The following is a 47,640-nucleotide window of genomic DNA, read 5'->3' as shown; positions in this document are numbered from 1 at the left end:
TATATCGACCAGATCCGCAAGCACGGGCTTTACGACGAGATCTGGCAGGCCTTCGCCGCGATCCTGCCGATGCGCACCGTGGGCGTGATGGGCGATGGCCGCACCTACGATTACGCGCTGGCACTGCGCGCGGTGACCAGCGTGGATGGCATGACGGCGGATTACTACCCGTTCACTCACGAGTTCCTCGGCGAGACCTCGACGCGGATCATCAACGAGGTGAAGGGCATCAACCGGGTGTTCTACGATTGCACCTCGAAGCCGCCGGGCACCATCGAACTCGAGTGATCCGCGCCTGCGCGCAGGCACGGCGTCACCGATTGCACACAAACGATTAACGCAAGCCCCGCATTGTCCGATGCGGGGCTTGTGTCTTGTCCGGGCACGCGCCAAGGTCACGCGGTTCGTGCCCGCCGTCGAGGAGGCCGGCCACGGCCGAGGAGACCCCATGCCCGAGATCCGCCTGACCGGCACCATGACCTGCCCGCCCGGGCGCGCCGACGCGATCCGCGCCGCGCTGCCCGAGCATATCCGCCTGACCCGGGCCGAGCCCGGCTGCCTGAGCTTCGAGGTCACCGAAACCGCGCCTTGCGTCTTTACCGTGGCCGAGCGCTTCACCGACCGCGCCGCCTTTGACGCCCATCAGGAGCGCGCGCAGGCCAGCGACTGGGCCCGGATCACCGCCGGCTGCCCGCGCGACTACGAGGTGACCGAGGCATGAGCCAGACGCTTCAGGCCGTGCTCTGGATGACCGGGGCCGTGGTCTCCTTCACCGCCATGGCGGTCGCCGGCCGCGCCGTGAGCCTCGATCTCGACACCTTCGAGATCATGCTCTACCGCTCGATCATCGGCGCAATCATCGTCACCTCGGTGCTCGCCGCGACGGGCAGGCTCTCGCAGATCAACCGCGACCGCTTCGGCCTGCACGTCGCACGCAACATCAGCCATTTCGCCGGCCAGAACTGCTGGTTCTTCGCCGTCGCCACGATCCCGCTGGCGCAGGTCTTCGCGCTCGAGTTCACCTCGCCGCTCTGGGTCATCCTGCTGTCGCCGCTGGTGCTGGGCGAGCGCATCACGCCGAGCCGCGCCATCGCCGCCGGCATCGGCTTCATCGGCATCCTCGTGGTCGCCCGCCCGACGCCCGAAACCCTCAGCCCCGGCCTGATCGCGGCTCTGCTCGCGGGCCTGGGCTTTGCCGGCTCCGCCGTCGTCACCCGCAAGCTCACCCGCACCGCCTCGACCGCGTGCATCCTGTTCTGGCTCACCGTCATGCAGGCGGTGTTCGGGCTCGTCTGCGCCGGCATCGACGGCGACATCGCCCTGCCCGGCCTCGCCACCTGGCCCTGGGTGGCGCTGATCGCCATCGCCGGGCTGGTGGCGCATTTCTGCCTCACCACCGCGCTTGGCCTTGCGCCCGCTCCGGTTGTCATGCCGATCGACTTCGCCCGGCTGCCGCTGGTTGCCGTGGTGGGCATGCTGGTCTATGCCGAAGCGCTCGATCCGTTCGTGTTCCTCGGGGCCGCGATCATCTTCGGCGCAAACTATTTCAACATCTTGCGCGAAACGCGTTAACCCCGACGCCGCGGCGCCCTGTCGATGCGACAAAGTGACGTTACGGCGCAGCACGTCAACTTACGCAGGGTCATTGATTGACCGTTCAACCGCCTCGTCGTTAGCGTCGAAGGTGGAGGAGAATACCTTAGGGAGAGGGAAACTCATGAAATTTCTGTTGACCGGCGCCTCGGCGCTGGCCCTGTCCGCGACAGCACTTCACGCGGGCGGCATCGAACGGACTCAGCAATCGGCACTGATCCTGTACGAGACCGGCAACGTGCTCGAGGTCTCGCTGGCCTATGCCAACCCGTCGCTCTCGGGCAAGAACATCTCGCCGCCGTTCCCGGCGCAGGATATCGACGACGTCGCCGACGGCTTCTACCTGCCGTCCTTCGGCCTCAAGTACGATGTCACCGACCGGCTGGCGCTGGCGCTGATCTACGACCGGCCCTTCGGCGCCGACATCGCCTATGACAGCGGGAACTTCCCGCTTGGCGGCACCACCGCCGAGGCCAGCACCCACACGCTGACCGCGCTTGCCAAGTACCAGTTCAACGACAACTGGAGCGCCTTCGGCGGTCTGCGCCTGCAGCAGGCGCGGGGCGACATCCATCTCGAGGGTCTGGCCTATGGCCCGGTCAGCGGCTACGAGGTCAATCTCGACAAGACCACCGGCGTTGGCTACGTGCTGGGCGCTGCCTATGAGGTGCCGGAGATCGCGCTGCGCGTGGCGCTGACCTACAACTCTGCGATCACCCACGACATGGGGACCACCGAGTCCGGCCCGCTGATCCCCGTCGACGTGACCGGCGACGGCATCCCGGATGCCACGTTGCCGCTGCTCAACGGCAGTGGCGAAACCGAGGTGAAGACCCCGGAAAGCTGGAACCTCGATTTTCAGACCGGCATCGCCAAGGACACACTGCTCTTCGGCGGCATCCGCCACGTCAAGCATTCGCAGTTCCGCGTCGATCCCGACAGCTTCGTCACCGTGGTCGGCAACGGTCTGATCGATCTCGAGGACAGCACCGCCTACACGCTCGGCATCGGCCGCCGCTTCAACGAGAAATTCTCGGCCGCGATCAGCGCCACCTATGAGGGCCCGGGCGACGACCTGGTCTCGCCGCTGGCGCCGACCACCGGCTACACCCAGCTGCGCCTCGCCGCGTCCTACAACGTGAACGAGCAGGTCACCGTCTCCGGCGGCATCAGCCGCTTCTGGCTCGGCGACGCCAAGCCCGAGACCGGCACCCCCGATGTGGCGCGCGCCAAGTTCGAGGACAACTCCGCCTGGGGCGTCGGCCTCAAGGTTGCCTACCGCTTCTGAGGCGGCAGACCATCGAGCAGATCTAGACCCGCCCGGGCGCCGAGAGGCGCTCGGGCGGCTTGCGTTCCGGCCCACATCACGCCGCCATTTGACGCCATGCGCGGCCCTCTTTACCTGTGGTCCGAACGACTCGAAGGAAGCCCGACCATGTATTACCGGACCGCGGAAGACTGGCGCGCCGCGCCCCACAAGCGCGTGGTGCTGTTTGCCATGTCGGGCCTCGGCAAGACCCATGTCTCGTCGATGCTGCGCCAGACCGGGCGCTGGTTCCACTACTCGATCGATTACCGCATCGGCACCCGCTACATGGGCGAATACATCGCCGACAACGCCAAGCGCGAGGCGATGAAGGTGCCGTTCCTGCGCGAGCTGCTGATGTCGGATTCGATCCATATCGGCTCCAACATCACCTTCGACAACCTGACCCCGGTCTCGACCTATCTCGGCAAGCCCGGCGACACCGCGAAGGGCGGCCTGCCGATCGAGACCTACCAACTCCGGCAAGAGCAGTTCCGCCGCGCCGAAGAGCAGGCGCTGCTCGACACCGGCTATTTCATCGACCGCGCCGAAGAGCTCTACGGCTACCCGCATTTCGTCTGCGATACCGGCGGCTCGATCTGCGAATGGGTCGACCCGGAAAACCCAAGGGACCGTGTCCTGTCCGAGCTCTCGAGCCACGCGCTGATGGTCTGGATCCGCGGCAGCGAGGCCCATACCGAGGAGCTCATCCGCCGCTTCGACCGCGCGCCGAAGCCGATGGCCTACCAGCCAGAGTTCCTCGCCTCTGCGTGGCACGCCTATCTCGACGAGACCGGCCTTGCCGAGACCGCCGTCGATCCCGATGCCTTCATCCGCTGGACCTATGCCCGCGCGCTGGCCCACCGCCAGCCGCGCTACGAGGCGATGGCGAAGAACTGGGGCATCACCGTCGAGGCCGCCGACATGGCCACGGTCCGCGACGAGGCCGATTTCACCCAAGTCATCGCCGCCGCCCTGCCCGCCTGAGCCTGCCCCCACAGCGGGGCGCTGCGATCCGGCGCCCCGTAGCGCTTGTTAAACCGGGGGTGCCGCTCTATCTGTGCCCTCTCACCAAGAGTAAAGCCGATGCCCATCAAACTGCCCTCCGACCTGCCCGCCTATGACGTTCTCACCAACGAGGGCGTCATGGTCATGGACGAGGACAGCGCCGGCCGTCAGGACATCCGGCCGCTGCGCATTGCGCTGCTCAACCTGATGCCGAAGAAGATCCAGACCGAGAACCAGTTCGCGCGCCTCATTGGCGCGACGCCGCTGCAGATCGAGCTCTCGCTGATCCGGATGACCGAGCATCAGACCAAGAACACCGCCGCCGAGCACATGGAGACCTTCTATCGCCCCTTCGCTGAGGTCGAGGCGACGGGCGAGAAATTCGACGGTCTCATCATCACCGGCGCCCCGATCGAGCATCTGCCCTTCACCGAGGTCACCTACTGGGACGAGCTGACCCGGGTGTTCGACTGGACCCAGACCCATGTGCATTCCACCTTCGGCGTGTGCTGGGGCGGCATGGCGATGATCAATTATTTCCACGGCGTGCCGAAGCATATGCTCGCGCACAAGGCCTTTGGCTGCGTGCGGCACCAGAACCTCGCCCCCGCCTCGCCCTTCCTGCGCGGCTTCTCGGACGACATGGTGATGCCGGTGTCGCGCTGGACCGAGATGCGCCGCGACGAGGTCGAGGCGGCGGGCCTGCCGGTGCTGATCCACTCGCCCGAGACTGGCCCGGCGCTGGTCGAGGATCCGGCCCACCGCGCGCTCTACATCTTCAACCATCTCGAGTATGACAGCGGCACGCTGAAGGAAGAGTACGACCGCGACGTGGCGGCCGGCAAACCGATCAACGTGCCCGCCAATTACTACCCCGACGACGATCCGACCAAGACGCCGCAGAACCGCTGGCGCAGCCACGCGCACCTGCTCTACGGCAACTGGATCAACGAGATCTACCAGACCACCGTCTTCGACATCAGCCGGATCGGGATCGAAAGCACCGACTGGCGCAAGCGGCGCGGGGGCTGAGATGCGCCGCCGCTCGCTGCTCTCGCTCCTGTTCCTCGGTGTCGCGGCCTGCGCCGCCGGAAACCGGGCGAGCGACAGCAGTTCGGCGGCGATCCTCGAAGCCTACCCGCCCGAGGGCCGCTTCCTCGAGGTCTCGGGCCACCGCATCCATTACGTCGAGAAGGGCAGCGGCCCGCCTCTGGTGCTGATCCACGGCGCCAGCGGCAACCTGCGCGACTGGACCTTCCGCGCGGTCGACCAGCTGTCGCGGCGCTACCGGGTCATCGCCTTCGACCGGCCCGGCATGGGCTACACGCCGCGCATCGACCGCGGCGGTGCCTCGATCCAGGAGCAGGCCGCGCTGCTCAGCGCCGCCAGCCGCCAGCTCGGCGCAGAGCGCCCGATCGTGCTCGGCCATTCCTATGGCGGCGCGGTGGCGCTGGCCTGGGCGGTGGAGCACCCCGAGCGCGCCTCGGGGCTGGTGCTGGTCTCGGCCGCGTCGCAGACCTGGGACAGCGGCGTGCCGTTCTTCTACCGTCTGACCTCCGGCCCGCTGGCCGGCATCGCCAACCCGGCGATCTCGGCGCTGGCCGGAGAGGACCGCGTGCTCGACGCCATCGCCGGCGTCTTCGCGCCGCAGCCGGTGCCGCCGGGCTATGCCGAGCATATCGGCGCCGAGCTCGCCCTCCGCCCCGCCAGCCTGCACGAGAACGCCCTCCAGCGCGCCAGCCTGAAAGCCGAGATCGCCCGCATGCTGCCGCGCTACGGCGCGCTCGAGCTGCCGGTCGAGATCCTGCACGGCGATGCCGACACCACCGTGGGTCTGCAGATCCATTCGGTGCCGACCGCGCGCCAGATCCCCGGCGCCAATCTCGTGGTGCTGCCCGGTATCGGCCATGCCGCGCAGCACGCGGCAGCGGCGCAGATGTACGCCGCCATCGACCGGGTCGCCGCCCGTGCGGGTTTGCGTTAATCGCATTTACATCCCATATTGCCCCGCACCCAACAGCAACAGGATCCCCGCCTTGAGCACTCCCTTCGACGGCGCCATCAGCAGCTATTTCAAGGACGACGCCCCCGGCGACATCCGCAACGCGCTCAGACGCGCCGACAAGGATGAGATCCTCTCCGGCTCCTATCCCTACTCGGAAGAGATGAAGAACAAGGCCTATCTCAAGGAGATGGAGGCGCTGCAGATCGAGCTGGTGAAGATGCAGAGCTGGGCCAAGGCCACCGGCCAGCGCATCGCCTGCATCTTCGAGGGCCGCGACGCCGCCGGCAAGGGCGGCACAATCAAGCGCTTCCGCGAGAACCTCAACCCACGCGGCGCCCGCGTGGTGGCGCTCTCCAAGCCCTCCGATACCGAGGCCACGCAATGGTACTTCCAGCGCTATATCGAGCACCTGCCGGCGGGCGGCGAGATCGTGTTCTTCGACCGCTCCTGGTACAATCGCGGCGTGGTCGAGAAGGTCTTCGGCTTCTGCACCGAGGCCGAGCGCGAGCATTTCTTCGCCCAGGTTCCGGATTTCGAATCCATGCTGGTCGAGGAAGGCATCCGGGTCTTCAAGTTCTGGCTCAATGTCGGCCGGGCCGAGCAGCTGCGCCGCTTCCTCAAGCGCGAAGAGGATCCGCTCAAGCAATGGAAGCTGAGCTGGATCGACGTCGAGGGGCTCAAGCGCTGGGACGAGTACAGCTCTGCCATCCAGGAGACCCTGTCGCGCAGCCACAGCGCCGCCGCGCCCTGGACGGTGATCCGCTCCGACGACAAGAAGCGCGCCCGCCTCGCCGCGATCCGCCACGTGCTGAGCCATCTCGACTACGCCGAGAAGGATGCCCGCGTGGTGGGCGCCCCCGATCCGAAGATCTCCGGCGGCCCGGAGGTCTGGGACGCCTGATGCCCAAGCGCGGCTATCACCACGGCAACCTGCGTCAGGCCCTTGTCGACGCGGCGCTCGAACTGATCGAGGAGAAGGGCCCGACCGGCTTCACCCTCTCGGAAGCCGCCAAGCGCGCCGGCGTGACGCCGGCGGCGGTCTACCGGCACTTCGACGGTCGCGAGGACCTGATCGCCGAGGCCGCGCGCCAGGGCTACGAGATCTTCGCCGACCTCATGGCCTATGCCTATGACGATGGCCGGCCCTCGGCACTGGCGGCCTTCGAGGCCACCGGCCGCGCCTATCTCGCCTTCGCCCGCAAGCATCCCGGCCATTACATCGCGATGTTCGAAAGCGGCATCTCGGTCAACCACTCGCCCGAGCTCGCAGCCCTCTCGGCCCGCGCCCGCGGCATCCCCGAACGTGCCGCCGCCGAGCTCTCGCAGCACATCCCGCCGGGCAAGCGCCCGCCGCCCTCGATGGTTTCGGCCCATGTCTGGGCCTTCTCCCACGGCGTGGTCGAGCTTTTCGCCCGCAACTCGCCCGGCACCCAGTCGCCCTTCCCGCCCGAAGCCCTGCTCGAGACCGGCATCGGCATCTACCTGCGCGGCCTCGGGCTCATCCCGCCCGACGAGTGAAGCCTTGGCCCCTGCCACCGTTCATGGTTTCTCTTGGCTGAAAATATCCCGGGGGAATCACGGCTCCGCCGCGACGGGGGCAGCGCCCCCTCCGACCCAGATCACAAGGCATGCACAACCACATGGCTGACAAGACCTTCCTCCTCTGCCCCGGCGCCTCGAAATCCGGCACCACCTGGATCCGCACCTATCTCGGCGAGGCCGAGGGCGCCGACATGGGCCCGCTGGGCGAGATGCAGGTCTGGGACGCTGTCACCGTTCCGGAAAAGGCGCATTTCCTGATGCCGCGCCCGCCGGCCTGGCGAAGGGCCGAGTTCGCGCTGGTCCAGCGCCTGCACCGCCGCCCGCGCGGCAAGGTGCTGCGCTGGTGGCTGCAGCAGGATCTCGAGCGCTACGTGCCGTGGTACTGCGCCCTGCTCGACCGACCCGGCATCCGCCTCACCGGCGACGTGACCCCGGGCTACGCGGCGCTCTCGACCGAGAGTTTCCGCCGCATCGACGCGGGCTTTGCCGCCCGCGGCGTCGAGGTCAAGACCGTGATGACCCTGCGCGATCCGATCGAGCGTGCGTGGTCGCTTCTGAAGATGTACCGCCGCAAGAGCCGGCTCGACGAGGCGCTCGACGACCGCGCGGCCTTCCTGAAGATCTTCGCACCCGGCGGCATCGGCACCAGCGATCCTGATTACCACGTCACGCTGGCGCGGCTCGATGAGGTCTTTCCCGAAGAGCGGCGGTTCCTCGCGCTCTACGAGCGGCTCTTCACCGCGCCCGTCATCGCCGAGCTCTCCGCCTTTGCCGGCATCGCGTCCCGGCCCGAGGCGGGCGGCGCCCCGGTCAATGCCGCCGGAGACCGCAGCGCCCTGCCCGAGGGGCTGGCCGAGCAGGTCTTCCCGAGCTTCGCGAAGGATTACGAGGCGGTCATCGCCCGCCTGCCCGAGGCCCGCAGCCACTGGCCCCACGCCGGGCTGCTCTGAACACACGCCCGCCACCGGGCCAAGATTTTTCCGTGAAAAATCTTCTCCCCCCGCTGGCACAGCCTCCCGAAACGCGAAAGGGCCGCCCAACCGGGCGGCCCTTTGCAAATCTTGAAAGCGTGAAATCAGCGCTTCGAGAACTGGAAGCTGCGGCGTGCCTTGCGCTTACCGAACTTCTTACGCTCGACGACGCGGCTGTCGCGGGTCAGGAAGCCAGCGGCTTTCAGAGCCGAACGCAGCGACGGATCGTAAAGCTGCAGCGCCTTCGAGATGCCGTGCTTGACCGCGCCGGCCTGGCCGGAGAGGCCACCGCCCTTGACGGTTGCGTAGACGTCGAACTGGTCCTCGACACCGGCCACCGAGAACGGCTGGCGCAGGATCATCTGCAGCACCGGACGGGCGAAGTAGACGTTCAGTTCCTTGCCGTTGACCGAGACCTTGCCCGAACCCGGCTTGATCCAGACGCGGGCGACCGCGTCCTTCCGCTTGCCGGTGGCATAGGCGCGGCCGAACTCGTCACGGACGGGCTCGCGGGGCGCTTCTTCGATTTCGGGAGCGGCATCCACACCGGCTGCGGCGCCCAGTTCTTCCAGGGAATTGATCTGTTCAGCCATGATTACACCCGGGTGTTCTTCTTGTTCATCGACTTGACGTCGAGCGTGTCGGGCGCCTGCGCCTCGTGCGGATGCTCGGCGCCGGCATAGATACGCAGGTTGGTCAGCTGCTTGCGCGACAGGCGGTTGCCCGGCAGCATGCGCTTGACGGCCTGGAACACCACGCGCTCGGGGTGTGCACCCTCGAGGATCTGCGCCTTGGTGCGCGACTTGATGCCGCCCGGGTGACCGGTGTGCCAGTAGAAGTTCTCTTCACGCTTCTTGCCGGTCATCTGCACCTTGTCGGCGTTGATGACGATGACGTTGTCGCCCATATCCATGTGCGGCGTGAAGGTTGCCTTGTGCTTGCCACGAAGGCGCATGGCGACGATCGATGCGAGACGGCCGAGAACGACGCCTTCCGCGTCGATCACGATCCATTTCTTCTCGATGTCTGCCGGAGTTGCAGAGAAGGTTTTCATCGTGTTGCCCTTGAGCTTGTCTTGGAGCTTGTCTTGAGTGGACCCCACGGGAGGGCCCGAATTCCGATTGCGGGGTTATACGCGTCCCGAAACCCCAGTCAAGCGGGCAAAATCCAAATTAATCACGCAAAAACAATCTCTTGAAATTATGGTATAATAATACCCCACACTTTCAGGCCAGAATCTGCTCCGGCGGATTGTCGAGCAGCTGGCGCAGCCGCGCCAGCGCCGCCTCGAACTCGGCCATCGCCACCTGCGCGTTCATGCCGATGCGGATGGCGTGGGGCGCAAAGCCGGTGCGCGGGGCGAAATCCTCCGCCGGGCGCACCTGCACCCCCTGCTGCTCGGCGGCGAGGCAGAAGGCGGCCGAGCGCCAGCCCGCCGGCAGGCGCAGCCAGACGAAGGGCGAATCCTCGTGCCAGCTCAGGTCGAAGCCGCCAAGCGCGTTCACCGTGCTGCGCACATAGACGGCATTTCGGCGGCGCACCGAGCGCACGATCTCGCGGGTTTCCTCGCGCCCGAGCAGGTCTTGCGTCAGGTCGGCCAGCGGCTTGGCGAGCCCGAAGAAGCCGTTCTCGGCCACCCGTCGCAGCATCAGGCGCTTGTCCTGCGGCGCGATGGCAAAGCCGATGCGCAGCGCCGGCGTCAGGGTCTTGGAGATCGACGACACGAACCAGGACTTGGCGGGAAGCAGCGCGCGGTAGGTCTCGTTGTGATCGTCGCCGAGGAAGGTGCAATCGTCCTCGAGAATGTCGAAGCCGCTGCGTCGGGCAACCTCGGCGATCGCGCGGCGGCGCTCGGGCGGCGTCTTGACGACGGTGGGATTGTGCAGTTCGGGAGAGGTACAAAGCAGCTGGGCGTCGTGCTTTCGGGCAAGCTCAGCCAAAGCGGATGGTACAATGCCGTGTTCATCCATCGGGACCGATACAATCTCGGCCCGCATCAATTCGGCAGCGCGGCGGAAGCCGGGATAGGCCAGTTCCTCGACCAGCACCACCGGGCGCCGGCCGCGCAGCACCGCCTGCATCACCAGCGAGATCGCGCTCTGCGCGCCATGCGACAGCACGATGTCCTCGTGATGCAGCGTGCCGAGCGGGATCGACGACAGCCAGCCGACCACGGCTTCGCGCGCGGGCGCGAAGGACGCGGCGGTCGGATACTCCAGCAGTGCGCGATCCGGACGCTGTGACAGGCGCTGAAATCCCTGATTGATCAGAGCCACTTGCCCGAGGTCCGGAAGACGCGAGGTGAACAGGTTGACGAGCTCTGGACTGTCGGCCTCCTCGGCCCGGGGCCGGGTGATGTAGAGCGGAGGCTTGGTCTCGACCTGCCCCGCGACAAAGGTGCCGCGGCCGACCTCGGCCACCAGAAGCCCCTCGTCGGTGAGGATGGAATAGGCCCGCGCCACCGTGCCCGGGGTCATCCCCAGTCGCCATGCCAGATCCCGCACCGGCGGCAGCTGTGCGCCGCTGCCGAGCTGCTTGCCCGCGATGCCCTGACGCAGCGCCGCGGAGAGCGCGCGGTATTTCGGCCCATCCGGCTGCGCATCGAACAGACCCGATATTGTATCGGTCACAATGTTTTTCTCGACGTCCATATTGGCACAATGTATCAAAACATCACGGAAATCAAGGATATTGTATCAATACAACTTACGGAGACATCCCATGACCAACACCGCCCACGCCCCGCTCCTTGCCTATCTCGACGCGCAGCGCCCGCTGCCGCTGCTCTCGGCAATCGCGCTGCGCACCGCGGTGGTGCTGGCCAAGTGGTCCGAGCGCCAGCGCACCCGCCGTGCGCTTCGTCAGCTCGACGACCATTTGCTGCGTGATGTCGGCCTGGAACGGCACGTCGCCTACAAGGAGGCACGCCGCATGTTCTGGCAGGGCTGATCCCCGGACCTGACGGAACCTCTTCCCCTGGGCGCGAGGCTTTCCTCGCGCCTTTTTTGTTGCGAAGTGCCCTGCGCCCTACCCCACGGGCGCCGGCGGGATCGAGTAGGTCAGCGAGGCATGCGCCACCGGCTTGTCCGAGCCTTCCGAGAACAGCAGCACATCCGTGACGCTCAGGCTCCGCCCGAGCTTCAGCAGCCGCGCCTCGGCCAACAGGTCCCTGCCCGCCTCCGGCTTGCGCATGAAATCGATCGAGCAATGGGTCGTCACCGTCAGCGCCTGCCGCCCGATCCGCGCCAGCGTCGCCACATAGGCCGCAACATCGGCGAGCGAGAACATCGACGGGCCCGACACGGTGCCACCCGGGCGCAGATGGGCGTCGGAGACATGAAGGCGCATCACCAAAAGATCCTCGTCCAGCCGGTCGATGCCGAACATGCCGTCGACCTGCGGGAACACCTCCGCGAGGTAGCTTTCGACCTCCGCGACTGTCATTGCCAGCGCCATGCTTGTCCTCCCTCTCGCAGCACGGCTAACCTCAGCGCAAACAGAGGGAGAGGACAAGATGGCTCTGCTGGAACGTCACGACACTGGCGCGGTCGCGCATCTGCGCATGACCGCGCCCGAGCGGCTAAACGCGCTCTCAGACGAGATGCTCGCCGCGCTGAAGGCGCAGATCGATGCGCTCAAGGAGGATCGCACGATCCGCGCGGTGGTGATCTCGGGCGAGGGCAAGGCGTTCTGCGCCGGGCATGATCTCAAGCAGATGCAGCAGGGCCGGCAGGCGGAGGATGGCGGCAAGGCCTATTTCGCCGATCTCTTCGCCCGCTGCACCGAGGTAATGACCGGGCTGCAGCGCCTGCCCCAGCCGGTGATCGCGCAGGTTCACGGCATCGCCACCGCCGCCGGCTGCCAGCTCGTGGCCTCCTGCGATCTCGCGGTCGCCGCCAAGGGCACGCGGTTCGGCGTGAACGGGGTGAATATCGGGCTGTTCTGCTCGACACCGATGGTGGCCCTCAGCCGCAACATCCCGCGCAAGCACGCCTTCGAGATGCTCTCGACCGGCCGCTTCGCCGATGCCCATGAGGCCCGCGACATGGGGCTGATCAACCGCGTGGTGCCGGCCGACCAGTTGGCCGAGGCCACAGCAGAGCTGGCCGAAACCGTGGCCGGCAAGCTTGGCGCTGCGGTGAAGATCGGCAAGGAGGCGTTCTACGCGCAGGCCCAGATGGGGCTCGACGAGGCCTATGCCTATGCCGGCGAGGTGATGGTCGAGAACATGCTCTGGCGCGACACCGAGGAAGGTATCGCCGCCTTTCTCGAGAAGCGCCCGCCGGACTGGACGCAGTAACCGCGCCGCTTGGTGACCATGTCACAGACAGCGGCCCCGCGATGGGCAATGACAGGGTATGACCCCGTTTTGTCACGAAAGGACATGATCCATGTTTGCCAAGAATGTCGGAGGGATCGACAAGATCCTGCGCATCGTCGTGGGCGCGCTTCTGGTGCTCGCCTTCTTCCTCACCGATGGCGCCTTTAGCTGGCTCTACCTGCTCGGCATCATCCCGCTGGTGACCGGGCTGCTCGGAACCTGCCCGATCTATTCGCTGATCGGCGTGAACACCTGCCCGATGAAGAAGTGACGACACGCGCGTGAGCGGTGCGCCGCTCACGCCCTCCCGAGGGGGAACAAATCCCTGCGGCACATGCGTTATAGTCCTGAGCAATCAAGGAGAAACGCAATGTTCCGCACCCTCGTCCTCGCCGCCATGTCCGCCGGCGCCCTGAGCATGCCCGTCGCCGCCACCGCCGCCCAGAACGGCTGCCCGCCGGGCCTCGCCAAGAAGCACAATGGCTGCAACCCGCCGGGTCAGGCGATGAAGAAAGAGACCCGCTCGGACCGCGAAGAGATCCGCCGCGAGGTGCGCAAGGAGGTGCGCCGCTACCACGAGGGCGAGCGCATTCAGGGCGATTACGTCGTACTGCGCAACCCGGACCGCTACGGCCTGCCGGACGGCACCTACTACCGCAACAACGATGTGGTCTACCGCGTCGATCCCGAGACGCGGAAGGTGCTGAACGTGATCGGCGCCCTCGCGGCGCTGGCCGACTGATCGATCGGGCCTTCCGCTCGAACACAAAGCCGCGCCCTCTAGGGCGCGGCTTTTTCTTTGGCGATCCGTCCCGCGCTGCGGCGTTCAGCGCTCCTCGACGAAGGTGACGCTGCCGTCGAGAATGCCCGTCACCAGGCCACAGCCCTGCGCCTCGAAAAGATAATACGACGCGGCAGAGAAGCGCCGTGGGGCCAGCCCGTAGATCAGCAGATCGATATAGGCCGCGGTGACCGGCGGCGTGATGCCCGCCAGATCGAGAAGCGTCTGGCGATGCTCTGCCGGCATCGCCGAGAGCTCCATCGCATTGGCGATGAACTCGTGATCGACCAGCGCGATGGGCTGCACGCCGCGCCTCTGTTCGACCACCGCATGGGCCATCTCGTGGGTCAGCAACGAGCCGAACACCACCGCGTCGGGAAGCTCTGCATACGGATCCTCGGGCAGCAGATGCGCGCGCATCAGATCTGGCGCGATGATCCGGATGCGGTTCTGAGCGCAATCATAGGCCGCGAGGCAGCGCCCCATGCCGTGGATCACGCCCTCTTCCGTGGCGATGACAATCGGCTTGACCGGCACCAGTTCGCAGAACGCCAGCGCCTCCTTGGCGCGCCCCGCAGCCTCGCAGATCATTGTGTGCGCGGCCGCGTCGGGCGCTTCCACGACAAAGCCCGGATCGTCGCAGGGCACCGGCTCGGCCCGCGCCTCCATGGCCGCCAGAGCAAGCGTCAGGCAGGCCCCCAGTCGCATGACATGATCGAATGCGGACATCGCGGCTCCTCCCCCAAAGGCCCGACAGGCAGGCCGCCAGAGTAACGGAGCGCATTCCCTCCGGTCCTTGACCGAGGTCACGGCGCGGTGCGGCGTAGTCTGCCATCCCGGACCAAACAGCGAAACAGCGAAACAGCGAAACGCCCCCGCAGATGCCTGCGAGGGCGCATCGGAGACGGCTAAGGCCAGCGCCTACTCCGCCGCCACCTTGCCCGCGCGCAGCATCGGCTTGAGGTAGCGCCCGGTATGCGACCGCTCGACTTCGGCCACCTGCTCGGGCGTGCCGGTGGCGACGATCTCGCCGCCGCCATCGCCGCCCTCGGGGCCGATGTCGATCAGGTGGTCGGCGGTCTTGATGACGTCGAGGTTGTGCTCGATCACCACCACCGTGTTGCCCTGCTCGACCAACTCGTGCAGCACCTCCAGGAGCTTGCGCACATCCTCGAAATGCAGGCCGGTGGTCGGCTCGTCGAGGATATAGAGCGTGCGCCCGGTGGAGCGCTTCGCCAGTTCCTTCGACAGTTTCACCCGCTGCGCCTCGCCGCCCGAGAGCGTCGTGGCCTGCTGGCCGACCTTCACGTAGCCCAGACCGACGCGCATCAGCGCATCCATCTTCTCGCGGATCGAGGGCACCGCGGTGAAGAACTCCTGCGCCTCTTCCACTGTCATATCAAGCACATCGGCGATGCTCTTGCCCTTGAACCTGATCTCCAGCGTTTCGCGGTTGTAGCGCTTGCCCTTGCAGGTCTCGCACTCGACATAGACATCCGGCAGGAAGTGCATCTCGATCTTGATGACGCCATCGCCCTGGCAGGCCTCGCAGCGCCCGCCCTTGACGTTGAACGAGAAACGCCCGGGCTTGTAGCCCCGCGCCTTGGCCTCGGGCAGCCCGGCGAACCAGTCGCGGATCGGGGTGAAGGCGCCGGTATAAGTCGCCGGGTTGGAGCGCGGCGTGCGCCCGATCGGGCGCTGGTCGATGTCGATCACCTTGTCGAGATGCTCGAACCCCTTGATGGTCTCGCAGGGCGCCGGCGTCTCGCGGGCGCCGTTGAGCTTCATCGCGGCGTTCTTGTAGAGCGTCTCGATGGTCAGGGTCGACTTGCCGCCGCCCGACACGCCCGTCACGCAGACGAACTTGCCCAGCGGGAACTCGGCGGTGACCTCCTTGAGGTTGTTGCCGGTGGCCTTGACCACCTTGAGCTTCTTCTTGTTGCCCTTGCGGCGCTTGGCAGGCACCGCGATCTCGCGCGTGCCGGCAAGATACTGGCCGGTGAGACTGCCGGCATCAGCGGCGATGGCATCGGGTGTGCCGTGGCTCACCACCTGCCCGCCATGCACGCCTGCGCCGGGGCCGATGTCGAAGACATAGTCGGCCTGACGGATCATGTCCTCGTCATGCTCGACCACGATCACCGTATTGCCCTGGTCGCGCAGCGATTTCAGCGTGCCGATGAGCCGGTCATTGTCGCGCTGGTGCAGGCCGATCGAGGGCTCGTCGAGCACGTAGAGCACGCCCGTCAGCCCGCTGCCGATCTGGCTCGCGAGGCGAATGCGCTGGCTCTCGCCACCCGAGAGCGTGCCCGCGGCGCGGCTCATCGTGAGGTACTCAAGCCCCACGTTGTTGAGAAAGCCCAGCCGCTCGCGGATCTCCTTGAGGATGGCGCGGGCGATCTCGTTCTTCTGGCCGGTGAGATTGGCCGGAACGCTCTCGATCCAGGCATGGGCCTCCTTGATCGACATCTCGACCACGTGGCCGATGTGCAGGAGGTTGTCCGGGCCGCCGATCTTCACCGCCAGCGCCTCCTCGCGCAGACGGTAGCCGCCGCAGCTGCCGCAAGGGCGGTTGTTCTGATAGCGCTCGAATTCCTCGCGGATCCAGTTGCTGTCGGTCTCGCGGTAGCGCCGCTCCATGTTGGGGATCACCCCCTCGAAGACGCGCGAGACCTGGTAGACCCGGCCGCCCTCGTCGTAGCGGAACTGGATCTCTTCGTCGCCGGAGCCGTGCAGGAAGACCTGCTGCACATGCGCCGGAAGATCCTTCCAGCGCTCGTTCTTGTTGAACTCGTAATGCTTGGCGATCGACTCGATGGTCTGCAGGAAATAGGGCGACTTGCCCTTGCGCCAGGGCGCGATGGCCCCGTCCGAGATCTTCAGCGTGGCGTCCGGCACCACCAGCCGCTCGTCGAAGAAGAGCTCGACACCAAGCCCGTCGCACTCCGGGCAGGCCCCGAAAGGCGCGTTGAACGAGAACAGCCGCGGCTCGATCTCGGGGATGGTGAAGCCGCTCACCGGGCAGGCGAAATTCTCCGAGAAGGTGATGCGCTCGGGCTCACCCTCCTTCGGGGCGGTCTCGAGGATGGCGATGCCCGAGGCCAGATCCAGCGCGGTGCGGAAACTGTCGGCCAGCCGGGTCTCGAGCCCCTCGCGCACCACGATGCGGTCGACCACCACGTCGATGTCATGGCGGAACTTCTTGTCAAGCGTCGGCGGCTCGTCGAGCTCGTAGAACTGGCCGTCGACCTTGACGCGCTGGAAGCCCTGCTTGCGCAGCTCGAGGAACTCTTTCCTGTACTCGCCCTTGCGGTCGCGGATGATCGGCGCCAGCAGGTAGCCCCGGGTGCCCTCTTCCATCGACATCACCCGGTCGACCATGTCCTGCACCTGCTGCGCCTCGATGGGCATGCCGGTTGCGGGAGAATAAGGCGTGCCGACGCGGGCAAAGAGCAGGCGGAGATAGTCGTAGATCTCGGTCACCGTGCCGACGGTGGAGCGCGGGTTCTTCGACGTGGTCTTCTGCTCGATGGAAATCGCCGGCGACAGCCCGGCGATATGGTCGACATCGGGCTTTTCCATCATGTCGAGGAACTGCCGCGCATAGGCCGAGAGGCTCTCGACATAGCGGCGCTGCCCCTCGGCATAGATGGTGTCGAAGGCAAGCGAGGACTTGCCCGAGCCCGACAGGCCGGTGATGACCACCAGCTCGTCGCGGGGAATGTCGACATCGATGGATTTCAGATTGTGCTCGCGCGCGCCGCGAACCTCGATCTGCTTCAGCTCTGGCATGAGACCTCCGGGACGGGATTGCCCGTTACATAGGCGAAAGCGCCGGCTTGGCCAATCGCAAAGTGAGAACATTGCGAGAACGTTACCGCGCAGCCTTTACATTCATATTATGGAATGCATATAGCTTGGGCAACCACAGCAGGAGATCCGCGATGTTCGCCTTCCGCAAAGCCTTTCGCAGCCCCGAAATGACCGCCGCCGAGGCGGTGGAGAAGACCGCCGCCGGCGAGGTGGTGCTGATCGACATTCGCGACGGCGCCGAGCTTGCGGCCAGCGGCAAGGCCAGTGGCGCGCTGCACGTGCCGATGGCGGCCTTCGCCATGCGCTGCGACCCGCGCAGCCCGGAATGCCTGCCCGAGCTCGGCTCCGGCAAACCGATCGCGGTCTATTGCGCCAGCGGCGCCCGCTCCGGCATGGCGAAGGGCATGCTGAAACGCTTCGGCTACGAGGACGTGCACAATATCGGCGGGCTGGCCCACTGGCAGCGCGCGGGCGGCTCGGTCGAGCCGGTCTGAACATCACGCCCCTACCGCACCGCAGCGCCCGGCCGCAGGCTCCGGCCTGCCTCCGGCGGGAGTATTTTTGACGAAGAGAAGCCAGGGGCACTCGCCCATGTCTTCTTCTGGCGTCAAATATCCCGGGGGAGTCCGCGCCCTGCGCGGGCGGGGGCAGCGTCCCCAGCCCCCAGTGACACAAGCGCAGACTTTCCTCCGCAACACGACGCTGGACAGGCCGCGCCGGCCAGCCTACCCCTGAGCCATGGACAGCGCCTTTCTCATCACCGCCTTCGCCACGCTGTTCGTGGTGATCGACCCGATCGGGCTGACCCCGATCTTCATCGCGCTGACCTCCGGGGCGGACAGCCGTCACCGGCGCATCCTGGCGCTGCGCTCCTGCGGCATCGCCATGGGGATCCTGATGCTCTTCACCTTCTTCGGCGAGAAGGTGCTCGGCTTCATCGGCATCTCGATGCCCGCCTTCCGCATCGCCGGCGGCATATTGCTCTTCCTCACCGCCCTCGACATGCTGTTCGAGCGCCGTTCCAAGCGGCGCGAGGACAAGGCCGAGGAGGAAGACGCCCTGCCCGATCCGTCGGTCTTTCCCATCGCCATCCCGCTGATCGCCGGCCCCGGGGCCATCGCCACGATGATCCTGCTGGTCGGCCAGACCGGCTCGGCGCTGGAAATGGCGGCGGTGATCGGGGTGATGATTTCGGTGCTGCTGATCGTGCTCATGATGTTCCTCGCAGCACCGATCATCGAGCGTCTGCTGGGCCATACCGGCATCGTCGTGGTCACGCGCCTGTTGGGGATGCTGCTCGCGGCGCTGTCGGTGCAGTTCGTCATCGACGGGCTGCGCAACGTGGGCGCGGTCGGATAAGGCCTGTTCTCCGGCGCAGAAGAGCCTACACTGACGGAAACGCCGCGCCACGGATGAGACCATGACAGGAAACGATTACGGACGTCTGGCCTATCTCGGACTGCTCGCGGTCGCTCTGATCCTGTGGTTCTTCCTGCGCGACCGCACCCGGCTGGGCCTCAAGCTGCAATATGTCGGAGTCTGGGCATTGATCCTGCTCGGCGCGGTGGCGGCGGTCGGCCTCTGGGGCGACATCCGGCAGACGGTGATGCCGCAGCAGGCGGTGTTTGTCGAGGATGGGCGGGTCGAGCTTCCCCGGGCCCCCGACGGGCATTATTACGTCTCACTCGAGATCAACGGCGTGCCGACCCGCTTCGTGGTCGACACCGGTGCCACGGGCATGGTCCTGTCGCGCGACGATGCCGAGCGCGCCGGGCTTGCGCCCGAGGAGCTGATTTTTCGCGGCCAGGCCAACACCGCCAACGGACTGGTGCGCACCGCGCCGGTGCGTCTCGAGACTGTCGCGTTGGGACCGTTCACCGACCGCAACCTGCGCGCCTATGTCAACGAAGGCGAGATGCAGACCTCGCTTCTGGGCATGAGCTACCTCCAGCGCTTCGACAGGCTGGAGATTGCCGGCGGGCGGTTGATCCTCGAACGCTGAGGCGGGACACGAGGTTGTCCCCAAGCTGTGCCGGCGCGCAGACAGGCCTTCCTGACCCGGTGCGATGACGCTTTTTCTTGTGATCCACGCGCCCTCGTCTTGCGCATCCCGCGCCCCGTCTTGCAGCCCCCACGTCCCGCGCCCGGATCGGCCAATCCCGCAGTGATGCCTCCGACGGTTCGCATGCCAGCCGACGCCGACGGCTGTCGCAGGGTGGGCGCCGGCATCGCTCTTGTCCTGCCAGTTCTGGCCAGCCCTGATCGTGTCCGGCGGCCCAAAGGCTCAAGCCTCGCTGCCTGCGCTTGAGGCAACGCTCCGAAGACCGTCACCACCCTGCAGCGACCCTCGGCGGCGGCGTGTCCAGAGCAACCGCAGCGGTCGGGCTGCCGGCCACGCGGAAGACCCGGACACCGTCTGCCAGCGTGCGGCTGTTCTCCGTCAGGTTGCGGATCGCGCTGGCGGTCTGGTTCACCATCGCGGCATTTTGCTGGGTCACCGTATCGAGCTGGGAAATCGCGGTGTTGATCTCGCCCAGGGTCATCGTCTGCTCGTTGAGCCCATGAACCACTTCACGGATGCGATCCGAGATCCGGTCGACCCCGGAAAAGATGTTGCCGAGCTCGCCGCTGGCGCGGCCGACCATCTCGACCCCGGCCTTGACGTGAATACCACTTTCGCTGATCAGCGCCTTGATCTCCTGCGCCGATTCCGCTGAGCGCTGCGCCAGGGTGCGCACCTCGGAGGCCACCACCGCGAAGCCGCGCCCGGCCTCGCCCGCGCGCGCGGCCTCGACCCCGGCATTGAGCGCCAGAAGGTTGGTTTGGAACGCGATGTCGTCGATCACCGAGATGATCTGCGAGATCGAATCCGACGAGGTCTCGATCCGCTTCATCGCCTCGGTCACGTCCTCGACCACTTTGCTGCTGCCTTCGGCAGCGCTCTTGGTCTCCTCCGCCTCGCGCCCCACCTCGGTGGCGTAGTCCGCGGCGGACTTGGCGTTGGCGTTGAGCTCTTCCACCGCGGCGGCGGTCTCTTCCAGTGTGGCCGCCTGGGTCTCAGTGCGCTGCGACAGCTCGTCGGAATTGTCGCCGATCTCGGTCGCGACGCTGTCGATCTCGCCCGAGACGGTCTGCACCTGACGGATCAGCCCCGAGATATGGTCGACCGCCGCGTTGAAGGCATCGGCCAGCTCGCGCAGCCGGTCCTGCGCGGTGAGCGTCACCCGGTGCGACAGATCCCCCGCGCTCAGCGCCTCGAGCCCGTCGGCGATGGCGCGGATGGCCTGGCGCTGACCGGTGATCTCGGTGGCGATCTTGGTGATGCGCACCACCTCGCCGGCCGCGTCATAGACCGGCGCGTAGGTGGCGCTGATCCAGATCACCTTGTCGTCCTTGGTGATGCGCGGAAACTCGTCCGAGAAGAACTTGCCGGCGCGCAAATCCTCCCAGAATTTCGCGTAGGCCTCGGACTCGCGGTATTTCTTCTGCACGAAGATGCTGTGGTGCTTGCCGACGACCTCGCTCTCGTCGGGATAGCCGAGCGCGGCGAGGAAATTCTCGTTCGCCCGCAGAATGGTGCCGTCGGGGGCGAAGTGAATCACGGCCTGCGTGCGTTCGACGATCTGCAAAATCGCCTCGTCGCCCGTAACCTCGGTTTGGACCTTGTTCTTCGACCTGCGGGAAAACCACATCCCAGCGCTCCTTCAGGAATCTCCTGCAAGAGCAGATACGCACAAGACCTTTCCAGAGCCTGAACGGGCGCGCGGTTTTACGCCGCCCGCGCCCCGAGTCCCTGCAGCGCGTCCATCGCGATAGCATAGCTCAGCTGCCGCGCCTTCGGATCGTGCATCGCGCTCGACAGGATCAGCTCGTCGGGACGGTAGCGCTCGATCAGCCGCGCGAGCCCGGCCGCCACCTGCGCCCGGTCGCCTGTCGCGCTGACGCTCAGCGCCTGCTCGACCATCGCCACGTAGCGCGGATCGGCGACGTCGTTGATGTCGTCCACCGGGCGCGGCAGCTTGCCGGGCCGGCCGCTGCGCAGGTTGATGAAGGCCTGCTGCTGCGAGGTCTTGAGCCGCAGCGCCTCGGCCTCGGTTTCGGCCGCCCAGACATTGGCGGCGAGCATGAAGCGCGGCCTGTCGGTGATGCCGGGCTGGAAACGGTCGCGGTAGATCTCGACCGCCTGATCGAGCGCGTCGGGGGCGAAATGCGAGGCGAAGGCATAAGGAAGCCCGAGATGCGCCGCAAGCTGCGCGCCATAAAGCGAGGAGCCGAGGATCCACACCGGCACATGGGTGCCTTCGCCCGGCACCGCGCGCACCGGCTGGCCCTCGCTCGCGTCCTGGAACAGGCCGATGAGCTCGACCACGTCCTCGGGGAAGCGATCCGACGAGGTGTGGTTGCGGCGCAGCGCCATGGCGGTGATCTGGTCCGAGCCCGGCGCCCGCCCAAGCCCGAGATCGATGCGGTCGGGGAACAGCGTGGCCAGGGTGCCGAACTGCTCGGCGATTACCAGCGGCGAATGGTTGGGCAGCATGATGCCACCCGCGCCGACGCGGATCTTGCTGGTGGCGGCGGCCACCTGCCCGATCACCACCGAGGTCGCCGCCGAGGCGATGCCCACCATGTTGTGATGCTCGGCGAGCCAGAACCGGTGATAGCCCAGCCCGTCCACGTGGCGCGCCAGATCGAGCGTGTTGTTCAGCGCGTCGGCGACGGTGCCGCCTTCGGGCACCATCGAGAGATCGAGAACGGATGCGGGGATCATGTGCGGCCTTTCTGCTGCGTCTCCTCCCGCATATAGGCATGCCGCGCTTCTCTTAAAGATGCAAAGACCCCCGACATTTTCATGCCGGGGGTCAAATCGCCTGAATTTATCGCAGCTTACGCGGCGGCCTTCACCGCGCGCTTGGTCAGCACCGCGATCAGGTGGGCGCGATAGTCGCCCGAGCCGTGCAGGTCCGAGATCATGCCGTCGCCCGAGAGCGACAGCCCGTCGAGCGCCTCGGCGCTGAAATTCGACGTGAGCGCCGCCTCGGCCTCGGACCAGCGGAACACGCCATCCTCGGAGGCGCCGGTCACCGCCACACGCACGCCGTCGGCGTATTTCGCCACGAACACGCCAACCAGCGCAAAGCGCGAGGCGGGCTGCTCGAACTTGATATAGGCCCCGGCCTCCGGCACCGGGAACCTGACCGCGGTGACGATCTCGCCCTCTTCGAGCGCGGTTGTGAACATGCCCTCGAAATAGTCGTCCGCCGCGATCTCGCGGGTGTTGGTGACGATGGTCGCCCCCGAGGCCAGCGCCGCCGCCGGGTAGCAGGCGGAGGGGTCGTTGTTGGCGAGGCTGCCGCCGATGGTGCCGCGGTTGCGCACCGCCGGGTCGCCGATATTGACCGCCAGATCGGCCAGCGCCGGGTAGGCGCCGCCCACCTCCGCCGCCACGGTGGCATGGGTGGTGCCGCCGCCGATGGTGATCGTGCCGCCATCGATGGAGACGCCCTTGATCTCGTCGATCTTCGCCAGGCTCACCAGCACCGACGGCGCCGCGAGCCGCGCCTTCAGCGAGGGGATCAGCGTCTGCCCGCCGCCCAGCGCCTGCGCCTCTTCCTTGCCCAGCGCGGCCACCGCGTCGGCGACGCTGGTCGGGCTTTCGATCTCGAAGCTGTACATCTTCAATCCTCCTGTCGAAGGGTCTCCGGGCGCAGCGCCCTGCCCTTCTTCACGTTCCAAATACTCAACGATCCGGCGGCGCCGTCAAGCGATGCCGCCGGAAAGAGGCTCAGCCCTGCATCGCTTTCCACACACGGTGCGGCGAAACCGGCATGTCGATGTGATCGACATGGGTGTAACCGCCCGAATGCAGCGCATCGATCACCGCGTTGACCACCGCCGGCGGCGAGCCGATGGCGCCGGCCTCGCCACAGCCCTTCACCCCGAGCGGGTTGTGGGTGCAGGGCGTGGCGCAGGAATGGTCGACCTGATAGAACGGCACGTCCTCGGCGCGCGGCATGGCGTAGTCCATGTAGGAGGCCGAGAGCAACTGGCCGTTCTCGTCATAGACGCAGTTCTCGAGCAGCGCCTGCCCGATGCCCTGCGCCAGGCCGCCATGCACCTGCCCCTCGACGATCATCGGGTTCACCACGTTGCCGAAATCGTCGGCGGCGGCAAAGCGCTCGATGGTGACGCGGCCGGTCTCGGGATCGAGCTCGAGCTCGCAGGCATAGGCACCCGAGGGATAGGTGAAGTTGGCCGGGTCGTAGAAGGCCGTCTCCTCGAGCCCCGGCTCGATATCCTCGAGCGGGTAGTTGTGCGGCACGTAGGCGGCCAGCGTCACGTCGCCCCAGGCCACCGACTTGTCGGTGCCCGCGACGGTGAACTGGCCGTCCTTGAGCTCGATATCGGCATCCGAGGCCTCGAGCAGGTGGCCGGCGATCTTCTTGGCCTTGTTGATGATCTTCTCGGTGGCGCGGACCATGGCCGAGCCGCAGACCGCGAGGCTGCGCGAGCCGTAGGTGCCCATGCCGAAGGGGATCTTCGAGCTGTCGCCATGCACGATGTCGATCATGCTCTCGTCGATGCCGAGCATCTCGGCCACCACCTGCGGGAAGGCGGTCTCGTGGCCCTGTCCGTGGGAATGCGCCCCCACCATGACCGAGATCGAGCCGGTGGCGTTCACCCTCACGGTGGCTGCATCATAGAGACCGGCGCGCGCCCCGAGCTGCCCCACGAGGTTCGACGGCGCGATGCCGCAGGCCTCGATATAGCAGTTGATGCCGAGCCCGCGCAGCTTGCCATTGGCCTCGCTCTCCTTGCGGCGGGCGTCAAAGCCCTCGCGGTCGATCATCTCCTCGAGCTTGTCCATGGTCGCGGTGTAATCGCCGGTGTCGTATTCCACCGCCACCGGGGTCGCGTAGGGGAAGCTGTCGATGAAGTTCTGACGGCGCAGCGCGATCGGGTCGACGCCAAGCTCGCGCGCCGCCTTGTCGACCAGCCGCTCGAGCTGGAAGGTCGCCTCGGGGCGGCCCGCACCGCGATAGGCATCGACCGGCACGGTGTTGGTGAAGACGGCCTTCACGTTCACCTGGATCGCCGGGGTCTTGTAGTTGCCCGCCATCAGCGTGCCATGCAGCCAGGTCGGCACCGACGACGAGAAGGTCGACAGATACGCGCCCATATTGGCCAGCGTATCGGTGCGCAGGCCGATGAAGTTGTTGTCGGCATCGAGCGCCAGCTCGATCTTGGTCACGTGGTCGCGGCCATGGGCGTCGGACATGAAGGCCTCGGAGCGGGTCGAGGTCCACTTCACGGGGCGGTTGATCTGCCTAGATGCGAAGGTGACGAAGGCCTCCTCGGCGTAGTGGAAGATCTTGGTGCCGAAACCGCCGCCCACATCCGGGGCCACCACGCGCAGCTTGTGCTCGGGGATGCCGAGCACGAAGGCGCCCATCAGCAGCCGGATCACGTGCGGGTTCTGCGAGGTGGTGTAGAGCGTGCTCTCGTCGTTGGCGCGGTTGTACTCGCCCAGCGCGACGCGCGGCTCCATCGGGTTGGCCACGAGGCGGTTGTTCACCAGATCCAGCGTGGTCACATGCGCGGCGTTCGAGAAGGCCTCGTCGATGGCCGCCTGGTCCGAGCCGAACTGCCAGTCGTAGCAGAGGTTGTCGTCGAGATCGTCATGCACCTTGGCGGCACCGGCCTCGAGCGCGGCCTTCATGTCGACCACCGCCGGAAGCTCGGCAATGTCGTAGACGATGGCCTCGGCGGCGTTGCGCGCCTCCTCGAGGCTCTCGGCCAACACCGCGGCGATCGGGTCGCCCACGTGGCGCACCTTGCCCTGGGCCAGAACCGGGTGCGCCGGCTCCTTCATCGGCTCGCCGTGCTTGTCAGTCACCTGCCAGCCGCAGGGCAGACCGCCGATGCCCTCGAAATCCTTGCCGGTGAAGATCCGCACCACGCCGGGCATGGCCTCGGCATCGCTGGTATCGAGGCTGTTGATGGTCCCGTGCGCCACGTCCGAGCGCAGGAACACGCAATAGGTCTGGCCGTAGGTGTTGATGTCGTCGGTGTATTGACCGGCGCCTGTCAGAAAACGCACGTCCTCGCGGCGTTTCTGCGAGGCTCCGATGCCATGATCCTTGGGCATGAAAACTCCTCCCTGGGTGTGGCGGGCAGCCCCCGCCTTGGCAAATCCTGACCGGACGCCGTGCCCCGGCGGGTCCTCCACCCGCCGATCCGGCCTTTCCGGTCGTTCGCTAACTCACTCGGCGGCGATGCCGCTCACATCCTGCCCGCTCGCCGCCAGGATCGCTTTCACGATGTTGTGGTAGCCGGTGCAGCGGCAGATGTTGCCCTCGAGGTAATCGCGCACCTCGTGCTCGGTGGGCTTGGGGTTCTCCTTCAGGAGCGCCGCCGCGGTCATCACCATGCCCGGCGTGCAGAAGCCGCATTGCAGGCCGTGATGGTCCTGGAACGCCTGCTGGATCACCGACAGCGAGCCATCGGCATTCGCCATGCCCTCGATGGTGGTCACCGAGGCGCCCTCGGCCTCGCCCGCGAACATCGTGCAGGCCTTCACGCTCTTGCCATCCACATGAATCACGCAGGCACCGCACTGGCTGGTGTCACAGCCCACGTGGGTGCCCGTCAGGTGCAGTTCGTCGCGCAGAAATTCGGTCATGAGCGTGTTGCCCGAGACCTCTTTCGAGACGGCCTTGCCATTCACCGTCATCGTCACCTTGGTCATCAAGTCCTCCCTGGGTGTCCCTGTCTGTTGTCCTTTGGTGGTCGCGGGCTCCTTGCCTGCCCGCGGTGTCGTATCGAGTGCGGCGCGCGCGGCGGGCTCAGCCCGAGACCATGCGCTTGAACCAGCCCTTCTTCTTGCCCTCTTCCGACGCCTCGCCTTCGGCTTCCGGCGCGTCCTCGGGATCGGACGGCCCCTCGACGGCGTCCTGAAGGTTGGTGAAGAACTGGTCCGCCATCTTCTTGGCGAAGCCGTCGATGATGCGGCTGCCCAGCTGCGCCAGCTTGCCGCCGACCTTGGCCTCGACCTCGTAATGCAGCTCGGTGATGCCGTCGCCCTTGTCGGTCAGGGTCACGTCGGCGCCGCCCTTGGCAAAGCCCGCAGCCCCGCCCTTACCCTCGCCCGACAGCGTCAGGCTCTCGGGCTCGTTGCGGTTCGACAGGGCGACCTGTCCCTTGAAGGTCGCCTTCACCGGGCCGACCTTCTGCACCACAGTGGCCTCGAAGCCCTCTTCCGGCGAGCCGGTCATCTCGGTGCAGCCCGGCACGCATTGCTTGAGAACCTCCGGGTCCAGGATCGCGGCCCAGACGACCTCGCGGGGCGCCTTGATCTCGCGCGTGTCGCTCATGTGCATGGTGGGGTCCTCCCTTCCTCTCCGGGCCCCACAGTACACGTTGCCTGTCGGGGGCATATAAGACCAATGGCTAAGACCAGTGGGTTGGCTCGGGCCGGCCCCTCGGAGGGGACCCGGTCCTTTGCCGGCAGCATGGACAAAGCCCTCGCCGCTGCCAAGCGGTTTCTCGAAATCTGCCGGGCACTTGGGCGCCTGAACGCGGTCAGCCTCCGGCGTAGACCTCGACCGTGGGCAGGTCGGTCAGCGGCGCCTCGATCAGGCGCATCGCGGCCAGCGAGATGCGGCTGCCGGCGGTGCTTGGCCCGTCGATGGGAATCAGCGTCACCTGCGCCGATTTGCCGGTGCCCGGGAACACCACCCGGCCCGGCCCCTCGGCGCTCACCAGCGGCGTTTCGAGCCAGAAGCCCGGCTTCGACGGATCGCCGAGCGAGACAACGGTGGTGCCGAGCCGGCTCTCGCCGCCCGCAGCAGGCGCCGCCGCCGCGGCGACACGCTCTTCGGCGGTGGTGGTGTCGAACTGTTCGGCGGTGCGGGCGCCCACCGGCGGGGCGATGCCGGCAGCGGGGCGCGCCTCGGGGCGTTGCGCCTCGGCCTCGGAGGCCGCGGCGGCAGTGACGGGCTCTTCCTGCTGGGCCGGGGACATGACGTCGCCACAGGCGGAGAGCAATAACACGGGGAGAAGGTAAATGGCTTTCATGCCGGCAGCCTAGGGCCAATGGCCGGGGCTGACAATCGCGTCCATCCTTGCCGAGCGGCGCAATCGCGCCTAGGTTTCCCGGATGGAAAAGCTCATCGATCCCTTCGCGCGCCCGATCTCCTATCTCCGGGTCTCGGTCACCGACCGCTGCGACTTCCGCTGCGTCTACTGCATGTCCGAGAACATGAGCTTCCTGCCCAAGAAGGAGCTGCTGACGCTGGAAGAGCTCGATCGGCTGTGCTCGGCCTTCATCGGCATGGGGGTCGAGAAGCTGCGCATCACCGGCGGCGAGCCGCTGGTGCGGCGCGACATCCTGAAGTTCTTCCAGTCGATGACCCGTCATCTCGATTCGGGCGCCCTGCGCGAGCTGACGCTGACCACCAACGGCTCGCAGCTCGAGAAATTCGCCAAGCCGCTTTATGAGGCCGGCGTGCGCCGGGTGAACATCTCCGCCGACACCCTCAACGAGGAGAAATTCGCCGAGATCACCCGCTGGGGCCGCCTGCCCCAAGTGCTGCGCGGCATCGACGCGGCGCAGGCGGCGGGGATGCGGGTCAAGCTCAACGCGGTGGCGCTCAAGGGTTTCAACGAGGACGAGCTCTTCTCGATGACCGAATGGTGCGCCACGCGCGACATGGACCTGACCTGGATCGAGGTCATGCCGATGGGCGATATCGGCAACGAGGACCGGCTCGACCAGTACTGGAAGCTGACCGACCTGCGGGCGCGGCTGGCCGAGCAGTACACCCTCACCGACCTGCCCGAGAGCACCGGCGGGCCGGCGCGCTACGTGCGCATCGAGGAGACCGGGCAGAAGATCGGCTTCATCACCCCGCTCACCCATAATTTCTGCGAGAGCTGCAACCGTGTGCGCCTGACCTGCACCGGCGAGCTCTTCATGTGCCTGGGCCAGGAAGACAACGCCGACCTGCGCAGCGCCCTGCGCAACCACCCCGGGACCGATGCACCGCTCGAAGAAGCGATCCGCGCCGCCATCGAGCGCAAGCCCAAGGGCCATGATTTCGACTACTCGCGCCAGAGCGTCGACGGCCGCGTCTCACGCCACATGAGCCACACCGGCGGCTGATCCCCGCGCCCGAAAAATCTTCTCAGGAAGATTTTTCGCGCCACCCGGACCCTGTTCGAGATTTTTCGTTCGAAAAATCTTTGCCCGCGGCCAGCGCCGTGACGCAACCGCAATCTGTTGCAAAATCTCTCGCAGGCTTCGTTGTCAGATCAATTGCTTGCACCCTTCTGCACCACGGGGCGGCGAAATCCGCCGGGCCCGAGGTTCAGCGTTGGGTCGCGCCGGAATTTGTGCCTATACTCGGCGCAAGGCGGGCGACAGACCCGCAACCGTGCAGCATCGACAAACAGGCAAGACTGGCTGATGACCCAAGACACCGTGACCGTGCGCCCGCTTGAGGCCGCTGACGAAGAGAGCTGGCGCAAGCTCTGGACCGGCTACCTGACCTTCTACGAGGCCTCGGTGAGCGAGGAAGTCTACACGACCACCTTCGCGCGCCTCCTCGACGACGACGCGCACGAGTATCACGCGCTGCTGGCGATAAGCGACGGCAAGCCGGTCGGCCTCGTGCACTACCTGTTCCATCGCCACTGCTGGCGGATCGAGAATGTCTGCTACCTGCAGGATCTCTTCGCCGCGCCCGAGGCGCGGGGCAAGGGCGTCGGCCGGGCGCTGATCGAGGCGGTCTACGCCGAAGCCGACAAGGCCGGATCGCCGTCCGTCTACTGGATGACCCAGGAGTTCAACCACACCGCCCGCCAGCTCTATGACCGGATCGGCACCCTGACGCCCTTCATCAAGTATCAGAGGCCCTGATGCGCGGGCTGCTGTTTCCGGTGCTGATGTGGCTGGCCTCCTGCGTGCCGGTCGCGTCTCCGGAAACCGCGAGCCGCGCCGCTGCGGCGCTCGGCGATCTCGGGCCGCTGCCGGCGATGAAGAGTTTCGCCCAGGCGCATCCCGCGCCGCCAACGGTGTCGAACACCGATCTCGCACGTGACGTGCTCGAGCTGGCCTTTGCGCTCGAATCGGGCCGCGCGCTCGAACGCTTCTCACGCTTCGAGACCCCGGTGACCGTCACCGTGCAGGGCAAGGCCCCGCAGACGCTCGGGCAGGATCTCGACCGGCTGCTGCAGCGGCTGCGCCGCGAGGCCGGGATCGAGATCGAGCGCGTGCGCGCCCCCGAGGCCAACATCACCCTTGTCGCGGTGCCGCGCGAGGAGATCCGCCGGCACCTGCCGCAGGCCGCCTGCTTCGTGGTGCCGAATGTCAGCTCGCTGCAGGAATACCTCGCCGCGCGCAACAGCCGCCGAGTGAGCTGGACCACGGTCACCACCCGCGAGCGGGTGGCGATCTTCCTGCCCGCCGATGCCGCCCCGCAGGAGCTGCGCGACTGCCTGCACGAGGAGATCGCGCAGGCGCTGGGCCCGCTCAACGATCTCTACCGGCTCGGCGACAGCGTGTTCAACGACGACAACGTGCACAATGTGCTGACCGGCTACGACATGACCGTGCTGCGGGTGTTCTACGATCCCGCCCTGCGCTCGGGCATGCGCCGTGACGAGGTTGCCGCACGTTTGCCGGCGATCCTGGCGCGCGCCAATCCGGCGGGCGCCAGACAGCAGGCGCGCCGGCTGCCGGCCACGCCGCGGGCCTGGAGCGAGGCGGTGCAGACAGCGCTCGGTCCCGGCGCGGGATATGGCGCCCGGCTCAAGGCCGCCTCGACCGCGCTCTCGATCGCCGAGCGCGAAGGCTGGAGCGATCACCGGCTGGGCTTTTCGCACTACGCCATGGGCCGGCTCCTGCAGGGCAGCGACAGCGAGGCGGCGCGACGCGCCTTCCTACGCGCGCAACAGACGTTCGAGCGCGCTCCGAACACAGCGTTGCACCGGGCCTATGTGGCGGCGCAGCTCGCCGCCTACGATATCCACGACAATGACCCTGAGGCGGCGCTGGCGCGCACCGCGCCGCATCTCGACACCGCCATGCGCCACGAGAACGCGGCGCTGCTCTCGACGCTGCTCCTGTTGCGCAGCGAGGCGCTCGACCTGGCCGGACGCGCCTCGGAAAGCCGGCTGGTCAAGCTGGACTCCCTCGGCTGGGCACGATACGGCTTCGGCCCGGACTGGGCCGTCCGCGCCAAGCAGCGCGAGATCGGCTCGCTCAATCCGCTCAAGGGAGGCAGGGGCGCAGGATGATCGTGATAGCCGGGGTTCTCATCGGGGCCATCATCGGCGGGCTGACCGCCAAGCGCCGCAAGGGCGACCTCGCCGATATCGCTCAGTTCGTGGTGGTTTATGCCATCGCCTTCGGGCTGGCCGGTCTGATCGCGACGATCATCATCGAGAAGCTCGCGACCTGATCCCGGGGCCGCGGATCGGCCGGACAGCCGGGCACGGCAGTTGGACAAGACCGGCAGGCAAGGCAGGGGCGCTGCCCCTCTGACGCCTGCGGCGTCATTCACCCCGAGATATTTCTGGCCAGAAGAAGACCGGGGCCGTGTTGGCCGGAAACGCCGGAGAGCGCGGCAGAACGCCGGACCGGCCGGGTTTTCACGCGGTGCCGCGCAGGGGTTGGTTGCGACCGGGGCTGCTTCGCGTAGGATAAGGCGAGCCCCGAACCGGAGTTCTCATGTTCGTACCGTTCTTCGAAGCCCTCCGCGCCGCGCAGGTGCCGGTCTCCCTTCGCGAGTACCTGACCTTTCTCGAGGCGGTGCGCGCGGGGCTGGCGACCTATGACGTCGAGGGGTTCTACTACCTGGCGCGGAGCGCGATGGTGAAGGACGAGCGCCATCTCGACCGCTTCGACCGGGCGTTCGCCACCGCGTTCAAAGGGCTCGAGGAGATCGGGCTCGAGCAGGTGCTCGAGGCGGTGGAGCTGCCCGGGGACTGGCTGCGCAAGATGGCCGAAAAGCACCTCTCGGAGGAAGAGAAGCGCGAGATCGAGGCGCTGGGCGGGTTCGACAAGCTTATGGAGACGCTGCAGGAGCGTCTGCGCGAGCAGCAGGGCCGGCACCAGGGTGGCAACAAGTGGATCGGCACCGCCGGCACCTCGCCCTTCGGCGCCTATGGCTACAATCCCGAGGGCGTGCGCATCGGCCAGCACGAGAGCCGCCACAGGCGCGCGGTCAAAGTCTGGGACAAGCGCGCCTTCCGCAATCTCGACGACAGCGTCGAGCTTGGCACCCGCAACATCAAGGTGGCGCTGAAGCGGCTGCGCCGCTGGGCCCGCGACGGCGCGCATGACGAGCTCGACCTCGACGGCACCATCCGCGCCACCGCCGAGCATGGCTATCTCGACGTGAAAACCCGCCCCGAGCGCCGCAACGCGGTGAAGCTGTTGCTGTTCTTCGACATCGGCGGCTCGATGGATCCGCATATCAAGGTGGTCGAAGAGCTGTTCTCGGCGGCGCGCTCCGAGTTCAAGCATCTCGAGCATTACTACTTCCACAACTGCCTCTACGAGGGTGTCTGGCGCGACAACCGGCGGCGCTGGGACCAGCAGACCGCCACCTGGGACGTGCTGCACACCTACGGCTCGGACTACAAGTGCATCTTCGTGGGAGACGCCTCCATGAGCCCCTATGAGATCGCCTATCCGGGCGGCGCCAACGAGCACTGGAACCAGGAGGCCGGGCAGGTCTGGCTGGAACGCGCGCGGGCGCAATGGCCCGACCATCTCTGGATCAACCCGGTGCCCGAGCGCCACTGGCCCTATACCCAGAGCATCGGCATGATCCGGGAGATCTTTGGCGAGCGCATGGTGCCGATGACCCTCGAGGGCATCGAGCGCGGCATGAAGGAGCTGTCGCGATGATCCTTGCGGTGGATGGCGGCGGCTCGACCTGCCGGGTGGCTCTGGAACACGCGGGCAGTCGCCACGTGGTGAGCCTTGGCGCGGCGAATGTCACCAGCGATTTCGACGGCTCGGTGGCGCGCATCGCCGAAGGGCTGCGGGCGGTGGCACAGGCGGCGGGGCTGAGCCCCGAGGAGCTGCGCGCCTGCCCCGCCTATCTCGGGCTTGCGGGGGTCACCGGGCCGGCTTTGGCCGAGAAGGTGGCGCGCGCCCTGCCCCTCGATCATCCGGTGGTCGAGGAAGACCGCCGCGCCGCGGTGGTGGGCGCGCTGGGGCGGACCACCGGCTGCATCGCCGGGCTCGGCACCGGCAGCTTCCTCGCCCGGCAGGATGGCGAAAGCTTCCGCAGCATCGGCGGCTACGGGCTGGTTCTGGGCGACGAGGCCTCGGCGGCGTGGCTCGGACGCGAGATCCTGGTCTACACCCTGCGCGCCCATGACCGGCTCGAAGCGCAGACCGGGGTGACGCGGGCCCTGCTCAAGGATCTTGGCGGCGCCCCCGGGGTGATCGCCTTTGCCGCGACGGCAACGCCGGAGGCCTTCGGCCAGCTCGCGCCGCGGGTCACGCAGGCGCCGGACGACCCGGCGGCGGCGCTGCAGATGCGGCGCGGTACCGCCTACGTGGCGACCGGTCTCAATGCGCTGGGATGGCGGCCGGGAGAGCCGATCTGCCTGATCGGCGGGGTGGCCGGCGCCTATGCGGAGTGGCTGCCCAAGGACATGGCCGAGGCGCTGCGCCCCGCCGAGGGCAGCGCGCTTGACGGCGCGCTGGCGCTGGCGCGGCGGCTGGCGCCGGCGGCCTGAAGCGACGCCTCAGAACTCGACTTCGAGCTCCTCGATCTCTTCCGGCTCGGCCAGCGCGCCGGCGGTCCATTCCTTCATCGGCGCCCAGTCGAGCACCGTGTCGATATAGGCTTCGAGCCGGTCGTCGAGGGTGACCGCATAGGTGCGGAAGCGGGTGCAGACCGGCGCGTACATGGCATCGGCCACGGTCGGCCGCCCGAACAGGAACGGCCCGCCATAGGCGTCGAGGCAATCGTGCCAGATCGCCTTGACCCGCTCCACGTCGGGGCGCGCGCCCGAGAAGATCTTGAAGCGCTCGTGGCGGGCCTTGAGGTTCATCGGCAGCGCCGAGCGCAGATTGTAGAAGCCCGAATGCATCTCGCCGGCGATGGCCCGGCAATGGGCGCGCCGCACCACGTCCTCGGGGTAGAGCCGGGCCTCCGGGAAGCATTCGTTGAGATATTCCGCGATCGCCAGCGTGTCCCAGACCTGCACCTTGCCGTGGGTCAGCCGCGGCACCCGCACCGTGGGCGACAGAAGCAGGAGCTCCTGCCGCATCTCGGCATCGGTGGGATCGACCGGCGCCTCGGCGAAATCGAGCCCGGACATCTTGCACAGCAGCCAGCCGCGCAACGACCAGGAGGAGTAGTTCTTCGATGAAATCGTGAGCGTTGCCTTGGCCATGCTCCCCCCTTTCCGACGTTTTCGTCCGGCATGCTGCACTGCGTCATGATTTTTGTCGCATGGGTCCCGGGTTCTGGCTAGTTTTTTCGCAACGAAGGAGGGTCAGACCACCGTGCTCTACGCCACCTACCAGGGACTTGATGATTTTATCGCCCCTTTTCGCACCGCCGCGCTCACCGCGATGGCATTTGCCCCGAGAGGGGCCGGACCCTTCGCCGATCTGATCCGCAAGAACGCCGCGCTGGCCGAGATGATCTCGCGCTTCCAGCTCACCCATGAGCGACCGGGCTTCGGCATTTCCTCGGTCCGGGTCGAGAACCGCGATGTGCCGGTAACCGAGGAGGTGGCGCTCGACCTGCCCTTCGGCAACCTGCTGCGCTTCCGCAAGGACATCGACACCGCCCAGCCCAAGGTGCTGGTCACGGCGCCGCTCTCGGGCCATTTCGCCACGCTTCTGGCGGGCACGGTGAAGACCCTGCTGCGCGACCACGACGTCTATATCACCGACTGGAAGAACGCCCGCGACGTGCCGCGCGATGCCGGCGATTTCGGCGTCGAGGATTATATCGACTACGTCATCCGCTTCATGGAGACCATCGGCCCCGGCGGCCACGTGCTCGCGGTCTGTCAGCCCTGCGTGCAGGCGCTGGCGGCGGTGGCGGTGATGTCGGAGGATCGCAACCCGGCGACGCCGCGCTCGATGACGCTGATGGCGGGGCCGGTGGATGTGCGCGAGAGCCCCACCACGGTGAACGAACTGGCGCAGGAGAAGCCGCTCGGCTGGTTCGAGCGCAACGTGATCTCGACGGTGCCGTTCCGCTATCCCGGCGCCGGGCGGCGGGTCTATCCGGGCTTTGTCCAGCTCACCGCCTTCATGTCGATGAACATGGAGCGCCACCAGGCGCAGCACCGCAAGCTCTACGATCACCTCGCCGCCGGCGAGGACGCCGAGGCGCGCCGGATCAAGGACTTCTACGACGAGTATTTCGCGGTGCTCGACCTGACCGAGGAATTCTACATCGAGACCATCGACCGGGTGTTCCAGAAGGCCGAGCTCGCCACCGGCGACTTCACCTTCCGCGGTCGCAAGGTCGATCCCTCGAAGATCCGCAACACCGCGCTGCTCACCGTCGAGGGCGGGCGCGACGACATCTGCGGGCTCGGCCAGACCACCGCGGCGCATGATCTCTGCTCGACGCTGAGGCCGCATCTCAAGCGCCACCACCTGCAGGCCAATGTGGGGCATTACGGCGTCTTCAACGGACGCCGCTGGGAGAACGAGATCTACCCGGTGGTGCGCAACATGATCCTCGCCATGGAGTGAGCCGCCCCCGGCTCACCCCGAGAGCACAGGATCACTGGCAGGGCGCGTAGTAATAGCCGCCGCTGCCGGTGGAATAGGCGCATTGCCCGGTGGCGCTGTTCTGCGCGATCAGCGTGCCGGCGGCGGCGCCGGCGAGCGCCGAGATCACCCGCCAGTTCTTGTCGGCGCCGAAGACATCGGCGGCCACCAAACCGGCAGCCGCGCCGCCTGTGACACCCACCACGGTGCGCTGCTGCGGCGTCAGGTTGGAGCAGGCCGGGATCAGCACGAGCGCGGCGATCGCCGGCAAGATCTTGAGAAAGGTCAGCATGTCTTGGGTCTCCTGAGTATCGGCGATCCGCAAGGCGCATCGCTGCTTGCAAGCCATGCGACCGATGCCCGAAGCGGCGCTCCCCTTGTTGCTGCCGCTGTTGCCGAACCCCCTCGCACAGACTCGTGCCGGAAGGTTAACAGAGTGTTTCCAAAACCACGTTGATCCGGGTCAACCGCCGCCGGGCCGGGCGTTCCGCGCGCCATCGCAGGACAGCGTCCCGCGGGATCGCTGCGCCGGGAAATGCCGCCCTGTCCGGCGTCACACGGCGCTCGTCTGCGGCAAGATCGCGCGCTGGCGAGGCAGGGTCGCGCCATTCAGAGAAGCGTCGGCTCCTGGTCGAGAATCCGGATCTGGCCTTTCGCCACGTCGATGATGCCATCGGCCCGAAGCCGCCCCAGCGCCTTGTTCACGCTTTGCCGCGAGCACCCGAGGATCTCGGCGAGATCCGCCTGATTGGCGCGCACCCGGTCGCGCCCGTCGCACATGCTGCGCAGCCGCAGGAAGAGGCGCTGCTCGAGCGAGCCATGCTGGTCCAGCGCCTTGACCGCGTTGTCATGCGCCATGCGGCTTCGGAACACCGAGGCGACGTTGCGGATGAAGAGCGGCGCGCGCAGAAAATCGTAAACCACCGCGGTGGGGCAGAAAAGCAGCGTCGTCAGCGGTTGCGAGCGGCACCACGCAATGCAGGTCTCGCCCGAGATGCACTCGATCTCGCCCACGGTCTCACCGGGGCCGAGATGCGCCAGCAGCGTCTGCTCTCCGCGCGCGCCGGTCAGCACCACGTCGACGCGCCCATGCGCCACGAGGAACAGGCCCGGCGGCACCACGTCCTGTTCGAGCAGGACCTCGGGATGTTCGCAGGTTCGCGCGTCGCACCGGTTCAGAAAGTCCGCCTTGTCCTCAGATGGAAGGTCCGAAAGGATTCTGGCTCTCAGCAAATGCGGAAAGGCCACTGCATTCTTCATCGTTTCGGACGGTCCTCCAGATACGAGCGGATCTCGCGCATGCTGCACAATGGCTGGGTCGGGTCGGCACAACAAGACCGAACCACTGCGACAGATGCGCCGTAGATCTCGCCCCATGCCTCCTCCGACAGTCCGAAATAGGGCGGCATGGCGTGGCTCAGCGGATAGCTCTGCGCCGCCTCATCGGCGCCAGCGAAGGGCGCGCCGGTCATCCAGGAGGCCAGCTGTCCGCAGGAACCGGGCTTTTCCTTCGCCGGATCGGGCGGGGTCAGGAGCCCGGTCCCGATGCGGTGGCAGCCAAGGCAGGCGTTGTCGCGCGGCAGCATCTCGTGGGTCGGCCAGTCGGCAAAGCCGAAGCCCGCGTCGACATGGCCGTAAGGCCCGAGCGGGTTGGTCGGCACGTGGCCCCAGACCTGCCCGACGAAGGGCGAATACATGAACGGATCGTTGTCATGACAGGTGCCGCAGCCATCGGCGACAACGGTCTCTGGCGCGGCCCAGAAGCCCTCGCCGCTCGCGTCGGTGGGCGACGGCACCGCCGCACCGCTGACCGGACCGCCCTCCGCCCCCTTGGCCTGGAACCAGCAGGTCGCGCCGCTGGCCGGGTTGTGGGCGATAACGTCGATCTCGTCGAACTCGGGGCTGTCGGCGCTGCGGAAGATCTTCTGCCGGCACATGACCGAGACCTGCGCGGTCTCGGTCGAAAGGTTCAGGATGCGTGAGAACGGCACGCACTGCCCGTCCGAGCCCGGCCCGTTGTCGAGCAGACCGGGCCGGTCGCAGGTCGCGGGCGCCCGGTCGGTGATCTCGACGCCGTCGATGGTGATCGGAACGGTGACGCCCTCGGCGCAGTCGAAGCCGGGGATCGGCGCGATGGCGGCGGCGCAGGCGGCGCCGTAGACCGCGTGCGGGGACTGCGCGCCTGCCGGGGCTGCGAGAGCGAAGAGCGCCATCCCAATGGTAACAAAGAGGGATCTCATAGCTCAATCGCCTCCCCCGCGTTGACCGCCTCGGCCAACCCGCGCAGCGCCTCGAAATAGCGCACATAGCCGGTGCAGCGGCAGATATGGCTGCCGATGGCCTCCATCATCGCGGCCTCGAGCTCTTCGGGCGGCACCGGCTGCGCCTGCAGCCCGGTCAGGAACATCCGCGCCGCCATCACGAAGCCCGGCGCGCAATAGCCGCACTGGAAGGCGAACAGGTCGAGGAAGGCCTGCTGCACCGGGTCGGGGACACCATCGCGGGCAACGCTCTCGATGGTCGAGACCTGCGTGCCGTCGAGGGTTGCCAGCGCGGTCGAGCAGCTGATCGTCGGCGTCGGCGCGAGGCTTGGCGGCTTCACGACCTGCACGGTGCAGGCCCGACAGATCCCGATGCCGCAACAAAGCTTGGTGCCAGTGAGGTTGAGATCGTCGTGCAGGAAATCCAGCAGCGTCTCATCGCCCCGGCTGTCGGGCAGCTCGAAGCCGATGCCGTTGACGGTGAAGCGGATGGTCATGGCGCAAGCCCTCCGAGGATCTTGTCCGGCGTGATCGGCAGCGAGGCGAAGCGCACCCCGGTGGCGTCGCGCAGGGCGTTGGAGATCGCCGGCGGGATCGAGCACATCACCGCCTCAGCGATGCCGCGCCCGACCCGCGGACTGCCCGGCGGCGGCGGCACGGTGATCAGCTCCTGCGCCCGCGCGCCGGGCGCGTAGCGGTCGCGAAGGGGCACGTCGCCGGCCCGTGCCACGTGGTAGCGGTTGAGGTTCCAGCGCCCGTCTGCGGGGCCCGCCATGCCCGGCGGCATGTCCTCGAGCAGGCTGTAGCTGATCGCCATCGCCACCCCGCCCTGGCTTTGTCCCGAGACCAGCTCGGGCACGTGGATGTGGCCCGCATTGAGCACGCTCAGCACATTCTCGACCTGCACGGTGCCCGTTGCACGGTCGAGCGTCAGCCCGACCACGTTGACGCAGGGCGCCCAGACATAGCGCGAGTAGCGCGCGGTCTCGGGCGCGGGGTAGCTGCCGTCGCGGCGCGGGATCGGCTGCGGCGCGGTCTTGCTGCCGCGGTAATAGGCCAGCCCGTCGAGCTGCAGCCGCAGCGCGCCGCCCGGGGTGTCGAAATCGGCCTCGACCCAGCCGTTCTGGAAATAGGCATGCCCCAGCGCGCCGGTGGGCAGACCCATCTCGTGCACCGCCTCGGCCAGCGCCGCCAGCGTCAGCGGCTCGGCAAGCCCCCCCGCCGGCCGCAGCGCGCCGGTCTCCCAGACCACATCCTCGGGCGTCAGCGGCCCCGCCCCCCAGATCTCGGCCGCCGCGACCAGCAGCGAGCCGCGGAGCAACGCCTGCGCCGTCTGTTGCACGGTGTTCACCTGATGCAGCCCGGTCAGGCAGGCCGAGGAGGAGCCGGTGCCCTTCTGGGTCCACATCGGATCGTCCCAGCGCTTGGGGTTGCTGCTGTCATCGCTCAGGCCGGTCTGCGGGAAGAGCGTGTAGCCGCCCATCTCTACGCGGGCGGCATTGGCCCCAAGGATCGGCCCGATGGTGACCCCGAGCGTGGTGGCCGAGCCGTTGCCCATGTCGACCGCGTCGGATTGCACCGTCAGCGTGCCGTCGCGCTCGAGATGCACCGCCGCGACCATGCCGTCGCCCGAGGTGCCGTAGGCCTGCAGCGACATGGCCAGCCCGGTGCCATAGCTCCTCCCCTCCGCTTCGTGCACCGCCCGGATCGCGGCGCGCTCGGCCCAGAGCGGGTGGGCCTCGGCAATGTCGAGCATCTCGGGCAGGCTCAGAGATTGCTCGATGGGGCCGCCGGTCACGGTGGTGTCGCCCTCGGCGATCAGGTTGGCGCGGCGCAGCGCCATCGGATCCCAGCCCTGCGCGGCGGCAAGATCGTCTAGCGCTGTTTCAATAGCGAAATAGGCCTGCGGCCCGCCGAAGCCGCGCTGCGAGCCGCCCGAGATGTTCTCGGTGTGCAGCGCCTCGGCGTGGATGTCGGCCACCGGCAGCCGGTAGCTGCCGCCCGCGCAAAGCGCCCCCAGCGAGGCCACGTAGGGCGAGAGGTTGCGCCGCCCGCCACCATCGAAGCTCATCTCAAGCTGCACCGCCTCAAGCCGCATGTCGTCATGGGCATAGAGCGTGCCTTCCGCCGTGGTGGCGTGGCGCTTGAGCCCGACGCGGAACTGCTCGAAGCGGTCATAGGCGAGCCGCACCGGGTTCCCCTCGCAAAAGGCCACCGCCAGCGCCAGCATCAGCGAGAACGGCGAGCTGTCGCGCCCGCCGAAACCGCCGCCGGGGTAGCAGCTGTGCAGGGTCACGCCTTGCAGATCCGGAACCGGAGAGCCCTCGCTGCCGAACATGCTGGCGATGTTGCGCACGTCGCCATCCGGCGACTGGGTGCCGAGCACCAGTTGCATGTCGTTGCCCGCGGGGTCGATCCATGCAAGCCCCGCCTCGGGCTCCATGAACATCGGGTCCATCGCCCGCATCTCGGCGCGGATCGGCTGGCGGATCAGCCCCGTCGCCTCGTCGAGCGCCTTGCGGATGCGGGCCTGCACGCCGGGGGCCTCGCGAGCATAGGTCTCGGCGTCGACCCCGGCATAATCGAAGCCCGGATCCTTGACGTAGAGCGTCAGCGGATCGAAAGGCTGACCCGGCAGCGGCGTGCCCTCGGGGCCCTCGCCGGGCCCGTAACGCTGGACGATGCCGTCATCCCCTGCGAGGAACCGGCGCGCCGCGCGATAGGCCGCGAGGTTGTCGAAAAGCAGTAGCGCCACCGCCTGCCCCAGGAAGTTGGGCGTCGTACCGGTCATCACCAGCAGGTCGAAGCTCAGCCCGTCCGGCAGGTTGAAGCTGCCATCGTTCGCGGCCTTCTTCTGCTCGTCTGCCTTGTTCGCCAGAAGGTCATCGACATGCAGATCACGGTTGAACTGAACCTCGGCGTCAAACAGCGCTGGATCGAGATCGCTGCCGAGGATCACCCGCGTCGGCGTTGCCTCGGGCGGCAGGGGCGCGAGGTCGAGTCCGAGAAAGGCCTCCTGCGTGGTGCGGGCGCGCAGATACAGGGCGTGCCACTGGTGATCGGGCCAGCCCGCCATGTCGCGTGCGTGAAAATCGCGGGCATAGACCTTCTGGCCGGTAACCTTGGCAAGCCCCTCGACACGCTGCGCCGCAACGCCGGGTACCGGCCCGAGCGGCGAGACCTCGGCAAGGCCGGCCGCGGTGCCGCGGGCCGGCAGGCCCAGGATGCTCACCGCGATGGCGCCGGTTGCGGTTTTCAGAAAGCTGCGGCGCGACATCTGCGCGCGTTCGCCGGCCTGCCGAAGTGCCATCTTGCCCCTCCCGTCACCGCCTCGCGCCGGTGACCGAGCCCGATCCGGCACCGCGAAGTGACTCATGTTCAAATACTATAAGGCGAGGGTGGCGACACATCGCTCAACCGTCAAGGGAGACGCCCATCGTCCGGCGATTTCTACGCGATGCAGATGGCTGACGAAGGGACCGGTCCGGACGCAGGCGAAATAGCCTGCGCCCGGACCAAAGGGCCACGACGGCCCGACACACACCACACATCTCGTTCGGCCAAACACGCGAGCCGAATTGTCATCGGTATCCATCCCCTTCCAAACAACCATGCTCTGAAATGCAGAACCTGGGCAGTCTGGTTGGGAGTGATCGGCACCGAAGACAGCGATGCTTGGCGGCGCCACCCCCGCAACGCGGAAAAGCGGAAAACAGGCGGCACCACCCGAAAAGGTCTTCTTGGAATGCGAAAGAAAGCTTGGGGATCCTTCAACTTGCGATAATCAATGCGCAAAACCTGACATGTCGTGGCGTAAGCGCAAAATCCGAATGTCAGGCGGGAGTCATCGCATTGACACATGCGTTTTTCTACATGTGTTTGAGAAACCGGCGGTGGTTCAGAGCATTGGCCACCTGCGCTCACCGGATCGGGGTGGATCGCCCCTCAGCTGACACGCCAGTGCCCGGCCCTGCGTCAGCCGTCGACCGCGTAGCGCGCGGGCAGCACCCCCGCGCAGGCTGCGGCATCGCCGCCGCAGCAATCCGCCAGCAGGAACAGCACGATCTCGTTGATGGCGCCGAGCTTCGGCGCATAGAGGATCTCTTTCTGGCGCCGCGTCGCGCTGACCAGCCCGGCGCGCTTCAGAATCGCGAGATGCCCCGACAACGTCGAAGGCTTGGCGTCGAGCTGGCGCGCGATCTCAAGCGCGGGCACGCCCTCGGGGCCCTTGCGCACCAGCAGGCGAAACACCGAGAGCCGGGTTTCATGGGCAAGGGCTGCAAAGGCGTCTATGGCGGCGGTCTGATCCATATTTCGTCAATGCCCGAAATGACGAAGCTTGACAAGTCACGAGCGCCTCTCTACCCCGGAGAACACTTCGGAAATCCCCGAAATGAGGCGCAGATGGCATCCACTCCGATCAGCTCCGAGATCGACTTCGCGGCGCAGGGCAAGCAGCAGGGCTACCTGCGCCTGCCGCATTCGGTGCACCGCTCGGCCTATGGCTGGCTGCCGGTGCCGGTGACGGCGATCCGCAATGGCGAGGGGCCGACGCTGGTGATCGCGGCGGGCGTGCATGGCGACGAATACGAGGGCCAGATCGCAGTGTCGGAGCTGGCCAGAGAGCTTGCGCCCGAGGACATCCGCGGCCGCCTTATCCTGTTGCCGATGCTGAATTTTCCCGCCGCCGAGGCCGGGCTGCGCTGCTCGCCCGTTGACGCGGGCAACCTCAACCGGCTGTTCCCGGGCAGCGCCTCGGGAAGCGTCAGCGAGATCCTCGCGCATTGGTACGAGGAGGTGCTGATGCCGATGGCGGATTACGCCGTCGACCTGCATTCCGGAGGCAGCTCGCTGGTCTATCCCGCGACGCTGCTGCGCGGACAGGGCCACAGCCCCGAGGAGGCGGCGGCGCTGCGCCGGATGCAGGCGGCGTTCGACCTGCCCTATGCCTGGGTCTTCACCTCGGGCGGCGGGCGGCAGAGCACTGCGCGCACCGCCATGGGGGCGGCCAACCGCAAGGGGGTGGTCAATGTCATGGCCGAGCTTGGCGGCGCGGGCAGTGTCACGCCGGAGGTGCTGGCACGCACCCGCCGGGGGCTCAGGCGCCTGCTGCACGCGCTCGACATGCTGCCGGGCTACACGCCAGACGCCGCGCGGGGCACCCGCGAGCTCAACGCCCGCGGCTCGGTCTATGCCTATGAGGCGGGGCTTCTCGAGCCGGTCAAGGCGATCGGCGATCCGGTGACGGAGGGCGAGATCGTCGCGCTGGTGCATCACCCCGAGACGCCGGGCCGCGCGCCCACCGAGATCGCCTCGCCCTACGCGGGCCTCTTGCTCTGCCTGCGCGCCATGGCGCAGGTCCGGCGGGGCGACGCGGTCTGCCAGATCGCCGCCGATGCCGAAAGCGCTGCGCCATGAGCGGCTTCGACTTCGACGAAGAGATCGACCGCCGCGCCGTGCCGGCGCTGAAGACCCATCGCATCGTGCTGGGCGAGGACGGCGAGGGCCTGTTCCCCGGCGGCGTCGCCGACATGGATTTCCGCGCCCCGCCCTGCGTGCTGGAGGCCATCACCAAGCGCGCCGCGCATGGCGTCTTCGGCTATGAGACGGTGCCCGACGGGCTGATGCCAGCGCTCACCGGCTGGCTGTCGCGCCGCCATGGCTGGGAGGTCGACGCGGGGCACATCCTGCGCGCGCCGAACGTGCTCAACGCGCTGGCCATGGCGCTGAATACGTACACGGAGCCCGGCGACGGCGTGGTGATCCAGCCGCCGGTGTTCTTCGATTTCTCAGACATCATCCGCGAGAACGGCCGGCGCGTCGTCGAAACCCCGCTGCTGCTGAAGGACGGCCGCTACGAGATGGATCTCATGGGCCTCGAACAGGCCGCGCGCGATCCAAAGACCCGGATGATCTTTCTCTGCAACCCGCACAACCCGGTGGGCCGGGTCTGGAACCGCGCGGAGCTGGCCCGGCTCGGAGAGATCTGCCGCGCCCATGGCGTGCTCGTGGTCTCCGACGAGATCCATGCCGATATCGTGCTGTCGCGCCACCGCTACACGCCCTTTGCGGCGCTCTCTGAGGCGGATGCGCAAAACAGCGTCACCTGCCTCTCGCCTGCCAAGAGCTTCAACCTCGCCGCCTGCTGCTCGGCCTTCACCGTGGTGCCCGACGAGGCCCGGCGCCGGGCGCTTCAGGCCGCCAACTCGGCGCTGACGGTGAACAAGAACAACGCCTTCGCCAGCGTCGCCATGCAGGCCGCCTGGGAGCACGGCGATGACTGGCTCGACGCGGCGCTCGGCTATATCGAGGGCAACCTCGCGCTTGTGCGCGAGCGCCTTGCTGAAACTCAGGTCACGCTGATCGAGCCCGAGGGCACCTTCCTGCTCTGGCTCGATTTCCGCGCCCTCGGCCTGCCCCCGGAGGCGCTGCACCAATGGCTGCGGCAAGAGGCCGGCTGGGCGATCACCCGCGGCATCTCCTTCGGCGCCCATGGCGCGGGCTTCGGCCGCCTCAACATCGCCTGCCCCCGCGCCCGCCTCGCCCGCGCGCTCGACGCGCTGCAAGACGCCCTGACACGACACGCACAACAAAGAGACCCCCGCCCATGACCGACACACACGCCCAGCCCATGGGCCGCTTCGAACGCCTGCTCACGCTCTGGGTGGCGCTGGCCATGGTCGGCGGCATCGTCATCGGGCTGATCGCGCCGGGGCTCGTCTCGGCCATTGCAAGCGCCGAGATCGCCTCGATCAACCTCGTGGTGGCGGTGCTGATCTGGGCAATGGTCTATCCGATGATGGTGGGCGTCGATTTCCGCGCCGTGGCCGGAGTGGCGCGCCAGCCCAAGGGGCTTCTGGTGACGCTGGCGGTGAACTGGCTGATCAAGCCCTTCACCATGGCGCTGCTCGCGGTGCTGTTCTTCGAGCATGTCTTCGCACCGTGGATCGCGCCCGAGGATGCGGCGCAATACATCGCAGGGCTGATCCTGCTGGGCGCCGCGCCCTGCACCGCCATGGTCTTCGTCTGGTCGCAGCTCACCCGGGGCGATGCCACCTATACGCTGGTGCAGGTCTCGGTGAACGATCTCATCATGGTGGTGGCCTTCGCCCCGATCGTGGCCTTCCTGCTCGGCGTGACCGAGATCGCCGTGCCGTGGTCGACGCTGGTGCTCGCGACCGTGCTCTACGTGGTGCTGCCGCTGCTGGCGGGGCTGCTCACCCGCCGCGCGCTGGGCTCGCAGGCCGCCATCGACCGCTTCGAGGCGCGGGTCAAGCCGCTCTCGATGATCGGGCTCATCGCCACCGTCGCCATCCTCTTCGGCCTGCAGGGCGAGGTGATCCTCGCCAAGCCGCTGGTGATCGCGCTGATCGCGGTGCCGATCCTGATCCAGAGCTACGGCATCTTCGCGCTGGCCTATGGCGCGGCGTTCCTGCTGAAGGTGCCACACCGCATCGCCGCGCCCTGCGCGATGATCGGCACGTCGAACTTCTTCGAGCTCGCCGTCGCCGTCGCGATCAGCCTCTTCGGCCTCAATTCCGGCGCGGCGCTCGCCACCGTGGTGGGCGTGCTGGTCGAGGTGCCGGTGATGCTGTCGCTGGTGGCCTTCGCCAACCGCACCCGCGCGCGCTTTCCCGCCGCCTGAGCCTATCTCCAAGGATCTCCCCATGACCGACACGCCGCAACTGAACGATGCCTGCTTTGCGCCCATCGACCCCGCGCAGCTTTTCCCCGCCAGCCACAGCACCCACGCGCCGCGCATCCTGATCCTCTACGGCTCGCTTCGCGCGCGCAGCTTCTCGCGCTTTGCCGCGGAGGAGGCCGCGCGCATCCTCACCCGCTTCGGCGCCGAGGTGCGGCTCTTCGATCCGCGCGACCTGCCGCAGGTCGACACGACCGAGCCCGACCACGCCAAGGTGGCCGAGCTGCGCGATCTGGTGACGTGGTGTGAGGGCATGGTCTGGTCCTCGCCCGAGCGCCACGGCGCCATGACCGGGCTGATGAAAAGCCAGATCGACTGGATCCCGCTGTCGCTTGGCGGCGTGCGCCCGACGCAAGGAAAGACGCTGGCGGTGATGCAGGTCTGCGGCGGCTCGCAATCCTTCAACACCGTCAACCAGCTGCGCATCCTCGGGCGCTGGATGCGGCTCTTGACCATCCCCAACCAGTCTTCGGTGGCGCGCGCCTGGGACGAGTTCGACGAGGCCGGCCGGATGAAGCCCTCGCCGTACTACAACCGCATCGTCGACGTGATGGAGGAACTGGTGAAGTTCACCCTGCTCACCCGCGACATCAAGGAGCACCTCACCGACCGCTATTCCGAGCGGGTCGAGAGCCACGCGGAGCTTTCGGCGCGGGTCAACCAGAAGACGCTCTGAGGCGGCGCAACCCGCCCCCGCGGGTCCGACGCCTCGATCCGCGCCAGCGGTCCGCCCCAAGCGCGCCGATTGACCTGCGTCAACGCGCCGGGGCGAAAAACATGCACCTATCCGCATGTGAGGGACTCCCGCGCCGATCTCGACGCGGGGCTCGCCGCCCCGAGCGAGGAAAGGCACGCCACATGACCTCCGAGACCCATCCGATCCCCGCCCCCAAGCATCGCCCCGACTGGCTCTGGCACCTCGGCGTCGCGGGCTTCGTGCTGGCGTGGTGGCTGCTCTATCATCGCCTGCTCGCCATCGCCGAATGGCTCACCTCGCTGCTGCCGGTGGAGCGCCACAGCCATGCCGGCGAAGCCATCGCCTTCTTTCTCTACGACGTGCCCAAGGTGATGATGCTGCTGACCCTCATCGTCTTTGCCATGGGCGTGGTGCGCAGCTATTTCTCGCCCGAGAAGACCCGCGCGCTGCTCTCGGGCAAGCGCGAGGGCCTCGGCAACGTGATGTCCGCCGGGCTCGGGGTGCTGACGCCGTTCTGCTCCTGCTCGGCGGTGCCGCTGTTCATCGGCTTCGTGTCGGCGGGCGTGCCGCTGGGGGTCACCTTCTCCTTCCTGATCGCCGCGCCGATGGTCAACGAGGTGGCGCTGGTGCTGCTCTTCGGCCTTGTCGGCTGGCAGGTGGCCGCGACCTACCTCGCCTTCGGGCTCGCCATCGCCATCGTCGCGGGGTTTGTCATCGGCAAACTCAGGCTCGAGGGCTGGCTGCAGGACTGGGTGCGCGACATCCAGTCCGGCGCCAATGCGCCCGTGATGCCCGAGGGCGAAACGCTCTCCCTGCCCGACCGCTACCGGCTCGGCATCGAAGCGGTGCGCGAGATCTTCGGCAAGGTCTGGAAATGGATCCTGCTCGGCATCGCGCTGGGAGCCCTGATCCACGGCTATGTGCCCGAGGCGCTGATGGTGCGCATCATGGGCGCCGAGGCGTGGTGGTCTGTTCCCGCGGCGGTTGTCATGGGCATCCCCATGTATACCAACGCCGCCGGCGTCATCCCCATCGTCGAGGCGCTGATCGGCAAGGGCGCGGCGCTCGGCACCGTGCTGGCCTTCATGATGAGCGTCATCGCGCTGTCGCTGCCCGAGATGATCATCCTGCGGCAGGTCCTCACCCTGCGCCTCATCGCGGTCTTCATCGCGGTGGTGGGCAGCGGCATCCTCGCCGTGGGTTTTCTCTTCAACCTGCTGTTCTGAAAGGAGCATGCCATGACATCCGTCACCGTCTACGGCCCCGGCTGCAAGCGCTGCGAGACCACCGCGCAGATGGTCTCCGAGGCCGCCGCGAAGCTCGGCATCGAGGTCGAGATCGAAAAGGTCACCGACGCCCGCGCCATCGCCATGGCCGGGGTGATCTCGACGCCCGGAATTGCGGTGAACGGCAAGCTCGTCCACACCGGCGGCCTGCCCGACCCGGCAAAGCTCGAAGGCTGGCTCGCCACCTGAGCCGGCCTGCGTGGAGGTGACCGCGCGCCTGCGATGGGAAAACCCCTTGCAACCGGACGATGTTCCCGTTTCAGTCTCGGCAAGACCGCGCCCTGCCCGCAACGCCCCCGTTGCGCGCCGGGTGCCGCCGATCCGAAGACGATCCGAAGACCCCGGGAGCCTCGATGACCCTGCGCTTTCTGCATTCCTCCGACCTGCATATCGGTCGGAAGTTCGCCAACATCCCCCAGCCCGCCGACGGCAATATCCGCGGCCGTCTGATGGAGGCCCGCCACGGTGCCATCCCCCGCCTCGCGCAGGTGGCAAAGGAGAAGGGCGCGGCGCATATCCTGCTTGCCGGCGACACGTTCGACACCGCCACGCCCTCGCCGGCGGTGGTGCGTCAGGCGCTCGCCGCCGGGCAG

50 protein-coding genes and 1 pseudogene are annotated in these 47,640 nt (G+C 67.3%); 31 read left to right on the top strand and 20 right to left on the bottom strand.

Annotation, left to right across the window (positions count from 1 at the left end):
* From AC6RA4_RS01530 to AC6RA4_RS01485, 10 genes are all read left to right on the top strand, one after another.
* Positions 1-288: GMP synthase (glutamine-hydrolyzing) (locus AC6RA4_RS01530; protein WP_500156711.1), on the top strand; the 288-nt coding region annotated here is incomplete at its 5' end.
* A gap of 160 nt (positions 289-448) precedes the next feature.
* The gene (locus AC6RA4_RS01525) at positions 449-721 is read left to right on the top strand and encodes a putative quinol monooxygenase (RefSeq protein ID WP_500156709.1); all 273 of its coding nucleotides are present in this window, start codon (positions 449-451) and stop codon (positions 719-721) included.
* Positions 718-1,572 (top strand): DMT family transporter, encoded by an 855-nt coding sequence (locus AC6RA4_RS01520; RefSeq protein WP_500156707.1) that lies wholly within the window; start codon positions 718-720, stop codon positions 1,570-1,572. Before AC6RA4_RS01525 ends, AC6RA4_RS01520 begins: the two co-directional genes overlap by 4 nt.
* A 145-nt stretch (positions 1,573-1,717) precedes the next feature.
* A complete protein-coding gene (locus AC6RA4_RS01515; RefSeq protein ID WP_500156705.1) occupies positions 1,718-2,881 on the top strand; it encodes an OmpP1/FadL family transporter in 1,164 nt (387 codons plus the stop codon).
* Between the two features lie 147 nt (positions 2,882-3,028).
* Positions 3,029-3,886 carry an ATPase gene (locus tag AC6RA4_RS01510; RefSeq protein WP_500156703.1) on the top strand — a complete coding sequence of 286 codons (858 nt, stop codon included), beginning with the start codon at positions 3,029-3,031 and terminating at the stop codon, positions 3,884-3,886.
* 99 nt (positions 3,887-3,985) lie between these two features.
* Complete coding sequence (locus tag AC6RA4_RS01505; protein WP_500156701.1) at positions 3,986-4,939, top strand: homoserine O-succinyltransferase; 954 nt, start codon at positions 3,986-3,988, stop codon at positions 4,937-4,939.
* Between the two features lies 1 nt (position 4,940).
* On the top strand, positions 4,941-5,891 hold the full coding sequence (locus AC6RA4_RS01500; protein WP_500156699.1) for an alpha/beta fold hydrolase: 951 nt from the start codon (positions 4,941-4,943) through the stop codon (positions 5,889-5,891).
* Between the two features lie 52 nt (positions 5,892-5,943).
* Complete coding sequence (gene ppk2, locus AC6RA4_RS01495) at positions 5,944-6,813, top strand: polyphosphate kinase 2 (protein ID WP_500156697.1); 870 nt, start codon at positions 5,944-5,946, stop codon at positions 6,811-6,813.
* Positions 6,813-7,430: a TetR/AcrR family transcriptional regulator gene (locus tag AC6RA4_RS01490; protein ID WP_500156695.1), complete on the top strand. Its 618-nt coding sequence runs from the start codon at positions 6,813-6,815 to the stop codon at positions 7,428-7,430. The genes ppk2 and AC6RA4_RS01490 overlap by 1 nt, the downstream gene beginning before the upstream one ends.
* Before the next feature lie 122 nt (positions 7,431-7,552).
* The gene (locus AC6RA4_RS01485; protein WP_500156693.1) at positions 7,553-8,404 is read left to right on the top strand and encodes a sulfotransferase family protein; all 852 of its coding nucleotides are present in this window, start codon (positions 7,553-7,555) and stop codon (positions 8,402-8,404) included.
* 125 nt (positions 8,405-8,529) lie between these two features.
* Here AC6RA4_RS01485 and rpsI read toward each other — a convergent pair whose 3' ends face one another.
* The 3 genes from rpsI to AC6RA4_RS01470 all read right to left on the bottom strand — a co-directional run bounded on the left by rpsI (position 8,530) and on the right by AC6RA4_RS01470 (position 11,076).
* On the bottom strand, positions 8,530-9,018 hold the full coding sequence (gene rpsI, locus AC6RA4_RS01480; RefSeq protein ID WP_500156691.1) for a 30S ribosomal protein S9: 489 nt from the start codon (positions 9,016-9,018) through the stop codon (positions 8,530-8,532).
* 2 nt (positions 9,019-9,020) lie between these two features.
* The gene (gene rplM / locus AC6RA4_RS01475; protein WP_500156689.1) at positions 9,021-9,479 is read right to left on the bottom strand and encodes a 50S ribosomal protein L13; all 459 of its coding nucleotides are present in this window, start codon (positions 9,477-9,479) and stop codon (positions 9,021-9,023) included.
* Positions 9,480-9,651: 172 nt separating this feature from the next.
* On the bottom strand, positions 9,652-11,076 hold the full coding sequence (locus AC6RA4_RS01470) for an aminotransferase-like domain-containing protein (RefSeq protein ID WP_500156687.1): 1,425 nt from the start codon (positions 11,074-11,076) through the stop codon (positions 9,652-9,654).
* Positions 11,077-11,146: 70 nt separating this feature from the next.
* Here AC6RA4_RS01470 and AC6RA4_RS01465 point away from each other — a divergent pair, with 70 nt between their 5' ends.
* Positions 11,147-11,374: a DUF1127 domain-containing protein gene (locus tag AC6RA4_RS01465; RefSeq protein ID WP_500156685.1), complete on the top strand. Its 228-nt coding sequence runs from the start codon at positions 11,147-11,149 to the stop codon at positions 11,372-11,374.
* Between the two features lie 78 nt (positions 11,375-11,452).
* On the opposite strand, the gene AC6RA4_RS01460 is transcribed toward AC6RA4_RS01465, so the two are convergent.
* Positions 11,453-11,881: a PaaI family thioesterase gene (locus tag AC6RA4_RS01460; protein WP_500156683.1), complete on the bottom strand. Its 429-nt coding sequence runs from the start codon at positions 11,879-11,881 to the stop codon at positions 11,453-11,455.
* Between AC6RA4_RS01460 and AC6RA4_RS01455 the strand changes: the two genes are divergently transcribed.
* From AC6RA4_RS01455 to AC6RA4_RS01445, 3 genes are all read left to right on the top strand, one after another.
* Positions 11,880-12,725 (top strand): enoyl-CoA hydratase, encoded by an 846-nt coding sequence (locus AC6RA4_RS01455; RefSeq protein WP_500156681.1) that lies wholly within the window; start codon positions 11,880-11,882, stop codon positions 12,723-12,725. The genes AC6RA4_RS01460 and AC6RA4_RS01455 overlap by 2 nt on opposite strands.
* 91 nt (positions 12,726-12,816) lie before the next feature.
* The gene (locus AC6RA4_RS01450) at positions 12,817-13,017 is read left to right on the top strand and encodes a YgaP family membrane protein (protein WP_500156679.1); all 201 of its coding nucleotides are present in this window, start codon (positions 12,817-12,819) and stop codon (positions 13,015-13,017) included.
* Between the two features lie 99 nt (positions 13,018-13,116).
* The gene (locus AC6RA4_RS01445) at positions 13,117-13,488 is read left to right on the top strand and encodes an excinuclease ABC subunit A (RefSeq protein ID WP_500156677.1); all 372 of its coding nucleotides are present in this window, start codon (positions 13,117-13,119) and stop codon (positions 13,486-13,488) included.
* An 84-nt stretch (positions 13,489-13,572) separates the two neighbouring features.
* On the opposite strand, the gene AC6RA4_RS01440 is transcribed toward AC6RA4_RS01445, so the two are convergent.
* On the bottom strand, positions 13,573-14,256 hold the full coding sequence (locus AC6RA4_RS01440) for a DUF6639 family protein (protein WP_500156675.1): 684 nt from the start codon (positions 14,254-14,256) through the stop codon (positions 13,573-13,575).
* A 192-nt stretch (positions 14,257-14,448) separates the two neighbouring features.
* Positions 14,449-17,319 (bottom strand): excinuclease ABC subunit UvrA, encoded by a 2,871-nt coding sequence (uvrA, locus tag AC6RA4_RS01435; RefSeq protein ID WP_500156673.1) that lies wholly within the window; start codon positions 17,317-17,319, stop codon positions 14,449-14,451.
* 152 nt (positions 17,320-17,471) lie between these two features.
* On the opposite strand from uvrA, the gene AC6RA4_RS01430 reads away from it, so the two are divergent.
* From AC6RA4_RS01430 to AC6RA4_RS01420, 3 genes are all read left to right on the top strand, one after another.
* Complete coding sequence (locus AC6RA4_RS01430; RefSeq protein WP_500156671.1) at positions 17,472-17,834, top strand: rhodanese-like domain-containing protein; 363 nt, start codon at positions 17,472-17,474, stop codon at positions 17,832-17,834.
* A gap of 244 nt (positions 17,835-18,078) precedes the next feature.
* The gene (locus AC6RA4_RS01425; protein ID WP_500156669.1) at positions 18,079-18,699 is read left to right on the top strand and encodes a MarC family protein; all 621 of its coding nucleotides are present in this window, start codon (positions 18,079-18,081) and stop codon (positions 18,697-18,699) included.
* Positions 18,700-18,760: 61 nt separating this feature from the next.
* Positions 18,761-19,342 carry a retropepsin-like aspartic protease family protein gene (locus AC6RA4_RS01420; protein ID WP_500156667.1) on the top strand — a complete coding sequence of 194 codons (582 nt, stop codon included), beginning with the start codon at positions 18,761-18,763 and terminating at the stop codon, positions 19,340-19,342.
* A gap of 325 nt (positions 19,343-19,667) precedes the next feature.
* Here AC6RA4_RS01420 and AC6RA4_RS01415 read toward each other — a convergent pair whose 3' ends face one another.
* From AC6RA4_RS01415 to AC6RA4_RS01385, 7 genes are all read right to left on the bottom strand, one after another.
* The gene (locus AC6RA4_RS01415) at positions 19,668-21,032 is read right to left on the bottom strand and encodes a methyl-accepting chemotaxis protein (protein WP_500156665.1); all 1,365 of its coding nucleotides are present in this window, start codon (positions 21,030-21,032) and stop codon (positions 19,668-19,670) included.
* A 77-nt stretch (positions 21,033-21,109) separates the two neighbouring features.
* Positions 21,110-22,108, bottom strand: coding sequence for an LLM class flavin-dependent oxidoreductase (locus tag AC6RA4_RS01410; RefSeq protein ID WP_500156663.1), 999 nt, complete (start codon positions 22,106-22,108; stop codon positions 21,110-21,112).
* A gap of 116 nt (positions 22,109-22,224) precedes the next feature.
* The gene (locus AC6RA4_RS01405; protein WP_500156661.1) at positions 22,225-23,013 is read right to left on the bottom strand and encodes an FAD binding domain-containing protein; all 789 of its coding nucleotides are present in this window, start codon (positions 23,011-23,013) and stop codon (positions 22,225-22,227) included.
* 109 nt (positions 23,014-23,122) lie between these two features.
* Positions 23,123-25,486, bottom strand: coding sequence for a xanthine dehydrogenase family protein molybdopterin-binding subunit (locus tag AC6RA4_RS01400; RefSeq protein WP_500156659.1), 2,364 nt, complete (start codon positions 25,484-25,486; stop codon positions 23,123-23,125).
* 114 nt (positions 25,487-25,600) lie between these two features.
* Positions 25,601-26,086: a (2Fe-2S)-binding protein gene (locus AC6RA4_RS01395; RefSeq protein WP_500156657.1), complete on the bottom strand. Its 486-nt coding sequence runs from the start codon at positions 26,084-26,086 to the stop codon at positions 25,601-25,603.
* Positions 26,087-26,183: 97 nt separating this feature from the next.
* Positions 26,184-26,717: an SRPBCC family protein gene (locus tag AC6RA4_RS01390; protein WP_500156655.1), complete on the bottom strand. Its 534-nt coding sequence runs from the start codon at positions 26,715-26,717 to the stop codon at positions 26,184-26,186.
* A gap of 202 nt (positions 26,718-26,919) precedes the next feature.
* A complete protein-coding gene (locus AC6RA4_RS01385; protein WP_500156653.1) occupies positions 26,920-27,360 on the bottom strand; it encodes a hypothetical protein in 441 nt (146 codons plus the stop codon).
* 136 nt (positions 27,361-27,496) lie between these two features.
* Here AC6RA4_RS01385 and moaA point away from each other — a divergent pair, with 136 nt between their 5' ends.
* The 6 genes from moaA (at position 27,497) to AC6RA4_RS01355 (ending at position 33,096) form a co-directional block, all read left to right on the top strand.
* Positions 27,497-28,501 carry a GTP 3',8-cyclase MoaA gene (gene moaA / locus AC6RA4_RS01380; protein ID WP_500156651.1) on the top strand — a complete coding sequence of 335 codons (1,005 nt, stop codon included), beginning with the start codon at positions 27,497-27,499 and terminating at the stop codon, positions 28,499-28,501.
* Positions 28,502-28,804: 303 nt separating this feature from the next.
* Entirely contained in the window at positions 28,805-29,257 is a 453-nt protein-coding gene (locus AC6RA4_RS01375; protein WP_500156649.1) for a GNAT family N-acetyltransferase, read from the top strand.
* Positions 29,257-30,636 (top strand): DUF2927 domain-containing protein, encoded by a 1,380-nt coding sequence (locus AC6RA4_RS01370; protein ID WP_500156647.1) that lies wholly within the window; start codon positions 29,257-29,259, stop codon positions 30,634-30,636. Before AC6RA4_RS01375 ends, AC6RA4_RS01370 begins: the two co-directional genes overlap by 1 nt.
* Positions 30,633-30,800: an apolipoprotein acyltransferase gene (locus tag AC6RA4_RS01365; RefSeq protein ID WP_500156645.1), complete on the top strand. Its 168-nt coding sequence runs from the start codon at positions 30,633-30,635 to the stop codon at positions 30,798-30,800. Before AC6RA4_RS01370 ends, AC6RA4_RS01365 begins: the two co-directional genes overlap by 4 nt.
* Positions 30,801-31,069: 269 nt before the next feature.
* Positions 31,070-32,254, top strand: coding sequence for a vWA domain-containing protein (locus AC6RA4_RS01360; protein WP_500156643.1), 1,185 nt, complete (start codon positions 31,070-31,072; stop codon positions 32,252-32,254).
* Entirely contained in the window at positions 32,251-33,096 is an 846-nt protein-coding gene (locus AC6RA4_RS01355; RefSeq protein ID WP_500156641.1) for a glucosamine kinase nucleotide-binding domain-containing protein, read from the top strand. The genes AC6RA4_RS01360 and AC6RA4_RS01355 overlap by 4 nt, the downstream gene beginning before the upstream one ends.
* Positions 33,097-33,105: 9 nt before the next feature.
* Here the strand turns inward: AC6RA4_RS01355 and AC6RA4_RS01350 are convergent, their stop codons facing one another.
* The gene (locus AC6RA4_RS01350; RefSeq protein ID WP_500156639.1) at positions 33,106-33,759 is read right to left on the bottom strand and encodes a glutathione S-transferase family protein; all 654 of its coding nucleotides are present in this window, start codon (positions 33,757-33,759) and stop codon (positions 33,106-33,108) included.
* Positions 33,760-33,871: 112 nt separating this feature from the next.
* Here AC6RA4_RS01350 and AC6RA4_RS01345 point away from each other — a divergent pair, with 112 nt between their 5' ends.
* Complete coding sequence (locus AC6RA4_RS01345; RefSeq protein WP_500156637.1) at positions 33,872-35,083, top strand: polyhydroxyalkanoate depolymerase; 1,212 nt, start codon at positions 33,872-33,874, stop codon at positions 35,081-35,083.
* Between the two features lie 31 nt (positions 35,084-35,114).
* Here AC6RA4_RS01345 and AC6RA4_RS01340 read toward each other — a convergent pair whose 3' ends face one another.
* The 6 genes from AC6RA4_RS01340 to AC6RA4_RS01315 all read right to left on the bottom strand — a co-directional run bounded on the left by AC6RA4_RS01340 (position 35,115) and on the right by AC6RA4_RS01315 (position 41,673).
* Complete coding sequence (locus tag AC6RA4_RS01340) at positions 35,115-35,393, bottom strand: YMGG-like glycine zipper-containing protein (protein ID WP_500156636.1); 279 nt, start codon at positions 35,391-35,393, stop codon at positions 35,115-35,117.
* A gap of 317 nt (positions 35,394-35,710) precedes the next feature.
* The gene (locus AC6RA4_RS01335; protein ID WP_500156634.1) at positions 35,711-36,334 is read right to left on the bottom strand and encodes a Crp/Fnr family transcriptional regulator; all 624 of its coding nucleotides are present in this window, start codon (positions 36,332-36,334) and stop codon (positions 35,711-35,713) included.
* 23 nt (positions 36,335-36,357) lie between these two features.
* Positions 36,358-37,341, bottom strand: coding sequence for a hypothetical protein (locus AC6RA4_RS01330; protein ID WP_500156633.1), 984 nt, complete (start codon positions 37,339-37,341; stop codon positions 36,358-36,360).
* Positions 37,338-37,859 (bottom strand): (2Fe-2S)-binding protein, encoded by a 522-nt coding sequence (locus tag AC6RA4_RS01325; RefSeq protein ID WP_500156632.1) that lies wholly within the window; start codon positions 37,857-37,859, stop codon positions 37,338-37,340. The genes AC6RA4_RS01330 and AC6RA4_RS01325 overlap by 4 nt, the downstream gene beginning before the upstream one ends.
* Complete coding sequence (locus AC6RA4_RS01320) at positions 37,856-40,672, bottom strand: xanthine dehydrogenase family protein molybdopterin-binding subunit (protein WP_500156630.1); 2,817 nt, start codon at positions 40,670-40,672, stop codon at positions 37,856-37,858. Before AC6RA4_RS01320 ends, AC6RA4_RS01325 begins: the two co-directional genes overlap by 4 nt.
* Before the next feature lie 665 nt (positions 40,673-41,337).
* Positions 41,338-41,673 carry an ArsR/SmtB family transcription factor gene (locus AC6RA4_RS01315; protein ID WP_500156628.1) on the bottom strand — a complete coding sequence of 112 codons (336 nt, stop codon included), beginning with the start codon at positions 41,671-41,673 and terminating at the stop codon, positions 41,338-41,340.
* A gap of 93 nt (positions 41,674-41,766) precedes the next feature.
* Here AC6RA4_RS01315 and AC6RA4_RS01310 point away from each other — a divergent pair, with 93 nt between their 5' ends.
* The 7 genes and pseudogenes from AC6RA4_RS01310 to AC6RA4_RS01280 form a co-directional block, all read left to right on the top strand.
* Complete coding sequence (locus AC6RA4_RS01310; protein ID WP_500156626.1) at positions 41,767-42,780, top strand: succinylglutamate desuccinylase/aspartoacylase family protein; 1,014 nt, start codon at positions 41,767-41,769, stop codon at positions 42,778-42,780.
* Entirely contained in the window at positions 42,777-43,973 is a 1,197-nt protein-coding gene (locus tag AC6RA4_RS01305) for a MalY/PatB family protein (RefSeq protein WP_500156624.1), read from the top strand. The genes AC6RA4_RS01310 and AC6RA4_RS01305 overlap by 4 nt, the downstream gene beginning before the upstream one ends.
* A complete protein-coding gene (gene arsB / locus AC6RA4_RS01300; protein ID WP_500156623.1) occupies positions 43,970-45,007 on the top strand; it encodes an ACR3 family arsenite efflux transporter in 1,038 nt (345 codons plus the stop codon). The genes AC6RA4_RS01305 and arsB overlap by 4 nt, the downstream gene beginning before the upstream one ends.
* A gap of 22 nt (positions 45,008-45,029) precedes the next feature.
* Entirely contained in the window at positions 45,030-45,740 is a 711-nt protein-coding gene (arsH, locus tag AC6RA4_RS01295) for an arsenical resistance protein ArsH (protein WP_500156621.1), read from the top strand.
* 182 nt (positions 45,741-45,922) lie between these two features.
* A complete protein-coding gene (locus AC6RA4_RS01290) occupies positions 45,923-46,987 on the top strand; it encodes a permease (RefSeq protein ID WP_500156619.1) in 1,065 nt (354 codons plus the stop codon).
* A gap of 12 nt (positions 46,988-46,999) precedes the next feature.
* The gene (locus AC6RA4_RS01285; RefSeq protein ID WP_500156617.1) at positions 47,000-47,236 is read left to right on the top strand and encodes a thioredoxin family protein; all 237 of its coding nucleotides are present in this window, start codon (positions 47,000-47,002) and stop codon (positions 47,234-47,236) included.
* A 164-nt stretch (positions 47,237-47,400) separates the two neighbouring features.
* A pseudogene (locus tag AC6RA4_RS01280) lies at positions 47,401-47,640 on the top strand (DNA repair exonuclease); the annotation flags it as partial.

It is taken from the genome of Salipiger sp. (genome assembly GCF_059781815.1).
The sequence above is the reverse complement of the archived record's forward strand: the minus strand, read 5'-3'. Positions and strand labels throughout refer to the sequence as shown.

Bases quoted from the DNA above. Each gene is read 5' to 3' on its own strand.
- AC6RA4_RS01525 (WP_500156709.1), top strand. From the start codon at position 449: ATGCCCGAGATCCGCCTGACCGGCACCATGACCTGCCCGCCCGGGCGC.
- AC6RA4_RS01520 (WP_500156707.1), top strand. From the start codon at position 718: ATGAGCCAGACGCTTCAGGCCGTGCTCTGGATGACCGGGGCCGTGGTC.
- AC6RA4_RS01515 (WP_500156705.1), top strand. From the start codon at position 1,718: ATGAAATTTCTGTTGACCGGCGCCTCGGCGCTGGCCCTGTCCGCGACA.
- AC6RA4_RS01510 (WP_500156703.1), top strand. From the start codon at position 3,029: ATGTATTACCGGACCGCGGAAGACTGGCGCGCCGCGCCCCACAAGCGC.
- AC6RA4_RS01505 (WP_500156701.1), top strand. From the start codon at position 3,986: ATGCCCATCAAACTGCCCTCCGACCTGCCCGCCTATGACGTTCTCACC.
- AC6RA4_RS01500 (WP_500156699.1), top strand. From the start codon at position 4,941: ATGCGCCGCCGCTCGCTGCTCTCGCTCCTGTTCCTCGGTGTCGCGGCC.
- AC6RA4_RS01490 (WP_500156695.1), top strand. From the start codon at position 6,813: ATGCCCAAGCGCGGCTATCACCACGGCAACCTGCGTCAGGCCCTTGTC.
- AC6RA4_RS01485 (WP_500156693.1), top strand. From the start codon at position 7,553: ATGGCTGACAAGACCTTCCTCCTCTGCCCCGGCGCCTCGAAATCCGGC.
- rpsI (WP_500156691.1), bottom strand. From the start codon at position 9,018: ATGGCTGAACAGATCAATTCCCTGGAAGAACTGGGCGCCGCAGCCGGT.
- rplM (WP_500156689.1), bottom strand. From the start codon at position 9,479: ATGAAAACCTTCTCTGCAACTCCGGCAGACATCGAGAAGAAATGGATC.
- AC6RA4_RS01470 (WP_500156687.1), bottom strand. From the start codon at position 11,076: ATGGACGTCGAGAAAAACATTGTGACCGATACAATATCGGGTCTGTTC.
- AC6RA4_RS01465 (WP_500156685.1), top strand. From the start codon at position 11,147: ATGACCAACACCGCCCACGCCCCGCTCCTTGCCTATCTCGACGCGCAG.
- AC6RA4_RS01455 (WP_500156681.1), top strand. From the start codon at position 11,880: ATGCTTGTCCTCCCTCTCGCAGCACGGCTAACCTCAGCGCAAACAGAG.
- AC6RA4_RS01460 (WP_500156683.1), bottom strand. From the start codon at position 11,881: ATGGCGCTGGCAATGACAGTCGCGGAGGTCGAAAGCTACCTCGCGGAG.
- AC6RA4_RS01450 (WP_500156679.1), top strand. From the start codon at position 12,817: ATGTTTGCCAAGAATGTCGGAGGGATCGACAAGATCCTGCGCATCGTC.
- AC6RA4_RS01445 (WP_500156677.1), top strand. From the start codon at position 13,117: ATGTTCCGCACCCTCGTCCTCGCCGCCATGTCCGCCGGCGCCCTGAGC.
- AC6RA4_RS01440 (WP_500156675.1), bottom strand. From the start codon at position 14,256: ATGTCCGCATTCGATCATGTCATGCGACTGGGGGCCTGCCTGACGCTT.
- uvrA (WP_500156673.1), bottom strand. From the start codon at position 17,319: ATGCCAGAGCTGAAGCAGATCGAGGTTCGCGGCGCGCGCGAGCACAAT.
- AC6RA4_RS01430 (WP_500156671.1), top strand. From the start codon at position 17,472: ATGTTCGCCTTCCGCAAAGCCTTTCGCAGCCCCGAAATGACCGCCGCC.
- AC6RA4_RS01425 (WP_500156669.1), top strand. From the start codon at position 18,079: ATGGACAGCGCCTTTCTCATCACCGCCTTCGCCACGCTGTTCGTGGTG.
- AC6RA4_RS01420 (WP_500156667.1), top strand. From the start codon at position 18,761: ATGACAGGAAACGATTACGGACGTCTGGCCTATCTCGGACTGCTCGCG.
- AC6RA4_RS01415 (WP_500156665.1), bottom strand. From the start codon at position 21,032: ATGTGGTTTTCCCGCAGGTCGAAGAACAAGGTCCAAACCGAGGTTACG.
- AC6RA4_RS01410 (WP_500156663.1), bottom strand. From the start codon at position 22,108: ATGATCCCCGCATCCGTTCTCGATCTCTCGATGGTGCCCGAAGGCGGC.
- AC6RA4_RS01405 (WP_500156661.1), bottom strand. From the start codon at position 23,013: ATGTACAGCTTCGAGATCGAAAGCCCGACCAGCGTCGCCGACGCGGTG.
- AC6RA4_RS01400 (WP_500156659.1), bottom strand. From the start codon at position 25,486: ATGCCCAAGGATCATGGCATCGGAGCCTCGCAGAAACGCCGCGAGGAC.
- AC6RA4_RS01395 (WP_500156657.1), bottom strand. From the start codon at position 26,086: ATGACCAAGGTGACGATGACGGTGAATGGCAAGGCCGTCTCGAAAGAG.
- AC6RA4_RS01390 (WP_500156655.1), bottom strand. From the start codon at position 26,717: ATGCACATGAGCGACACGCGCGAGATCAAGGCGCCCCGCGAGGTCGTC.
- AC6RA4_RS01385 (WP_500156653.1), bottom strand. From the start codon at position 27,360: ATGTCCCCGGCCCAGCAGGAAGAGCCCGTCACTGCCGCCGCGGCCTCC.
- moaA (WP_500156651.1), top strand. From the start codon at position 27,497: ATGGAAAAGCTCATCGATCCCTTCGCGCGCCCGATCTCCTATCTCCGG.
- AC6RA4_RS01375 (WP_500156649.1), top strand. From the start codon at position 28,805: ATGACCCAAGACACCGTGACCGTGCGCCCGCTTGAGGCCGCTGACGAA.
- AC6RA4_RS01370 (WP_500156647.1), top strand. From the start codon at position 29,257: ATGCGCGGGCTGCTGTTTCCGGTGCTGATGTGGCTGGCCTCCTGCGTG.
- AC6RA4_RS01365 (WP_500156645.1), top strand. From the start codon at position 30,633: ATGATCGTGATAGCCGGGGTTCTCATCGGGGCCATCATCGGCGGGCTG.
- AC6RA4_RS01360 (WP_500156643.1), top strand. From the start codon at position 31,070: ATGTTCGTACCGTTCTTCGAAGCCCTCCGCGCCGCGCAGGTGCCGGTC.
- AC6RA4_RS01355 (WP_500156641.1), top strand. From the start codon at position 32,251: ATGATCCTTGCGGTGGATGGCGGCGGCTCGACCTGCCGGGTGGCTCTG.
- AC6RA4_RS01350 (WP_500156639.1), bottom strand. From the start codon at position 33,759: ATGGCCAAGGCAACGCTCACGATTTCATCGAAGAACTACTCCTCCTGG.
- AC6RA4_RS01340 (WP_500156636.1), bottom strand. From the start codon at position 35,393: ATGCTGACCTTTCTCAAGATCTTGCCGGCGATCGCCGCGCTCGTGCTG.
- AC6RA4_RS01330 (WP_500156633.1), bottom strand. From the start codon at position 37,341: ATGAGATCCCTCTTTGTTACCATTGGGATGGCGCTCTTCGCTCTCGCA.
- AC6RA4_RS01325 (WP_500156632.1), bottom strand. From the start codon at position 37,859: ATGACCATCCGCTTCACCGTCAACGGCATCGGCTTCGAGCTGCCCGAC.
- AC6RA4_RS01320 (WP_500156630.1), bottom strand. From the start codon at position 40,672: ATGGCACTTCGGCAGGCCGGCGAACGCGCGCAGATGTCGCGCCGCAGC.
- AC6RA4_RS01315 (WP_500156628.1), bottom strand. From the start codon at position 41,673: ATGGATCAGACCGCCGCCATAGACGCCTTTGCAGCCCTTGCCCATGAA.
- AC6RA4_RS01310 (WP_500156626.1), top strand. From the start codon at position 41,767: ATGGCATCCACTCCGATCAGCTCCGAGATCGACTTCGCGGCGCAGGGC.
- AC6RA4_RS01305 (WP_500156624.1), top strand. From the start codon at position 42,777: ATGAGCGGCTTCGACTTCGACGAAGAGATCGACCGCCGCGCCGTGCCG.
- arsB (WP_500156623.1), top strand. From the start codon at position 43,970: ATGACCGACACACACGCCCAGCCCATGGGCCGCTTCGAACGCCTGCTC.
- arsH (WP_500156621.1), top strand. From the start codon at position 45,030: ATGACCGACACGCCGCAACTGAACGATGCCTGCTTTGCGCCCATCGAC.
- AC6RA4_RS01290 (WP_500156619.1), top strand. From the start codon at position 45,923: ATGACCTCCGAGACCCATCCGATCCCCGCCCCCAAGCATCGCCCCGAC.
- AC6RA4_RS01285 (WP_500156617.1), top strand. From the start codon at position 47,000: ATGACATCCGTCACCGTCTACGGCCCCGGCTGCAAGCGCTGCGAGACC.